At 41.5% G+C, this 57,671-nt stretch carries 50 protein-coding genes (2 of these 50 only partly in view); 34 read left to right on the top strand and 16 right to left on the bottom strand.

Translation table 11 applies throughout. The features are described 5' to 3' along the window. Positions 1-2 carry a 2-nt sliver of a dihydroneopterin aldolase gene (gene folB, locus ACOQOA_RS03950; RefSeq protein ID WP_420547351.1) on the bottom strand. The gene continues 469 nt to the left of window position 1, outside the view, so just 2 of its 471 coding nucleotides fall inside the window; only part of the start codon is in view: it crosses the left edge, with 2 bases visible at positions 1-2; its stop codon lies beyond the left edge, outside the window. 129 nt (positions 3-131) lie between these two features. Between folB and folP the strand changes: the two genes are divergently transcribed. Together folP and folK are read left to right on the top strand one after the other, a co-directional pair. After that, positions 132-1,034 (top strand): dihydropteroate synthase, encoded by a 903-nt coding sequence (gene folP, locus ACOQOA_RS03945; protein WP_420547350.1) that lies wholly within the window; start codon positions 132-134, stop codon positions 1,032-1,034. 11 nt (positions 1,035-1,045) lie between these two features. Beyond that, on the top strand, positions 1,046-1,528 hold the full coding sequence (gene folK / locus ACOQOA_RS03940; RefSeq protein ID WP_420547349.1) for a 2-amino-4-hydroxy-6-hydroxymethyldihydropteridine diphosphokinase: 483 nt from the start codon (positions 1,046-1,048) through the stop codon (positions 1,526-1,528). A gap of 5 nt (positions 1,529-1,533) precedes the next feature. On the opposite strand, the gene ACOQOA_RS03935 is transcribed toward folK, so the two are convergent. From ACOQOA_RS03935 to ACOQOA_RS03920, 4 genes are all read right to left on the bottom strand, one after another. Beyond that, positions 1,534-2,304 carry a VWA domain-containing protein gene (locus tag ACOQOA_RS03935; protein ID WP_420547348.1) on the bottom strand — a complete coding sequence of 257 codons (771 nt, stop codon included), beginning with the start codon at positions 2,302-2,304 and terminating at the stop codon, positions 1,534-1,536. Positions 2,305-2,400: 96 nt separating this feature from the next. Further along, positions 2,401-4,188 (bottom strand): acyl-CoA dehydrogenase, encoded by a 1,788-nt coding sequence (locus ACOQOA_RS03930; protein ID WP_420547347.1) that lies wholly within the window; start codon positions 4,186-4,188, stop codon positions 2,401-2,403. 63 nt (positions 4,189-4,251) lie between these two features. Continuing rightward, complete coding sequence (locus ACOQOA_RS03925) at positions 4,252-5,673, bottom strand: FAD-binding oxidoreductase (protein WP_420547346.1); 1,422 nt, start codon at positions 5,671-5,673, stop codon at positions 4,252-4,254. Between the two features lie 31 nt (positions 5,674-5,704). Next, a complete protein-coding gene (locus tag ACOQOA_RS03920; protein WP_420547345.1) occupies positions 5,705-6,658 on the bottom strand; it encodes an L-threonylcarbamoyladenylate synthase in 954 nt (317 codons plus the stop codon). A gap of 157 nt (positions 6,659-6,815) precedes the next feature. On the opposite strand from ACOQOA_RS03920, the gene ACOQOA_RS03915 reads away from it, so the two are divergent. From ACOQOA_RS03915 to ACOQOA_RS03890, 6 genes are all read left to right on the top strand, one after another. Further along, positions 6,816-7,268, top strand: coding sequence for a MaoC/PaaZ C-terminal domain-containing protein (locus ACOQOA_RS03915; RefSeq protein ID WP_420547344.1), 453 nt, complete (start codon positions 6,816-6,818; stop codon positions 7,266-7,268). A gap of 157 nt (positions 7,269-7,425) precedes the next feature. Further along, complete coding sequence (locus ACOQOA_RS03910; protein ID WP_420547343.1) at positions 7,426-9,291, top strand: SLC13 family permease; 1,866 nt, start codon at positions 7,426-7,428, stop codon at positions 9,289-9,291. A 191-nt stretch (positions 9,292-9,482) separates the two neighbouring features. Then, positions 9,483-10,370 (top strand): glycine--tRNA ligase subunit alpha, encoded by an 888-nt coding sequence (locus ACOQOA_RS03905; protein ID WP_420547342.1) that lies wholly within the window; start codon positions 9,483-9,485, stop codon positions 10,368-10,370. 17 nt (positions 10,371-10,387) lie between these two features. Continuing rightward, a complete protein-coding gene (gene glyS, locus ACOQOA_RS03900) occupies positions 10,388-12,475 on the top strand; it encodes a glycine--tRNA ligase subunit beta (protein WP_420547341.1) in 2,088 nt (695 codons plus the stop codon). Positions 12,476-12,580: 105 nt separating this feature from the next. Next, positions 12,581-15,244 carry a pyruvate, phosphate dikinase gene (ppdK, locus tag ACOQOA_RS03895; RefSeq protein ID WP_420547340.1) on the top strand — a complete coding sequence of 888 codons (2,664 nt, stop codon included), beginning with the start codon at positions 12,581-12,583 and terminating at the stop codon, positions 15,242-15,244. Between the two features lie 171 nt (positions 15,245-15,415). Beyond that, a complete protein-coding gene (locus ACOQOA_RS03890) occupies positions 15,416-16,450 on the top strand; it encodes a response regulator transcription factor (RefSeq protein WP_420547339.1) in 1,035 nt (344 codons plus the stop codon). A gap of 1 nt (position 16,451) precedes the next feature. On the opposite strand, the gene pyrC is transcribed toward ACOQOA_RS03890, so the two are convergent. The 4 genes from pyrC to ACOQOA_RS03870 are packed head-to-tail and all read right to left on the bottom strand — an operon-like array spanning position 16,452 to position 21,059. Further along, positions 16,452-17,486, bottom strand: a complete 1,035-nt coding sequence (pyrC, locus tag ACOQOA_RS03885) for a dihydroorotase (protein WP_420547338.1) — start codon at positions 17,484-17,486, stop codon at positions 16,452-16,454. 5 nt (positions 17,487-17,491) lie between these two features. Next, positions 17,492-19,258: an asparagine synthase (glutamine-hydrolyzing) gene (gene asnB / locus ACOQOA_RS03880; protein ID WP_420547337.1), complete on the bottom strand. Its 1,767-nt coding sequence runs from the start codon at positions 19,256-19,258 to the stop codon at positions 17,492-17,494. A gap of 17 nt (positions 19,259-19,275) precedes the next feature. Then, positions 19,276-20,310 carry a glycosyltransferase gene (locus ACOQOA_RS03875; RefSeq protein ID WP_420547336.1) on the bottom strand — a complete coding sequence of 345 codons (1,035 nt, stop codon included), beginning with the start codon at positions 20,308-20,310 and terminating at the stop codon, positions 19,276-19,278. After that, positions 20,307-21,059 (bottom strand): glycosyltransferase family 2 protein, encoded by a 753-nt coding sequence (locus tag ACOQOA_RS03870; protein WP_420547335.1) that lies wholly within the window; start codon positions 21,057-21,059, stop codon positions 20,307-20,309. Before ACOQOA_RS03870 ends, ACOQOA_RS03875 begins: the two co-directional genes overlap by 4 nt. A 187-nt stretch (positions 21,060-21,246) precedes the next feature. On the opposite strand from ACOQOA_RS03870, the gene ACOQOA_RS03865 reads away from it, so the two are divergent. The 12 genes from ACOQOA_RS03865 to ACOQOA_RS03810 all read left to right on the top strand — a co-directional run bounded on the left by ACOQOA_RS03865 (position 21,247) and on the right by ACOQOA_RS03810 (position 33,927). Further along, on the top strand, positions 21,247-22,146 hold the full coding sequence (locus ACOQOA_RS03865) for a YgfZ/GcvT domain-containing protein (RefSeq protein WP_420547334.1): 900 nt from the start codon (positions 21,247-21,249) through the stop codon (positions 22,144-22,146). Between the two features lie 276 nt (positions 22,147-22,422). After that, positions 22,423-24,180 (top strand): adenylate/guanylate cyclase domain-containing protein, encoded by a 1,758-nt coding sequence (locus ACOQOA_RS03860; protein ID WP_420547333.1) that lies wholly within the window; start codon positions 22,423-22,425, stop codon positions 24,178-24,180. 28 nt (positions 24,181-24,208) lie between these two features. Further along, positions 24,209-24,826: a tetratricopeptide repeat protein gene (locus tag ACOQOA_RS03855; RefSeq protein ID WP_420547332.1), complete on the top strand. Its 618-nt coding sequence runs from the start codon at positions 24,209-24,211 to the stop codon at positions 24,824-24,826. Between the two features lie 223 nt (positions 24,827-25,049). Further along, positions 25,050-25,736 carry a corrinoid protein gene (locus ACOQOA_RS03850; protein ID WP_420547331.1) on the top strand — a complete coding sequence of 229 codons (687 nt, stop codon included), beginning with the start codon at positions 25,050-25,052 and terminating at the stop codon, positions 25,734-25,736. A gap of 5 nt (positions 25,737-25,741) precedes the next feature. Then, on the top strand, positions 25,742-26,407 hold the full coding sequence (locus ACOQOA_RS03845; protein WP_420547330.1) for a DUF1638 domain-containing protein: 666 nt from the start codon (positions 25,742-25,744) through the stop codon (positions 26,405-26,407). Between the two features lie 17 nt (positions 26,408-26,424). Next, positions 26,425-26,727: a virulence factor gene (locus ACOQOA_RS03840; RefSeq protein ID WP_420547329.1), complete on the top strand. Its 303-nt coding sequence runs from the start codon at positions 26,425-26,427 to the stop codon at positions 26,725-26,727. A gap of 152 nt (positions 26,728-26,879) precedes the next feature. Beyond that, the gene (locus tag ACOQOA_RS03835) at positions 26,880-27,869 is read left to right on the top strand and encodes an ArsR/SmtB family transcription factor (RefSeq protein WP_420547328.1); all 990 of its coding nucleotides are present in this window, start codon (positions 26,880-26,882) and stop codon (positions 27,867-27,869) included. 2 nt (positions 27,870-27,871) lie between these two features. Beyond that, positions 27,872-28,714, top strand: a complete 843-nt coding sequence (locus ACOQOA_RS03830) for a methylenetetrahydrofolate reductase (protein ID WP_420547327.1) — start codon at positions 27,872-27,874, stop codon at positions 28,712-28,714. A 13-nt stretch (positions 28,715-28,727) separates the two neighbouring features. Continuing rightward, entirely contained in the window at positions 28,728-29,600 is an 873-nt protein-coding gene (locus tag ACOQOA_RS03825; RefSeq protein ID WP_420547326.1) for a homocysteine S-methyltransferase family protein, read from the top strand. A gap of 219 nt (positions 29,601-29,819) precedes the next feature. After that, positions 29,820-30,728 (top strand): methyltetrahydrofolate cobalamin methyltransferase, encoded by a 909-nt coding sequence (locus tag ACOQOA_RS03820; RefSeq protein ID WP_155153026.1) that lies wholly within the window; start codon positions 29,820-29,822, stop codon positions 30,726-30,728. Positions 30,729-30,849: 121 nt separating this feature from the next. Continuing rightward, on the top strand, positions 30,850-32,937 hold the full coding sequence (locus ACOQOA_RS03815) for an ASKHA domain-containing protein (RefSeq protein ID WP_420547325.1): 2,088 nt from the start codon (positions 30,850-30,852) through the stop codon (positions 32,935-32,937). An 81-nt stretch (positions 32,938-33,018) separates the two neighbouring features. Further along, positions 33,019-33,927, top strand: a complete 909-nt coding sequence (locus ACOQOA_RS03810; protein WP_420547324.1) for a metFprotein — start codon at positions 33,019-33,021, stop codon at positions 33,925-33,927. Positions 33,928-33,974: 47 nt separating this feature from the next. On the opposite strand, the gene ACOQOA_RS03805 is transcribed toward ACOQOA_RS03810, so the two are convergent. Beyond that, positions 33,975-37,076 carry an ABC transporter transmembrane domain-containing protein gene (locus ACOQOA_RS03805; protein ID WP_420547323.1) on the bottom strand — a complete coding sequence of 1,034 codons (3,102 nt, stop codon included), beginning with the start codon at positions 37,074-37,076 and terminating at the stop codon, positions 33,975-33,977. Between the two features lie 217 nt (positions 37,077-37,293). Here ACOQOA_RS03805 and ACOQOA_RS03800 point away from each other — a divergent pair, with 217 nt between their 5' ends. Then, positions 37,294-37,797: a PAS domain-containing protein gene (locus ACOQOA_RS03800; RefSeq protein ID WP_420547322.1), complete on the top strand. Its 504-nt coding sequence runs from the start codon at positions 37,294-37,296 to the stop codon at positions 37,795-37,797. A gap of 36 nt (positions 37,798-37,833) precedes the next feature. Here the strand turns inward: ACOQOA_RS03800 and ACOQOA_RS03795 are convergent, their stop codons facing one another. Together ACOQOA_RS03795 and ACOQOA_RS03790 are read right to left on the bottom strand one after the other, a co-directional pair. Next, positions 37,834-39,555 (bottom strand): NADH-ubiquinone oxidoreductase-F iron-sulfur binding region domain-containing protein, encoded by a 1,722-nt coding sequence (locus ACOQOA_RS03795; protein ID WP_420547321.1) that lies wholly within the window; start codon positions 39,553-39,555, stop codon positions 37,834-37,836. Positions 39,556-39,730: 175 nt separating this feature from the next. Then, a complete protein-coding gene (locus ACOQOA_RS03790) occupies positions 39,731-39,931 on the bottom strand; it encodes a DUF3553 domain-containing protein (protein ID WP_420547320.1) in 201 nt (66 codons plus the stop codon). A 149-nt stretch (positions 39,932-40,080) separates the two neighbouring features. Between ACOQOA_RS03790 and ACOQOA_RS03785 the strand changes: the two genes are divergently transcribed. From ACOQOA_RS03785 to ACOQOA_RS03765, 5 genes are all read left to right on the top strand, one after another. After that, positions 40,081-40,716, top strand: a complete 636-nt coding sequence (locus tag ACOQOA_RS03785; RefSeq protein ID WP_420547319.1) for a histidine phosphotransferase family protein — start codon at positions 40,081-40,083, stop codon at positions 40,714-40,716. 243 nt (positions 40,717-40,959) lie between these two features. Continuing rightward, the gene (locus ACOQOA_RS03780; protein ID WP_420547318.1) at positions 40,960-43,752 is read left to right on the top strand and encodes a hybrid sensor histidine kinase/response regulator; all 2,793 of its coding nucleotides are present in this window, start codon (positions 40,960-40,962) and stop codon (positions 43,750-43,752) included. 115 nt (positions 43,753-43,867) lie between these two features. After that, entirely contained in the window at positions 43,868-44,233 is a 366-nt protein-coding gene (locus ACOQOA_RS03775) for a response regulator (protein WP_155153342.1), read from the top strand. Between the two features lie 62 nt (positions 44,234-44,295). After that, positions 44,296-45,597, top strand: coding sequence for a protein-glutamate methylesterase/protein-glutamine glutaminase (locus ACOQOA_RS03770; protein ID WP_420547317.1), 1,302 nt, complete (start codon positions 44,296-44,298; stop codon positions 45,595-45,597). Then, a complete protein-coding gene (locus tag ACOQOA_RS03765) occupies positions 45,594-46,421 on the top strand; it encodes a CheR family methyltransferase (RefSeq protein ID WP_420547316.1) in 828 nt (275 codons plus the stop codon). Before ACOQOA_RS03770 ends, ACOQOA_RS03765 begins: the two co-directional genes overlap by 4 nt. A 51-nt stretch (positions 46,422-46,472) precedes the next feature. Here ACOQOA_RS03765 and ctrA read toward each other — a convergent pair whose 3' ends face one another. Continuing rightward, entirely contained in the window at positions 46,473-47,156 is a 684-nt protein-coding gene (gene ctrA / locus ACOQOA_RS03760; protein WP_420547315.1) for a response regulator transcription factor CtrA, read from the bottom strand. A 187-nt stretch (positions 47,157-47,343) separates the two neighbouring features. On the opposite strand from ctrA, the gene fliI reads away from it, so the two are divergent. Both fliI and fliJ read left to right on the top strand, forming a co-directional pair. Next, positions 47,344-48,687, top strand: a complete 1,344-nt coding sequence (gene fliI / locus ACOQOA_RS03755; protein WP_420547314.1) for a flagellar protein export ATPase FliI — start codon at positions 47,344-47,346, stop codon at positions 48,685-48,687. After that, positions 48,684-49,112: a flagellar export protein FliJ gene (gene fliJ / locus ACOQOA_RS03750; protein WP_420547313.1), complete on the top strand. Its 429-nt coding sequence runs from the start codon at positions 48,684-48,686 to the stop codon at positions 49,110-49,112. The genes fliI and fliJ overlap by 4 nt, the downstream gene beginning before the upstream one ends. A 286-nt stretch (positions 49,113-49,398) precedes the next feature. Here the strand turns inward: fliJ and ACOQOA_RS03745 are convergent, their stop codons facing one another. Then, positions 49,399-49,662, bottom strand: coding sequence for a DUF6356 family protein (locus tag ACOQOA_RS03745; protein ID WP_420547312.1), 264 nt, complete (start codon positions 49,660-49,662; stop codon positions 49,399-49,401). Positions 49,663-49,792: 130 nt separating this feature from the next. Here ACOQOA_RS03745 and ACOQOA_RS03740 point away from each other — a divergent pair, with 130 nt between their 5' ends. Further along, complete coding sequence (locus ACOQOA_RS03740; protein ID WP_420547311.1) at positions 49,793-50,254, top strand: Lrp/AsnC family transcriptional regulator; 462 nt, start codon at positions 49,793-49,795, stop codon at positions 50,252-50,254. A gap of 32 nt (positions 50,255-50,286) precedes the next feature. Here the strand turns inward: ACOQOA_RS03740 and ACOQOA_RS03735 are convergent, their stop codons facing one another. Beyond that, the gene (locus ACOQOA_RS03735; RefSeq protein ID WP_420547310.1) at positions 50,287-51,615 is read right to left on the bottom strand and encodes a hypothetical protein; all 1,329 of its coding nucleotides are present in this window, start codon (positions 51,613-51,615) and stop codon (positions 50,287-50,289) included. Between the two features lie 141 nt (positions 51,616-51,756). Here ACOQOA_RS03735 and ACOQOA_RS03730 point away from each other — a divergent pair, with 141 nt between their 5' ends. Beyond that, entirely contained in the window at positions 51,757-52,599 is an 843-nt protein-coding gene (locus ACOQOA_RS03730; protein ID WP_420547309.1) for a methylated-DNA--[protein]-cysteine S-methyltransferase, read from the top strand. 18 nt (positions 52,600-52,617) lie between these two features. Here the strand turns inward: ACOQOA_RS03730 and cysQ are convergent, their stop codons facing one another. Continuing rightward, positions 52,618-53,409, bottom strand: coding sequence for a 3'(2'),5'-bisphosphate nucleotidase CysQ (cysQ, locus tag ACOQOA_RS03725; RefSeq protein WP_420547308.1), 792 nt, complete (start codon positions 53,407-53,409; stop codon positions 52,618-52,620). 230 nt (positions 53,410-53,639) lie between these two features. On the opposite strand from cysQ, the gene galU reads away from it, so the two are divergent. The 4 genes from galU to ACOQOA_RS03705 all read left to right on the top strand — a co-directional run. Beyond that, a complete protein-coding gene (galU, locus tag ACOQOA_RS03720) occupies positions 53,640-54,521 on the top strand; it encodes a UTP--glucose-1-phosphate uridylyltransferase GalU (protein ID WP_420547307.1) in 882 nt (293 codons plus the stop codon). 35 nt (positions 54,522-54,556) lie between these two features. Next, entirely contained in the window at positions 54,557-55,861 is a 1,305-nt protein-coding gene (locus ACOQOA_RS03715) for a UDP-glucose dehydrogenase family protein (RefSeq protein WP_420547306.1), read from the top strand. Between the two features lie 62 nt (positions 55,862-55,923). After that, positions 55,924-57,306, top strand: coding sequence for a phosphoglucomutase/phosphomannomutase PgmG (pgmG, locus tag ACOQOA_RS03710; protein ID WP_420547305.1), 1,383 nt, complete (start codon positions 55,924-55,926; stop codon positions 57,304-57,306). A 219-nt stretch (positions 57,307-57,525) separates the two neighbouring features. Next, positions 57,526-57,671: the 5' portion of a choline ABC transporter substrate-binding protein gene (locus ACOQOA_RS03705; protein WP_420547304.1), read on the top strand. The gene runs 808 nt beyond the window's last position; 146 of the gene's 954 nt are visible here — the first part of the coding sequence; it begins with the start codon at positions 57,526-57,528; its stop codon lies off the right edge, out of view.

Here is a 57,671-nt window from a genome sequence, read left to right as displayed (position 1 = left end):
ATGTTTTTTCCAATCAGGATGATTTTTAACTTGGCATCTGCCTTTAGCTGGGATATTCGCAGCCATTAGTTTTAATTGCAGCGTAAAATATACGATTTTTTCAGGAACTCAAGCGGTAGGACGACTTCATTATGGCTTTCCACGACTTGTTTAATTCAGCTGATAACGATAAAGGATTTCAGCTCGGTGATAGATGTCTTCTTATGGGCATTATGAATGTCACACCGGATTCATTTTCCGGTGATGGATTAAGAAGTGAAGATACAGATCTAGAAGCAAAGATTTTAAAACAGGCTGAGTTCTTTTTATCTAACGGTGCTGATATTCTTGATATCGGAGGAGAAAGCACACGCCCGGGGGCCGAGCTTGTAGGTGAGGAAGAAGAGCTGAAACGCGTTGAACCAGCGGTAAAGGCGATCGCCAAAGCATTTCCTAATGCTGTGTTATCCGTTGACACGTATAAAGCTTCAGTTGCTGATGCCGCTTTAAATGCCGGGGCACATATTATAAATGACGTTTGGGGGTTTAAGGCTGACCCAGATATGTCAAAGGTTGCAGTTAAGCATGAGGTGCCTGTAATTCTTATGCATAATCGATCAAAACCGGGGCATGCAGAAATTGATGCACGCCTAGGTGGTGCTTATATTGCTCCCAAATATAATGACTTCCTCAATGAAGTCGTTGAAGAAATAAGAGAGTTGATAGAAGGCGCGATTGAAGCAGGCGTAAAACCTGAAAATATTATGATTGATCCCGGAGTAGGTTTTGGCAAAACGGCTGCCCAGAATATGGAACTGATAAATCGCCTTGATGTTATTAAGGAAGCACTTGGTTATCCGATTTTATTAGGTTCAAGTAGGAAAAGCTTTATTGGTTTGACATTGGACGTACCAGCAGATGAACGCGTCGAAGGAACTGCTGCGACAGTATCACTGGGGGTGGCACGTGGTGCGGATGTGGTGCGCGTTCACGATGTAAAAGTTATGGATCGTATCGTTCGAATGACGGATGCAATGTTGCGTGCGGGTCAGTGAGGTAAGATAAAATGTACGAAGTTTATTTGGCTCTTGGCACAAATTTGGGTGATAAAAAAGCAAATTTAAAAATGGCAATTGATTGCCTTTCCGAATTTGTCTTAGACATTCGTCCATCTGCTTTTTACGAATCCGCACCTATGTATGTGGAAGATCAGCCAAGTTTTGTAAATATGGTGGTTGGCGGTAACACGGAGCTGGAACCTTTAGCTTTGTTAGATCGTTTGAAAGACTTGGAAGAAGAAATTGGTCGACGTCCAACTTTCCGAAATGGACCACGAGTTATCGATTTGGATATTCTTTATCACGGCGATTGCTTGATGACGACCGAGCGTCTTTCGATCCCGCATATCAGTGTTCAGGAACGTGAATTTGTGCTTCTTCCTTTAATGGATATTTGTCCAGATCGCATAGATGTGCGCACTGGTAAAACCGTGAGAGAGATGACAGAGGCGCTTCTCGATACACGTGGGTTAATTCGGCTGGATGACTAATTGAGTTAAACCATTGGGCGTCTTCCGCAAGCATTTATGATATCCATGATTGCTTGCGCTGCCCCTTGACCTGATGAGCTTATTTTTATGTATAATCCACCTGTAATTAATGCATAGTCGCGCATGATATTTTCAGTAATTTCGTCATTGCTAAAGTAACTGGTGGGAGTATAGATCGCAGAGATTAAAACACCTTGTTCAGCAGCTAAAAGTGCATGAGATGCAGCATTTTTATCATCGATACCTTGTTTGAACTGATCGTCAAAACCACCAGGTAAGTTATCTGTAATAAGTATAATGATTTTTGTATCTGCTTCGAATTTTCCCGTAAAATCAGAATCTTGTGATCGATTTTGTGCAGGTAGGCTATTCAGAATTGTATTTAAAGTTTCATCTGAAGCTTCAGGGCCGCCTCCACCTCCTTCTGCGCGGATTTCGTAGATTTTTTCGAAGATGCTTTCCTTTTTTTGCCTTAGATTGGGAAAGTCATTAAGATCTTCTTGAATATATATTTCATCTTTAAAAGTAATAAGCCCAAGACGTAACTTGCCGTCTGAAAGATAATCAAGTCGATCAAGAATATCTTCTAATTCTACTTTGATATCATAAATTGTACTGCTAAGGCTGTAGGTTGTATCAATGGCAAAAACGATATCCGTTTTTTCACATTTATTTCGATCTTCCTCTCCATAAGCAAAGGTAGATGTTAGGAAATGAATTCCTAAAAAAACAGGAAGGATTAATATAAACTCTTTAAACTTCAAACGCATACTCATTCACTTACGACCATGTCATTGTGGAATAAGTAGCTTTAAAAAGCAATGGGCGGCATAAAAGCCGCCCATTCACATCTTGGTTATGTGTATACGTGCCTAGAACATTTCGTCTGGGATACTACGGATCGTGTTATGTCCTTCACGCACAGCTGAAAGTATAGAAGGAGCTTGCGAAAGTAGATTCTCAGCATAGAAACGTGCAGTGAAAACTTTGGCTTTATAGAATTCTTGATCGCCTTCGCCAGAATTGATTTTACTTAACGCGACATCCATAGAACGCGCAAGGCCAATGCCACCGGCAACAAGGCCAAATATCTTTAAAATATACGTAGAAGAAGCACCAACGGCAGTCGTGTTATTGCTATTAGACATCAGCCAATCGACAGCACGATCAAGGGTATCAATCCCGGCTGCAAGATGTGCGCGCATTGCACTCATATCTTCGCCTTCAATGCCGTTTAGGTGGTTTATAAGGGAATCGGCTTCATCCAAATATTCACGAACTGCAGATCCACCATCGTGGATAATTTTCCGTCCAACCAAATCGGCAGCTTGAATACCATTTGTGCCTTCGTAAATGGGAAGAATTCGCGCGTCGCGGTAATATTGTGCTGCGCCCGTTTCCTCAATAAAGCCCATACCGCCATGAATTTGGACCCCCATGGACGCTATTTCTACACCCAAATCGGTGAACCATGCCTTTACAACCGGGGTGATAAGTCCAATTCGTCGATCTGCCCATTCGGTCCATTCAGGGTCGCTATGATTTTCTGCAATATCTAAATCAACCATGGTTCGGAAGTTTAACGCACGCATAGCTTCGATATATGCACGCATTGTCATTAGCGTACGGCGAATATCCGCATGATTGATAATGGCAGTATTTTTAGAACCATCTAGTTCTGAACGGCCCTGCTTACGGTCTTTTGCATAGGCAACAGCACGCTGATAGGCCATTTCTGCGATACTCAGACCCTGCGTACCAACGGCAAGGCGTGCATCATTCATCATTGTGAACATGCATTTTAGACCTTCATTTTCGTTGCCAATCAGATATCCAACGGCCCCACCATTTTCGCCATATGACATTACACAAGTTGGGCTGCCATGAATGCCAAGTTTATGTTCTACTTTGATTGGCCATGCGTCATTGCGTTCACCTGGTGTGCCATCCTCATTCAATGTGAATTTTGGTACCAAAAATAGAGAAATACCACGCGTACCTTCAGGTGCATCTGGTAAACGCGCCAAAACAAGATGGACGATATTATCTGCCTGATCATGGTCTCCGTAGGTAATGAAAATCTTTTGACCACTGATAAGATAATGATCACCGTTAGGTGTGGCTTTTGTACGAACTTGGGAAAGATCAGATCCTGCACTGGCTTCTGTCAAATTCATTGTACCGGTCCACTCACCGGATATCATTTTAGGAACATATGTATCGATAAGTTCTTGTGAACCATGTGTCATGATAGCTTTAATCGCGCCTTGGCTCAAAAGGGGACATAAGGACCATGCCATATTGGCAGATTCCAACATTTCATGAATTGCGTTTCCAACTGTGTTTGGTAAACCTTGTCCGCCGTGTTCTTCAGGGAAGGTAAGAGAATGCCAGGCACCTTCTTTATAGGCATCATATGCCTCTTTGAAACCAGCGGGTAGCTTGACATGACCATCATTTAAAAGGGCGCCTTCTTCATCACCTTTGATGTTACATGCACCAACAAAATCTTTTGCTAGTTTTGCACCTTCATCTAAAATCGCCGATACCAAGTCAGGTGTAGCTTCTGCAGTAGCTGGCATTTCAGATAATTCTTTCAATAACCCCATGTCGTTGAGTAAGAAGTTCATATCTTTTAAAGGCGCATTATATTCAGTCATTATAAGTGGTCCCCAGTTCTTATCATGTTTATCTTTGCTTTTTAGATACCAAGCTTTTCCAAGTTACGAAAGTATTTTGCCCGGATTCATAATATTATTAGGATCAAAAGCCTGTTTGATTTGCTTCATCAGGGCAAGCTCAACTGAACTTTTGTACGATTTCATTTCTTCGGTTTTTATCTGTCCAACACCATGTTCAGCAGAAAATGATCCGTTCAGATTTGCGACCACGTCATGAACTGCTTTATGTAAATCTTCTTCTTTTTCCAGAAAAGCAACTTTATCCATGTCTTTGGGTTGACTGAGGTTATAGTGAATATTGCCATCACCGACATGCCCAAAGGGATAGGGACGTATACCTTCACAAATTTCTTTAACTGCTTCACCAGCTTTACGAATAAAGGTGGGCACGGAACTGACGGGTACCGCGATATCATGTTTGATAGAAGCTGCTTCACGAACTTGAGCCTCAACAATTGCTTCTCTCATACCCCAAAAGTCGGTTCTTTGTGTGTCATTTTGTGCGATACTTGCATCCATAATGATGCCCTCTTCAAATGCAGTTTCTAGAAGGCTTTCCATCGTTGTTTGCATTTGATCTTTGGTAAAACCACTAATTTCTAATAAAACCGACCATTCTGGTGCGGGACCTTCTGCATAAGGTAATCGCGTATTATCAATATGTTCGCATGCCATATCTAAAGCAATATCTGGAATGAGTTCAAAAGAACTAACCGAATCCCCACTTAATTCGCGTGCGATTGCGAGAAGTTTTAGGCAGCTATCAAGATCCGATAGTGCACAAAAGGCAGTTGCACGTTCTTTTGGAAGCGGAAATAATCGAAGACTTGCTGCGGTAATAATACCTAAAGTCCCCTCGGATCCTATCAGCAGGTGCTTCAAGTCATAGCCAGTGTTATCTTTGCGTAAGCTACGCAAGCCATTCCAGATTTCACCATTGGGCATAACAGCTTCGATACCTAAAACCAAATCTCTGGTATTGCCATAGCGTAAGACGTTGATACCACCTGCATTGCTGGCCAAATTACCTCCGATCATACAAGAACCTTCAGCACCCAAACTTAAGGGGAAGAGGCGATCAGAATCCTCCGCTTTTGATTGTATGGTTTGTAAAATGGTGCCAGCTTCCACAATCATCGAATAATTTTCTTTGTCTATTACTCGGATGTTATTCATACGAGATAAACAAATTATAATAGAGTTTCCTGATTGATCTGGGGTTGCACCACCAACGCGGCTGGTATTGCCACCTTGTGGAACAACAACAATCCGATGTTCATGACAATAAGTCATGATTTTTGATACAGATTCAGTGTTCGACGGGAAAAGTATAAGACTTGTCTTACCTTCTATGCGACCGCGCGAATCCAGCAGCCACTGAGAGAGATCGTCACCATTATTCTCTTTCCAACCATTTTCGTCGACGAGAGATTTCAAATATTCAATGTGATTGGTTTCGATCATGATGATTAGAGCTTTCCTTTTTCTTGCGTTTTTACTCGTTTGGTCTTGGTGCTGCAGCGCGTTTTAAGCGATCATTAATCGCAAGGCCTAAACCATCATTTGGAATAGGGGAAATTGCTATTTTTCCTGAGGCAACTTTATCTGCTTCATGAAGGATACGAAACAGATTAGCCGCCGCTTCCGTTGTGTCACCAGATTCGCTTAAATTAAATTTTGCATCTAGAACATTTCCAAAACCGATAAGAGTTTCGTTATCTTCTACGTCTTCTGCATTGAGACGGATTTTACTCACTGGCGCATAGTGGCTTGATAACATCCCTGGGGATTTCGGAGCTGTATCATCACTATCTGAACGAAGTAATTTGCATCCGAGTATAGCTTCTATTGATTCAGCAGCTACGCCGCCAGGTCTCAATAATGTTGGTTGATCACCACTTACATCAACAATTGTGCTTTCAAGACCAACGGCACATGACCCGCCATCCAAAATTAAGGGAATTCTACCATCTAGAGATTGTTTTACATGTGATGCTTCACTGGGGCTTAGTTTACCACTAGCGTTGGCACTTGGAGCTGCAATAGGAAGGTCGGAAACTCGTAACAAATCCCGCGCCCCGCCATGAGCAGGCATGCGTATGGCTACGGTATCAAGGCCTGCACTTACGAGTTTAGATATTTTTGAATTGGATTTTAACTTTAATACTAAAGTGAGGGCACCGGGCCAAAAGGCATCAGCTAACTTTTGTCCCATTGGCGATAATGTCGCATATCTCTCAATCGATTTAATATTGGGAACATGCACAATTAAAGGATTAAAGCTTGGCCTGCCTTTTGCGGTATAAATTTTAGCAACGGCGGTATCCGACGTTGCATCCGCACCTAACCCATATACGGTTTCAGTGGGGAAAGACACGGTTTCACCTTTACGTAAAAGCTTGGCTGCTTTTGCGATGCCTTTATCGTCAAGTTTATGAATTTCGGTCATAAGCTTTTCGCCCATTGCCTTAATGTATCCGTTTATTTGTATGGTATTGTTATGAAAATAGGTTTAACCGTTTAAACCAGAATTATACTTAAAAGAAAAGCCAATAGAGATGTGAATTATTTTCATCGATGACAGGGATTGGTATAAGGGGATAAAGATGACATCAAAATTTTTCGATGAATTTGAAGTAGGTGAAGAACATAGAACCCGCTGCATGAGCCTTTCTGAAGGTCAGATTATGGACTTTGCTATGATGTATGACCCTCAACATATGCATGTAGATCATGAAAGAAGTGAAGCTGGGCCATTTGGCGGTATCATTGCTAGCGGATTTCAAACCATGTGCATTGCATTTCGCTTGTTTTACGAATTAGGACTAGTAGCAGAAACAAATATTATTGGTCTGGGATATGATAAGATTCGTTGGAAGAAACCTCTATATCCAGGTGAAAGTATTTATGTTGTCTGCAAAGTTATCGAAATGAAGGCATCAAGTTCAAAACCTGATCGTGGAATTCTGACATGGGAGTTTTTGACCTATAATACCAAAGATGAGTTGGTAATGAGTAATGAAGGCACGATGATGGTACGTCGAAAAATAGCTAATTAGTCTTATATTCGTCTTTGATAATAAAATATTTTTAGAAACAAGTTCACTAGTTGCTTGTTTCTTTTTATTTTTTCGATAAGCATGTTAAGGTTCATTGTTTCCTAGCTCAAAGAATTGGGGTAGGGGGTATAAAAATAATAATAACTTGGGCTAAGATATGCTTGGATTTGACATTGCGTCGATACAGATGATCAGCGTTTTCCTGATCATCGCCGGAACACTTTACTTATATGCAACTGACAAGTTACCATTGGAAGTAACTTCTTTCGCGGTAATATGTGTTTTATTGGTTTTATTTTATGTGATGCCTGTTCCTGACGGAGCTGGCGGGAACAAACTCAACGCGAAAAACCTTTTATCTGGCTTTGCAAATCCGGCTCTTCTAACAGTATTAGCGCTTCTCGTACTTGGCGAGGGGCTGGCTAGAACAGGTGTTTTGGATGGCGTTGCGGTGATGGTGCACAGCGTCTCAAAGGGGCGACCTGCATTATCAATAGTTGTCGCTCTGTTAGTCGTAGTTGTGATTAGCGCGCTGTTAAACAACATTCCTGTTGTGGTTATTTTTGTGCCTATTATGCAGGCTCTGGCGATTAAAATTGGTAAGTCGTCCAGTCGTTATATGATGTCATTAAGTTTTGCTGCTATCCTCGGCGGGATGACCACTTTGATTGGCTCCTCAACAAACCTTTTGGTTTCTAGTGCTTTAATTAAATTAGGCGAAGAAGGTTTTAGCTTTTTCTCTTTCACTGTGCCGGGGTTAGTCGTTGCTGGTGCAGGATTAATTTACGTATTATTTGTGATGCCACGTATCCTGCCGGATAGGGATGGTTATGATAGCAATGGAAATAATGCGGCTTCTGCTGGCGGCAAGCATTTTCAGGCGCAGATTAAAGTAGGCGAAGGTTCCAAACTTGCCGGGGTACAGTCGGTTAGTGGCTTCTTTCCTGATTTGGAAGGGGTTAATGTTTTAACTTTGATGCGTGGCGAAGAAAAGTTACTCCCGCCTTATGATGATATAATCATTACCGAAGGGGATATTCTTATTGTATCGGCGGCACGAGATAAATTAGGTGATTTCATCTCTTTGGAACCTGAATTATTGCTTCCAGACCTTGCGAATGCGGCGGCTTATCGAAAAGAGGAGATAGCAAGTGCATGGCGCAAGGGTGAGCAGGTCCTCACTGAATGTATGGTGAAGCCTAATTCATCCTATGTTGGTAAAAGCTTAAAACAAATTGGGTTTCGTTATCGGAACCATGCCACCGTTATTGGGATTGAACGACGCAGTAATATGCGCCGTGATCGTGTGACGGAGACACCACTTGAGGCTGGTGATGTGTTGCTGGTTCAAGGTGGCCGTGAAGAGATAGATAAGCTGAGAACTTCAAAAGATATCATTTTGATGGAATGGTCTGAAAGTGATGTGACCAGACCTCATAATGCTAAGCGGGCTATCGGTATTTTCTTCGCAGTGGTTGGCTGTGCCGGTTTTGGCATTTTACCAACGGAAGTTGCAGCATTAAGTGGGGCCGCTTTGATGATTTTATTTGGAGCCTTAACTTTAGAGCAAGCTGTTAAGTCTTTGGATTTGCAAATTATATTATTGATCGCTGCTGCATTGGCGCTTGGTGTTTCTATGGAGGCGACGGGCGGCGCTGCCTTTATGTCCCACCTCTTGGTTGTGGCGCTTGGTGATGCGGCACCATCCATTGTGCTAAGTGGATTTTTCTTACTCGTCGCTTGTTTAGCAAATATGCTTTCAACGAAGGCGACGGCCGTTTTGTTTACGCCAATTGCTGTCTCTATTGCCCATGAAATTGGCGTACCTGCAGAGGCTTTCGCGGTGGCAGTTGTCTTTGCAGCAAACTGTTCCTTCGCAAGTCCGGTTGGTTATCAAACCAACTTATTGGTGATGGCGCCCGGGCATTATAAATTCATCGATTTCATCAAATATGGCAGCCCACTGATTCTCATTTGTTGGGCTGCATTTTCCCTCTTTGCACCATTCTGGTATGGGCTTTGATAAAACCGGACTTAGTTAATTTGCTAAGGTTTTCATAAAACTGTCAAAAAATAGCAGTTTTTGGGGATTCGTTCATTGACCCGTGGCGTAACAGTTTGTATGTTGCGCCGCGGAAATTACGCGTTGATTTTTTTGCAAGATTTCCAAGTGAATTCACAATACTCAAATCAGGCGAAAGGCGTAGAAGTCTCATGTCTTCTCCAGCTGCTACAGATAACAGTTTTCAATCCATTATCTTGAAACTTCATAACTATTGGTCCGCTCAGGGCTGTGTTATTCTTCAACCATATGACATGGAAGTTGGCGCAGGTACATTCCACTGGGCGACGACATTACGTTCACTTGGTTCCAAGGAGTGGATGGCTGCTTATGTACAGCCAAGCCGACGTCCGACGGATGGTCGTTACGGTGAAAACCCCAACCGTCTACAACATTATTATCAATATCAAGTATTGATGAAGCCTTCGCCTGCTAATTCACAGGAATTGTATCTTGGTAGTCTAGAGGCGATCGGTATTGATACAAAGAAACATGATATCCGCTTTGTAGAAGATGACTGGGAAAGCCCGACACTTGGTGCTTGGGGACTTGGTTGGGAAATCTGGTGTGATGGCATGGAAGTAAGCCAGTTCACATATTTCCAACAAGTTGGTGGTTTCGACTGTAATCCTGTTTCGACTGAATTGACATATGGTTTGGAACGTTTGGCAATGTATATTCAGGGCGTTGATAATGTATACGACCTGAAATTCAATGATCGTTTCACTTATGGCGATGTTTATCACACTGCAGAAGTTGAATATTCAAAACATAACTTTGAATTGGCTGATACAGAAATGTTATTCCGCCATTTTGAAGATTCTGAGAAAGAATGCCAACGTCTTGTTGATGGTGGTGTTGCGTTACCTGCTTATGATCATTGTTTAAAAGCGTCTCATTTATTCAACTTGCTTGATGCACGTGGCGTGATTTCTGTTACAGAACGCCAAGCTTATATTGGTCGTGTTCGCAATTTGGCAAAAGCATGTGCCGGGGCTTATTTGAAGTCGATCGGTGAATATCCAGAAGATGCAGCATAAGGGTAGGGAGAGAGAAAATGGCTGAACTTATCCTTGAGTTATTCTGTGAAGAAATTCCAGCTGGCATGCAATCACCTGCTGTTGATTCTTTGGAAAAGATTGTCTGTGATCGATTGAAGGCAGAAAATCTAGAATTTTCTGCTGTGACAAAATATTGCGGTCCGCGTCGCCTAACTTTGGTTGTTGATGGCTTGCCGGAAAAGCAACCAGATGTGAAAGATGAGCGTAAAGGACCAAAAGTCGGGGCGCCGGAACAGGCTATTGCTGGCTTCTTACGCGGTGCAGGTCTTGATAGTATCGATCAATGTGAACAACGTGAAACACCAAAAGGTGCGGTTTGGTTCGCCGTGATTGAACGTAAAGGCTTACCGACAGCAGATATGCTGGTTTCCATCGTACAAGATGCAGTAGCAAAGATGCCTTGGTCCAAATCTATGCGTTTTGCGCGTTTAGGCCAACGTTGGGTGCGTCCATTGCGTCGTGTGAATGCTGTGTTTAATGGTCAGGTTCTTTCTGGTTCAATTGATATGAATGGTGGCGAGATCACATTTGGTAATGTGACAGAAGGCCATCGTTTCTTATCCGAAGGTACAGTCTCCTTCACAAATGCAGATGAATATGTTTCTGGTCTACGTGATAAATCCGTAATCGTAAGTCATGAAGAACGCAAAGAAATCATCGCAAAACAATTGGAAGAGGCTTGTGCCAAAGAAGGTTTGAAAGTTAAGGATGATCCTTCGCTTTTAGCAGAGGTTGCCGGACTTGTTGAATGGCCGGTTGTACTACTTGGCGATATTGATGAAGAATTTATGGAAGTCCCGCGTGAGGTATTAACATCCTCTATGCGCACCAATCAGAAATATTTCACCTTGGAAGATGCTAACGGTTCCATGTCACGCCGTTTTGCGCTTGTCGCAAATATTACGGCGAATGATGGTGGTGCGGCGATTGTGAATGGTAATGAACGTGTGTTACGCGCTCGTTTGGCGGATGCGAAATTCTTCTGGGATCAAGACTTAAAGCATAAACTTGAAGACAACTTGCCGAAGCTTGAAAAAGTAGTGTTCCATGCGAAGCTAGGTACGGTTGCACAACGCGTATCTAGAATGGCTGATATTGCTGAGTTGTTATGTGAGAGTATACCCGGTGCGGATAAATCCAAGGCGCGTCGTGCGGCTGAGCTATCAAAGGCTGATCTTGTATCTGATATGGTATTTGAATTCCCGGAAGTTCAAGGTACCATGGGGCGTTATTATGCTTTGAAGCAAGGTGAAGATGTCGCCGTTGCGGATGCTATTGCAGATCATTATTCCCCAGCAGGACCTAGTGATGACTGTCCAACAGCCCCAACTTCTGTTGCTGTGGCATTGGCAGAGAAAATCGATATCTTGGCTGGTTTCTGGTTAATTGATGAAAAACCAACAGGCTCCAAAGATCCATTTGCTTTACGTCGAGCAGCCTTAGGCGTTATCCGTTTGATATTGGAAAATAAGCTTCGCGTTAATCTTGCTGATTTAAGCAAAGTTGCGTTGCAAAAAATTGCAGATCAAATTAATTCTGAAACTTCAGATGAAATTGTTAGAGATCTGATGTCCTTCTTTGCTGACCGTTTGAAAGTGCATTTAAAAGCGGATGGTGTACCGCATGATCATATCGCGGCAGTCTTTGCACTTGAAGGTGAAGATGATCTTGTGCGGGTTTTAGATCGTGTTTCAGCTTTGAGTGACTTCCTGAAAACAGATGATGGCGCAAACTTGCTGGCAGCGAATAAGCGGGCCGCTAATATTTTGCGTGCGGAAGAAAAGAAAGATGATCGTTACTATAATGGGGCGGTTGATGCTGGATTACTTTCGCAAGCAGAAGAAAAAGATTTGGCAGAGGCATTGGATATTGCTGAAGCTGCTGTTTCTAAGGCGCTTGATAATGAGGCGTTTGAAGATGCAATGTCTGGTTTGGCAAAACTTCGTACGCCTTTGGATAAATTCTTTGATGACGTTACCGTGAATGCGGATGATGCATCAGTTCGTGAAAACCGATTAAAACTGCTTTCCCATATTCGTTCCGTCATGGGGCAGGTGGCTGATTTCGGACAAATCGAGGGATAACTCGATATCAAAATAGGTTGGGGTACCAATTCAAACCTTTTTATTAACCTTCTGGATAGAGAAATCTTGAAAGAGCCATTCTTGGATGAACAAGGATCAAAGACTATGACCAAATGGGTATATAGCTTCGGAAGCGGCAAGGCAGAGGGCCAAGCCGATATGCGTAATCTTCTTGGTGGTAAAGGTGCAAACCTTGCTGAAATGGGTAATATTGGTTTACCTGTGCCACCAGGTTTCACTGTAACAACTGAGGTTTGTACACATTATTACGCAAACGAACGTAACTATCCATCCGATCTGACAGACCAAGTCGAAGCGGCGCTCGCGAAGCTTGAAGCTGAAAGTGATATGAAATTTGGTGATCCAGCAAACCCATTGCTGGTTTCTGTGCGTTCTGGGGCCCGTGCTTCTATGCCGGGGATGATGGATACAGTTTTGAACCTTGGTTTAAATGACGCTACCGCAGAAGGTTTAGCTACCAAATCAGGCGATGCGCGTTTTGCATATGACAGTTATCGTCGTTTTATCCAAATGTATTCCAACGTAGTTTTGGATATGGATCATCATTTGTTTGAAGACCAGTTGGAAATCAAAAAAGAAGAAAAAGGCGTTTATCTGGATACAGACCTAGATGCGGACGATTTGAAAGCCTTAGTAACTGATTACCTGAGTATTGTTCAAACAGAACTTGGTAAAGGCTTCCCGCAAGACCCTAAAGAACAGCTTTGGGGTGCAATTGGTGCCGTCTTTAATAGTTGGATGACACATCGCGCTGTTGTCTATCGTAAACTGAACAAAATTCCCGAAGAATGGGGAACAGCTGTTAACATCCAAGCAATGGTATTCGGTAACATGGGGGATGATTGTGCAACAGGCGTTGCCTTCACACGTGACCCATCTACAGGTGAAAACATCTTCTATGGTGAATATCTTGTAAACGCACAAGGCGAAGATGTTGTTGCCGGTATTCGTACACCACAACATCTTACAATTGCAGGTAAAGAAGCACATGGTTCTAAGCTTCCTGCGATGGAAGAAGTGATGCCGGAAGTATTCAATCAATTGGCTGATGTTCGTATCATTCTTGAAAAACATTATGCAGATATGCAGGACATCGAATTTACCGTGCAACAAGGTAAATTATATATGCTGCAAACACGTGCGGGCAAACGTACTGCACATGCGGCTATTAAAATTGCATGTGATATGGTCGATGAAGAATTGATTGATACAAAAACTGCTGTGAGCCGTATTGAGCCACAAAGCCTGGATCAAATCCTTCATCCACGTCTTGATCCTGATGCGCCACGTAACATCATCTCAAAAGGTTTGCCTGCAAGCCCGGGGGCTGCAAGTGGTATGGTTGTGTTTACCGCTGATGAGGCGGAAGCACGCGCACTTGAAGGCCAAAAAATGATGTTGGTTCGTATCGAAACATCACCAGAAGACATCCATGGTATGCATGCGGCACAAGGCATTCTAACAACACGTGGTGGTATGACATCTCACGCAGCTGTTGTGGCACGTGGTATGGGCCGCCCTTGTGTGGCTGGTGCAGGTGATATCAATGTTGACTATAAATCCGGTGTATTCTCTGTTCGTGGTACAGAAGTGAAAGCTGGGGACTGGATTACTATCGACGGTTCCACAGGTGACATTATCCTTGGTGAAGTGCCGACTGTTCAACCTGAATTATCTGGTGATTTTGGGCGTGTGATGGAATGGGCTGACAGTATTCGTCGTCTAAAAGTACGCGCAAATGCGGAAACACCTGAAGATGCGCGTACTGCTGCCAATTTCGGTGCACAAGGTATCGGCCTTTGCCGTACAGAGCATATGTTCTTTGAAGGTGAGCGTATCGTTGCGATGCGTGAAATGATTTTGGCCGAAGATGAAGACGGTCGTCGTGCTGCATTGGCAAAAATCTTACCAATGCAACGAGCCGACTTTATTGAATTATTCAAAATTATGAAAGGCTTACCTGTAACTGTTCGTTTATTGGATCCTCCATTGCATGAATTTTTGCCACGTGAGCAAAATGAGTTTGAACAGGTTGCTGCACAAGTTGGCGTATCTGTTGATAAACTTAAACATCGTGCGTCTCAGTTACATGAGTTCAATCCGATGCTTGGCCATCGTGGATGTCGTTTGTTGAACACCTACCCAGAAATTTGTGAGATGCAAGCGCGCGCTATTTTGGAAGCAGCGATTGAAGTTCAACAAGAAACAGGCGAAGCACCACAATGCGAAATCATGGTGCCGTTGGTTGGTATCCAGAAAGAGCTTGAATTGATGCGCGCAGTTATCGATCGCGTTGGTGAAGAAGTTGCTTCTGAAAAAGGTGTTAAACCGAATTATGTTGTAGGAACAATGATTGAATTACCACGTGCTGCGTTACGTGCAGGGCAAATCGCAGAAGAAGCTGCCTTCTTCTCGTTTGGTACAAATGATCTTACGCAAACAACTTATGGTTTGTCTCGTGATGATGCAGCAGGCTTCCTTGGTTCTTATGAACAGCGTGGAATTTTAAAAGCTGATCCTTTTGCGACACTTGATCAAGAAGGTGTTGGGGAATTGATCGAAATTGCTTCTGAACGTGGTCGTGCGACACGCCCAGATATCAAGCTTGGTATCTGTGGTGAACATGGTGGTGACCCGGCTTCCATTCAATTCTGTGAAGAAGTTGGCTTGGAATATGTGTCTTGTTCACCTTTCCGTGTGCCAATTGCAAGATTAGCTGCTGCTCAAGCAGTTATAAATAAAGGATAATTCTTTATCGGATCATCTGTGGAAAAGGCAGCATGCCCATGCTGCCTTTTCTTTTGCCGCTAAAAATAGGTGGCGAGGCAAAAGAAACTCCTATATAAAAATAAGTATGCGAAGTAGCTAAACATTTTATTTTGCTTATAAAATCGAGTTTAGCCCTTTTGGAGGATGTTGATGGCTGGGCTGTCAAAAGTCGGCGCACAAAAACATTTGAATAAAGTTAATGTTCTATATGTGGAAGATAAATCCAGTATAAGAACAACGATTAGAAATGTTTTGGCACAGGAAGGTTTAACACAAACGCGTGATTTTATGCGCCTTGAACCTGTGCGTGTAACCCTTATGTCGGAAATGCCGGATTTATTGATCCTTGATGCCGAAATGGAAGATCGTTCAGGTGATGCGATTCAACTAGTCCGCGATATTAGATACGGTAAGCTTGGTAAGAATCCCTATATTCCAATTATTGCGACATTATGGTCCGCTGATTCTCATTTGATTGGACGTATTGTTGATTCCGGGGCCGACGATATTTTGCTAAAACCATTTTCTCCTAATGGGCTTATGGATCGTATTAAAGCCCTTATCAGCGCTCGCAAGGAATTTATTGTTACTAGTGATTATATTGGGCCAGACCGACGTAAAGATGCCAATCGAAATAGCGCAATTCCTAGCATGGTTGTCCCAAATACATTAGAGGCTAAAGTTAGAGGCAAGGAAATCTCTCATTTAGAGTTATCTCGTGCAATTGCATCGGTAAACAATCAGGTAAATGAATTGAAAATGCAACGTAATGCGTTCCAAATTTCATTTGTGGTTGAGATGCTACAACCAAAATTGATTGCAGGTGAGAAAACACAAGAAGTGGAAGACTTCGTTAGGCGCCTTCATAGATCTGCATCTGATACAGCGTCACGATTACATGGTACTGGGTATGAACATGTTTCTGAATTATGTGAAACGCTTACTACGGTCTCCCTCTCTTTGTTGAGCGACTTAGAGAATCCATCAGAAAAAGATATAAAGCTAATTAAACCTTTATCGGACGCGATTTTATTAGCGTTTAATCCAGATTCAGATGCAGAAGCATTATCAAGTCAAATTACGGGTGCTGTAAGCGGTTTTCAGAAGCGACAAGCAGAGAAACGTCGCTTACGTGAGCAACAGGAATTAGATAAAAAAGCAACAGAGGATCTCAGTGCAGAGTAAGTTACTGCACTTTCCAGTGGACTGTCTTCCCGCCTTTAAAGGGATGCAGTGAAGTTACGTCATCAATAACGATTTCATTTTCCATCTCCCAATTCTGCTTTGCGAGAGTAATACTATCCTCATTCACTGGCATTTCATAAAAAGCGGGGCCATTAAGGGATGCGAAGGCTTCAAAGTTTTCAATTTTTCCCTCTTCTTCAAATACTTCCAGATAGGTCTCAATTGCTGCAGGTACATTGAAAATACCAGCGCAGCCACAAGAGCTTTCTTTAGCACCTATTGGATGAGGGGCAGAATCTGTTCCTAAGAAGAAACTTTTATGTCCTGAAACAGCCGCCTCTCGTACTGCCAGGCGATGTTTTTCTCTTTTTGCAATTGGAAGACAATATAAATGTGGTCTTATACCGCCTTTAAACATATCGCTTCTATTAATGATAATGTGCTGTGGCGTGATCGTCGCGGCGACAGTATCATCAGCTGATTTTACAAAATCAACGGCTTCGGATGTAGTGATATGTTCTAATACAACTTTCAGGTCAGGGTATTTTTCTTTTAAAGGCATCAATGTTTCTTGAATGAAGACAGCTTCGCGATCATAAATATCAACTTCTGAACGGGTAACTTCCCCATGTATTAGTAATGGCATACCAATTTCAGACATCCTTTTAACCACAGCATCTACATTGGCGATATCGGAAACGCCATGTGCAGAGTTAGTCGTTGCATGTGCAGGGTAAAGCTTTACTGCAACAAAGGCGTTTTCTTCATAACCTTTAGCGATATCATCTGGGTCGGTACTGTCAGTTAGATAGGCAGTCATAAGAGGTTTGAATTTAGTATCCTTAGGTAAAGCGGTTTGAATTCGCGCATAATACTCCTTGGCATCTTTGGCTGTGATCACAGGAGGCGTTAAGTTAGGCATAATGATCGCACGTCCAAATACGTTAGCGGTGTACGGTAATACTGCTTCCATCATTTTACCGTCGCGGATGTGAAGGTGCCAGTCATCTGGGCGTTTGATGGTAATGCTATCCATGATCATTATCCTTCTAGGACGTCTAGTATATTTCTATTATTGGGATTTATTTGTTCAATATTTGCTTTATGCCATAAGGCATAAAAGAGTAGGGACCAAGCTGCAAAAGATTCTCTTTTACCTTCGGTGATAAAGAGTTTTTCTACAGATTTAGCATCAGCAATCTCTTTAATGGAGTCCTGCTTTGCAACAAGCTCACCAAGAACTCTACCCTTATTAATAATCCACTCACCAACAGGCACTGTGAAGCCGCGCTTCTTTTCGAATGGTTTTGCCTCTGGCATTCGTTTTTCCAGCCAACTACGTAGTAACCATTTCCCTAAACGCCCCTTTACCTTCAATTTATCTGGTAAGAGATATGCAAATTCAGCCACTACCGGGTCCAGGAATGGTGTACGCCCCTCTAAGCCATGTGCCATTAAACAACGATCTAGCTTAGTTAGTAAGTCATTCGGTAACCAGTCAGCGCAATCAATTGCCTGCGCGGTTTGTAGTTTGTTGCACCCAGAATTTGTAGAAACTGCTTCATGGCTAGTAATACGGTCTCTCCAACTTGTTGAGTTATCGAGTAGGATATTCATGTTATCAAAAATACCGCGATGGCGCACATTTCGCCCTCCTAACCACCATGGACGCATAACACTTCTATATCTGCCGTAACCGGCAAATAGTTCATCTCCGCCTTCACCCGATAGGACGACTTTTAGATCCTGGGCAGCAGCCTTTGCTAGCTTCCATGTAGGTAAGATAGCGTAATCAGCAGCGGGGTCATCCATTGCTGCCGCTATTTGAGGAAGAGTTTGCCAAAAATCTTTCTCACCAAAGTTTATCTCATGATGATCTGCCCCAGTGACTGATGCGAGCATACGTGCATGATCTCTTTCATCATGCACTTGTGTATCAGAAAAACCAGCAGTGTAGGCTATTACGGGTTTGTCATTTAACTCTGCCATCAAGGAGAGTAGAATTGTAGAATCGATACCACCAGATAGAAAAAGCCCATAAGGAACATCAGAACGTTGATGAATATCGACTGTCGTATAAAGAATCTCATCTAACTGAGAGAGTGCTTCTTTGTCGGTGATGGTTCTAGGTTTTCGTTGCGGTAACGCAGGGCGCAAATGTCGTTCAACAATACGGCCAGATTGGATCACAATTGTCTCGCCAGGCCAAACACGTTTTATATTTTCATATATTGTGTTTTGGCCACAAGTGAATTGCAATTGAAGTAATTCATGTTGCTTCCGATCACTGACAATCGGGTCTACTAAATTGGCATTAATTAAGGCCTGTGCTTCAGATGCGAATGCGAAGTAGTTTTCTTGCTCTACATAATATAGCGGTTTAATACCAAAAGGATCACGTGTGATGATCAATTTGTTTTCGTTGGGGTCGTGAATTGCAAGAGCATACATTCCGCGTAAGTTATCTGCATAAGTGACGCCATCTCGCAAGTAGGTTTGCAGGGGAATTTCACAATCAGAATTTGTTGAGAACTTTTCTTCACCAAACTCTTTTCGAAGCTCTAGGTAATTATATATTTCCCCATTACCTACCAGAACACTACCGCTACCGTCTTTATCGTATAGGGGTTGATCACCTGTATTAAGGTCGATGATCGCTAATCTTGTTTGCACGAGTCCTATAGCACCGGAAATATGACGACCCTGACCATCCGGACCGCGATGGGAAATTGCATTTGCAAGTTTATCCAAGATGTCGATATTTGGCGTAGAGCCATCACGCATCATAATTCCAGCAATACCACACATGAAATGGGGTCCTTAAATTAACTTTTTGTTTTTAATATGTTATCGAAGAATTCTTGATATTTAGCTACAACCTGACCTTCAGTATAAGCTTCTTTATACGATTGATTCCCATTACTTGCTATTTCAATAGATAGATCCTGATTATCCAAAAGTGTTTGAACATTTTGAACCATCTTATTCACATTATCAATCGGGCTCAGCAAACCATTATGGCCATGAGTTATATGTTCTGTTGGGCCTTGTGACGCTGCTGCAATAACAGGTGTGCCATGTGCCCAAGCTTCAATCATCATGTTACCTAATGGTTCATGGCGTGATGTGCATAAAAAGATATCAGCAGCTGCAAAAAGAGCAGCGATATCTGTTCTCCAACCTAAGAACCGTACTCGATCTGTGATACCCAATTGTTCTGCTTGCTGCTTTAATTCGTCTTCTTTAGGCCCAGCACCTGCGATCCAATAATAAGTGTTTGGAAGTTTTGCTACGACTTCTAGACCCAAATCAAAAGCTTTATTTTCATGTAATCGACCTAGCCCTAACATCAAAGGAGCATCTTCGGGTGTATCTAATTCTGCACGACTTTGGGGGGGCATGATCGTATCATCCACGAAGTTCGGTAAATACCAAACTTTGTCTTCTGGCCATCCTTTCTCTTTAAGATATTTGCAAATATCTTTTGTGTTGCCGACTAGGTATTCACATTTTTTGAAATACTTTAGATCATAGTAACCGCCCAAACGCGCAACTTTAACAAAATTACCTTTTGGCATAAAACTAGCGCCACGACTCATCCAGGCTAGAACAATGTCAGGATTATGTTTTTCGGCTATTTGTTGTATTTCACGTCGAGATTTAAAGTCAAAAAAGCCACCTAATCGATGTGTGGATGGCATGATACCCGCACAACTTAGCAGGTTTTCACGTTCAGGGTTTTGTCGAATAGCAATATGTTGCTCAATACCCGCGTTGTGAAAGGCAATAGCTAATCGTTCAAAGAATTTTTCAGCGCCACCAACCTTCGCGCCAGCCATAATTTGTAATAGTTTGGTCATTCGTCTTCCAAATTGGCTTTAAGATAGGAAAGGATAGGATAAAGGCCGGCCATCAATGCGATTAAGAAACCGTATTTTCCTTCTCTATACCCTTTGCGGCCATAATAACATTTAATAAAACGTGAAAAGAAACGTCTGATATTGCGGGCATATCCAACACCATCTGGGTGCTCTCGTAAGTCTTTGGCTTTCGCATTGGTATAGGAATCCAGTCGTTTGATCATATCGGAAATATTGCGATCAACATAATGATCAATACGACCTTTCAGTTCCTGTTTTTCGCCTATCAGTTCAATTGAGGGGTGTACACGTTGTTGCCCCCAGCGTTTATTTCCTTTTTTATGTAGTCGTGGGGCGGCACTGACCCCCCAGCTGCATCCCCAGCCATAACGGACAAGTCTTTCACCAACATAGTTATCAAAAGGCAGAAGGAAATATCCTGCAGTTGTGTTGGATAGTGTTACTTTGATTTCATTCGCAAGTTCAGATGTAACACGTTCATCGGCATCGAGTTCAATAATCCACTGACCGTCACATGCGTCTAAACCAACATTGCGGCGATCACCTTCAATCGGCCAGCTTCCTTCAACAGTTTTTGCATTAAAACTTTCAGCGATTTCTTTACTTCGGTCAGTACACTTATCTAATACAACAACTAATTGATCAGCAAACATCAAGGATTCTAAACAGGCGGCAAGTTGTTTTTCTTCATTATGCGCCACTACGAGCGCCGATAATTCGACTGACATTTATAAATCCATTAAATTTGATGATTTTCAACGCTTAGATTTAGGCATCGAAGCGCCATAGGTCAATAAAAATGGTTTATTTATACACTATTTGTATCTTGCCAAGTCAGGTGAGAGAACTTACCTGTAAATTGGATTTATGGTTTTATTCTCTGGATAATGTTCAAAACAACAAGGCATATTTTAAATGACGGCTTTCTATATTAACGATTTGACACGTGCATTCATTACAGTCTCTGGAGATGATAGATATGAATTTTTGCAGGGTTTAATTTCAAATGATATTGAGAAATGTCGCGAAGGGCACGCCATCTGGGCTGCATTACTAACGCCTCAAGGAAAATTCTTATACGATTTTTTTGTTTTTCCTCAGCAAGAAACACTTGTTATCGATTGTCATAAGGATGAGATGATGCCTCTTGGGCAATTGCTACGTAAATATCAATTAAGATCTGATATCCAATTGGGCATAGATCAGTCTCTATCCTGCGTTTTACTAATGGAAGATTGGGGGTTTAAAGGAGATGGTTGTGTTTTACCGGCAGAGGGTGGAGTAGTTTATTCTGACCCAAGGAATTCGCAGTTAGGTTATCGTTTTGTTGGAAACAGTGATGCATTCTTAAAATATCATCAATCAATAGACGAAAAACCAAAAGAAGTATACGAAGCTGTTAGAATAGAGGCAGGTATTCCCGACGGTAGTCAAGATATTGAAAAGAATAAAGGACTATTACTTGAGTATGGTTTTGATGAACTCAACGGAGTTGATTGGAACAAGGGATGTTATATGGGGCAGGAGTTAACTGCCCGCACAAAGTATCGTGCATTAATAAAAAAACGATTGATGATAATTAAACCTGTATCTGGAGCTATGAGTAATATGGTTCGTTCAGGAGAGATGATTCGAGCAGGAGATAAAGACATTGGTCATGTTCGGTCTGTCTCTGAAAATACAGCTCTGGCATTTATCCGTCTAGATCGGATGGAAAAGGCGCAGAATGATCAAATGCCATTTATGGTAGGTGAAGCCGAAGTCCTTATAGAATATCCTGGCTGGATAAAAGAAGAGAATTCTACATCAGTCTAAAAAAATCTAGAATGATAATGTTTCGTTTCGACTATCAGTTTTATTAGAGGTTTGTGTTATTGGTGTATTTTTATCGATAAGCCCGATCTAACATTTACGTGAACGTATTTTTATGTTTTAAGTCTATGTATCCACGGGATTTTTGCATTTCGCGAATGCAATGAAGGTAGTTATAAACTGATGGCAGTTAAAACGATTAATTTCGAAGTTTATACTCTCCAGGGTACACGTTGGAATTTTCATGCGCATTTTGATGGAAATAGACGTGAGGCCGCTTTGGAAGAGGCTCAAACTGTCGAAAAGCTTTCTAACGTTGACGGAGCTGTAGTTATACGTGAGGCGTTTAGTGCGTCTGATAATGATGCGACAGAGAGTATTATTTACCATACTCCTTCCATGCAATCCAAACCACAGATTTCAGCTATATCCGGAGGTAAGGCGGCTCCGAAGAAAGCATCTTCTCGTCCAAGTTCTCCCAAACCTTCTGCGCCAATTGGCGGTGGTGGTGCGAAAGCAATGCCTGCTAAAAAAACTGAGAGTAAGATGCCACCTATGAGAAGTGCTCCCGTAAAGAAAAGAAAAAAAGACGAGCAGTTGAATATGTTTGGTATTATGATTGCGTTCTTTTTTGCAACACTTGCTGGTACATTCGCATCTGTAACAGTTTATTTGATTTTAAGTTCTATGGATATTTTCCTTGGACGAGATACAACAATGGGGCTTTTAGCCTTCATTTTTATAGCGACTTTCCTGCTATTCTTTGTTCCAAAATTGAAGAGATTGTTAGCTACAACAGCTAAAGCTAACAAGGAAGTCGAAGCTAGATCGATGATGCAAGAAATGACTTCCGATAGTGTCAACCAAACGGAAGAAATAATAACAGAGTCGACCTCTTTTTCAGATATAGACGATGATTTGCCGGATAATGATGAGCCATTTCCAATTGCGGATACACGCTCAATTGCAGAAAGATCTATAGGTTCATCGATAATAAATGAAGATAGAGGCGATGAAGAAGATGTTTCATCATTATCGGCATCCAGCGATTTGAGTAAAAGAACTGGATTAAGTCCAAAGGATGCATTGGAAGTTTGCGATAATGAACTTGCTTCGATTATCACCGATGCCCTTTCCATCGTGGGAGAGACGGCAAAGACAGATGCGTATACTCGATTTGGTCTAATTTTGTATATGGCAGGTGTAAATGAAGAACTCATGCATATTCATAATCTGGATAAAGAACCTAGTTTGGAGGTATTGGTGTCAAATGTTGCCAAATTGGATTTGCCTGTTGAGCAAGCAAAAGGTTTTTGTAGCAACATTGATGAGTATCTTCTTGATGAAAATTATTTTGATATGTATGCGCTTGGTCGCAATAATCAGATCAAAAAGTCAGGCAAGGCGGGAAGTAAAAATAATCTTGAAGATGCAATACAGTCATGGCGTTTCCCCGAACTAAAAGAACAAAAGAAAAAAACGAAATCTCGAAAGCAAGAATCGGAAAAGCCAGTTGAAGCTGATCCTGAACGTAAGTTTGTAGCGGTATTATTTACTGATATTGTTAATTCTACCCTTAACCAACAAACAAAAGGTGAGGAGTGGATGATGCAAGTAATTCGTGCGCATAATGATATCATCCGTGAAGCTATCAATAGATATGCAGGGCAGGAAATTAAACATACTGGTGACGGGATTATGGCTTCTTTTCCAGCTGTTGTGAATTCCGTTGAAGCTGGCCTTGCTATGCAACGTGGTGTTCAAAAGTTTGCCGAAGCAATGCCCGCTATGGGATTTCAGATTCGAATAGGAATTAGCGCCGGGGAACCTATCCATGAAAATGGAGATTTATTTGGGACACCGGTAAATATGGCGGCACGTGTCATGGATAAGGCGGATGCTGAGCAAGTTGCTGTTTCAGGAATTGTGATGGAAATGTGCCGTGGTAAACCTTTCGGCTTTAAATCTGTCGGGCAATTTGAACTCAAAGGTTTTGAGGACCCGCAATCTGTATATGAAGTATCAGTTAAATCCTGATAAATAATAGTATTGGGCGGATATGTTGATGCATAGACTATTGAAACTTGGAATGGCGACAGGTCTGTTGCTTGTGTCTTATACGCATTTGGTATCTGCGAATGAAGAGTTACCTAGTTTTGTTTACAACGGATACGTAGAAAAAGCACAATCTGGTGACCATAAAGCTATGTTTTTTCTTGGTCTGCTTAATGAGAAAGGAGTTGCACCTGAAGCCTCACTGCAAAATGCTATGCATTGGTATAAAAAATCAGCGGAGGCAGGAAGTCTTGATGGTGCAATCGCCGCGGCCAGACTATTTAGAGCTGACAATAAACTAGAGCAAGCCTATGAGATGTATCAAATTGCAGCATTACTAGGATCATCAGAGGCAAACTATAATCTGGGTTACGCACATGAATATGGAAATGGTTTAAATAAAGATCTAAAGCTTGCTCAAAAATATTATCAAAAAGCCGCTGAAGCAGGAATGGTAATCGCTATGCGACAGTTAGGAATGATTTATTGGCGAGGAGAGGGAGGAAAACCTGATATTCCTTCTGCAAAAATATGGTTAGAGAAAGCTGCGCAGGCTGGTGATCAAACTTCTATTTCTTTGTTAAATCAGCTTAAAAACGCTGATGAGAATTTCGAAAAATCAGAATAACAAAATCAATAAAATACTATTTCTTTGATTTTTAACGTTTTTTTTATATTTTTTTCACACTGTCGCAGCGGGTATAAACCCTGTCGCGTGTAAAAAAGTTGGATTATTGCCGCAAATATATATCCATTAGTCGGAAATTCTATTGCTGCCTTTTGTCTTTTTGGATTATTTGTGGCGTAGGAAAATTAATTTATCACTTATATAAGATACAGGAATGACGCCAATGTCTGATGAAGAACTCGACCTGCGTGAACTGGACGATCAGGAACTTGTTGAGCAAATGTGGGACGACCTTTACGACGGTCTTGCTGATGAGATCTCTGAAGGTACAGAAATTCTTTTGGAACGTGGCTGGGCGCCATATAAAGTTCTAACAGAAGCACTTGTTGAAGGTATGCGCATCGTTGGCGTTGACTTCCGCGACGGTATTCTATTCGTACCAGAAGTATTGATGTCTGCGAACTCCATGAAAGCTGGTATGGCAATTCTTCGCCCGTTACTTGCTGAATCTGGTGCGCCGCAACAAGGTAAGATGGTTATTGGTACTGTAAAAGGTGATATCCACGATATTGGTAAAAACCTTGTATCCATGATGATGGAAGGCGCAGGTTTTGAAGTTATCGACATTGGTATTAACCAGTCCGTTGAAGAATACCTAGCTGCGTTAGAAGAGCATAAGCCTGACATCTTGGGTATGTCTGCTTTGTTGACTACAACAATGCCGTACATGAAAGTTGTTATTGATACTTTGAAAGAGCAAGGTATCCGTGATGACTATACTGTTTTGGTTGGTGGCGCGCCATTGAACGAAGAGTTTGCACGTGAAGTAGGTGCTGATGCTTATTGTCGTGATGCTGCGGTTGCCGTTGAAACAGCTAAAGAATACATGGCTCGTAAGCATAACCAATAATCGTTATGTCTGCTTTGCCTGACAATTTGAAATCTCCGGAGTCTGAAGAGGCTCCGGAGATTTTTTTTGAAAATGCCAAAACACTTGTTATTGCATGTGGAGCATTGGCAAAAGAAATTTTGACGATCATCAAATTAAATGATCTGACCCATATCTCACTTACTTGTTTACCAGCGAATCTTCATAATCGTCCGGACGCTATACCGGAAAGATTGGAAGAGAAGATTGTCCAATATAAAGATCAATATGAAAGAATTCTGATTGGTTATGCGGATTGTGGTACTGGTGGCCAGTTGGATAACATCTGTCGTCGATATAATGTCGATCGTATTCAAGGGGCGCATTGTTATGCTTTTTTTTATGGGCAAGACGCATTCGAACAACTGGCTGATGAAGAGTTAGGTACCTTCTATCTAACTGATTATCTAGTTCGTCAGTTTGATGCGTTGATTATGGAAGGTATGGGGTTAAACAAATATCCGCAAATGTTAGAATTAATGTTTGGAAATTATAAGCGTGTTGTTTATCTAGCCCAAACAGAAGACAGTAAATTGTTAGATATGGCTCAGGATGCAGCAGACAAGCTGAAACTGGAATTAAAAATTGTAAAAACAGGATATGGTGAACTTGCCGATTTTATCGCCAAGGGCGACTATACTCATAAACAATGATGGAATAGGAAATTAAGATGGCTCAATTAATTGTTGTATATTGGCGTGATATCCCTGCACAGGTGATTTGTAAGAAGGGGCGTCGTGATCAAGTGAAAGTTGTTTTAGATGAGCGTTTTGAGAAAGCAATTGATCGTGCTGCAATGCGTGGTGATGCACGTGGCACTGAAGATTATTTAGCGGAATGGAAAAAGGCTGCGCCTGTTGAGGTTTCTGATGATCTTGAGGCAGAGGCAAATAAAAAAGCAGCCGAACTTGAAGCAGCTTACGATGATGAAAGATTAAAAGAATTGGTCGCAAATGGCGGAAATGAAGCTTGATTGTGAATTAATTCTAAAAGAATCTGCTAGGTAAAGGGTTGGTTTTCCAACCCTTTTTTATTTATGCGACTGTTTGTATATGAAAATGCGACATTTTGAATTGACTATGATATAAAGAAATGTTTATATCATTATATTGATGGAGTTAGACGATGGATGAATTATTGGAAGCCCTTAAGGCGATTGCGGAACCGACCAGATTTCGAATTCTGGTTTTATGTGCGCATGGCGAGCTAACGGTAAGTGAGCTTGTGGACATTCTCGGTCAAAGTCAGCCACGTGTTTCTCGACATCTTCGATTGATGGTGGAGGCCGGCGTACTTCAGCGTCAACAAGAAGGAAGCTGGGCGTGGTATCGAGCAACTGGTGATGCATCTTCGTTGGCCGCAGGGCGTCGCACCAATCAATCTTTAGCAACATTGGTTGAGCAAATTACAGACCTTGTGCCATTGGATGACCCGATTATCACTAAGGATTTAGAGCGTCTTGACCGCATTAAGGAAACACGTGATCAAAAGGCAGCAGAGTATTTTGCAGTCAATGCATCTGAATGGGATAAAATTCGCAGTTTGCATGTCGATGAAGCTGAGGTCGAAGCTGCTTTGATCAAAGCTTTCGATAAACATGATATGGGACATTTTCTTGATATCGGTACGGGTACAGGGCGTATTTTATCCGTTCTTTCTGATAAAGTTGAAGCGGCTGTTGGTGTTGATACATCAGGCCAGATGCTTGCAATTGCACGTTCTGCTTTGGCAAAAACAGAATTGGATAAATGTCAGGTGCGCCAAGCGGATATGTATAATCTACCATTCGAAAAAGCTGCATTTAATTCAGCATGTTTTCATATGGTTTTGCACTATGCGAGTGATCCTGAAGCTGCCATCCGCGAGGCATCACGTGTTTTAGCACCTGGTGGTCGTATCGTGATTGTGGATTTTGCGCCTCACTCAAATGAAGAGCTTCGTAAGAAACATGCGCATCTTTGGTCAGGTTTCTCTAATGATGAAATTACCCGATGGTGTGAAAATGCCGGGCTGAGTCTAAATGCCCCTATCAATTTTGAAGATGGTCCGCTGACCGTATGTCTTTGGACCGCGGATTTACCTGCAAATATAAACTCGATTGAGGAGGTGGCGTAACAATGTCTGCCATTCGGCTAAGTTTTGAAACTTTTCCCCCTAAACATGCAACCGGGCATGGGAAATATCTTGAGATGTTAAACACGTTTCAGAAATATTCTCCAATGTTCCAATCCATGACTTACGGGGCGGGGGCTTCTGATCGTAGTCGAAGTGAACAACTCGTTGCGAAATCAGCTCAAAGTATTGGGGGGAGACAATTTGTCCCGCATTTGGCCGGTGGTGGTCAGGATAAAGAGCGGATTAAGGCGTTGGTGTCTGAATGGTGGGATAATGATGTCCGTCATATCGTGGCTTTACGCGGTGACGAGGCTGGAAAAGGTGAAATCAAATGTGCAGCTGATGTGGTTGCTACGATTCGAGAAGTAAATAGTTTTGAAATTTCGGTCGCCGGATATCCTGAGATACATCCAAAATCTGCCTCTCAGGAGGCTGAGTTAACACATCTTAAAAGTAAGGTTGAGGCTGGTGCTTCAAGGGTGCTAACGCAATTCTTTTTTGATGCAGATGTTTTTCTCAAATACCGAGACAAGTGTGACGCACTGGGCATGGATGTGAAAATTGTACCAGGAATTTTACCGATCTCGTCGTTGGTACAAGTTCAACGCTTTGCAAAACAATGTGCAGCGACAGTGCCCGACTTCATAATAGACCGATTTTCTGGGTTGGAAGATCAGCCAGAAGCGACTGCAGCCGTGGCAGTTACGACAGTCGTTGAATTAGTCGAACGATTGAACAAAGAAGGGGTGAAGGATTTTCATCTTTACACATTAAATAATGTGCCTAGAACATTGGCCATTTGCCATTCATTAGGCATTTATCCTGAACAGAAACTTGCCGCATAGAGGAGGAAATATCATGCGCAATATTATTAAAGCTCTCGACGAACGTGTACTTTTATCTGATGCACCTTTGGCTCGCAGCCTTGATATGTCCTCTTTGGACGTGGAACGTGATTTGTATGGAAATACAGCAACTTTAGCTGTACTTAACATCACGCGCCCCAACTTGGTATTTAAAGCACATCAGAAGCATCTTCTTGCAGGTGCGGATATAGTACGAACAAATAGTTTGGATATCTCACCGTTAAGTTTGAAAGGAAGTGAGCTAGAGCAGGAAGCTTTTATTCTTAATTATAAAGCTGCTGAAATCGCATCTGAAGCTGTGGATTCTGTTGCTGGAAATGGTCGTCGTCGTTTTGTATTGGGTATTATTCGCGATACAGGTTGGACCGCTGGGCCTGCAGAGGTTGTTGAGGCTATTTCCCTACAGGCGGAAGCATTGCTTGCTGGTGGTGTAGATGGGCTACTTCTTGATTGCTTACCAGGCATTGGTCGTATTCAGCCAATTGTGACTGGCGCTCGCAAAGCATTATCTGCACATGGTTATCATGGCGCTGCGTTATTTCTGCAACAAAACCGTGAAGAAGCCGGAACGAACTATAGTAGTCATGTTTTATCGCAAGTAGATGGCGTGGTACGTTATCGTCCAGGATTTGCGAAAGATGCGAAGGATGTTGAAGGCTGGATTGATCATGAAAAGGTCAATTTGATCGGTGGCGGAGCATCTGTATCCGATATTGTTCAATTGGATGGCATTTTACGTGGACTGGCTGAAGACAGATTACGTCCTTTACAAAGTTGGACCAAGGAAATCGCACCGGTTGATCGTTTTGAACCTGTTTCATCATGGAACTATTATGATGAAGATAAAGAGTTAGCATTAGCCTAAATGCCAAAAAATAATTTGAAGCTTGCGACAAAGTGAAATGTCGCAAGTTTTCAAATTAAGATGACGCGCACAGAATTGAATTGGGCGCGATTGAGGCTTCTCAATTCTTTTTGATGGCGTAAACACAGCAGAAGTAATAATTCGGCTGACTGGGGGTATGGTCAGCTGGTGTGTTTAATACCCCGCATAAATATTTTTACTACAAGCGAGGAAGACGACATGACACGTACAGTCATTAGCTCTGCAACCAAAGAAGTTGTAATCGGTTTTGACCAACCATTCTGTGTAATCGGCGAACGTATTAACCCAACAGGCCGTAAAAAGCTTGCTGCGGAAATGAAAGAAGGCAACATGGAAACAGTTAAGGCTGATGCTTTAGCTCAGGTTGCCGCTGGTGCACATGTACTTGACGTAAACGCAGGTATTCCTTTGGCTGATGAGCCACAAATTTTGGCTGATACAATCGAGTTGGTTCAGTCTTTGGTAGATGTACCACTTTGCATTGATTCTTCCATCGTTGCTGCGTTGGAAAAAGGTTTGTCTGTATATAAAGGTAAAGCTTTGTTGAACTCCGTAACAGGTGAAGACGAGCAAATGGAACAGGTTCTTCCGTTGGTGAAAAAATATGGTGCCGCTGTTGTTGGTATCTCCAACGACGAAACAGGTATCTCCGAAGATCCAAATGTACGTTTCGAAGTTGCGAAGAAAATCGTAAATCGCGCTGCTGATTATGGCATTCCTGCGCATGACGTTGTAATCGACCCATTGGTAATGCCAATTGGTGCTTTGGGAACTGCTGGCCGTGGTGCATTGGAATTGATCCGTCGTCTACGTGAAGAGTTGAAAGTGAACACAACATGTGGCGCTTCCAATATTTCCTTTGGTTTGCCAAACCGTCGTGGCATTAACGGTGCTTTCTTGGCGATGGCATCCGGTTACGGTATGACAACAGCGATTATGAATCCGCTTCATGACGAAGACATGAACGCGATCATGGGTGCTGACGTAATTAATGGCGTGGATAAAGATTGCACACGCTGGATCCAAAAATTCCGTGAGCCAGCTCCGGAAGGTGCAGGTGGTCGTGGTGGTCGCAGTGGTGGTCGCCGTCGTCGCTCTGCAGCATAATTAAATTTGTAAAAGGCGTCTGATTTCTTCAGACGCCTTTTTTTTCATTTTTATCAACTAAATAATAAATTAATAATAACTATAAAATTCCTTTGGATTTAAGTCGAAAAGAAGAACAAAGATGACAGAGACAAGACAGGCTGAAATCGTTTCCGTTTCGGGAGCTTCATCGGATCAGTTAACTTCCCATGTTGAAGGGGAGACAGCAAAAATCGTATTTACGCCATCAGGTCGCCGTGGCGTTTTTCCTGTTGGGACCAAAGTATTAGATGCAGCAAGACATCTTGGTGTTGATATCGATTCCGTTTGTGGTGGTCGCGGTATCTGCGGTCGTTGTCAGGTTGTTCAATCTGTTGGTGATTTCCCGAAATTTGGTTTGAAAAGTGCTGAAGATAATATCTCTGAATTTAATGCAAAGGAGGAGCGCTATAAAGAAAAGCGCGGCATGGATGATGACCGCCGTTTGAGCTGCTCCACTACCATCCAGGGTGATTTGGTTATTGATGTACCTGAAAGCTCGCAGGTACATAAACAGGTCGTGCGTAAACGTGCGGAAGTACGTGATATTGAAATAAACCCTGTTGTTCGCTTGTACTATGTTGAGGTTGAAGAACCTGATATGCACAAGCCAACAGGTGACTTTGAACGTATTGCAGAAGCATTGAAATCCCAATGGGAAGTTGATGTGACAGATGCCGATCTGAAAGTTTTACAGTTGTTGCAAAAAGCACTTCGTGACGGGGATTGGAAAATTACAGCCGCTGTTCGTCATGATGGTGAACTTATCTATGTTTGGCCGGGTTTCCACGACAAAGCCTTCGGCTTGGCAGTGGATGTTGGTTCGACAACGATGTCTGCGCATTTAACAAATCTACAAACTGGCGAAGTGGTGTCTTCAGTTGGTGCGATGAACCCACAAATTCGTTTTGGTGAAGATTTGATGTCACGTGTTTCCTATGTGATGATGAATCCTGGCGGCGAAGAAGACATGACACGTGCTGTACGTGAAACATTGAACTTCCTAGCATCTCAGGCGGTGACTGAGGCTGGCTTAAAACTATCGGATATCCTTGATATCGTAATGGTTGGCAACCCGATCATGCATCACCTTTTACTTGGTGTGAATCCGGTGGAGCTTGGTTGGGCGCCATTTGCTCTTGCAACCAACAGCGCTGTTAAAGTCTGGGCAAATGAACTTGAATTAAATGTGAATCCAGGCGCACGTGCTTATATCTTGCCATGTGTGGCTGGGCATGTTGGTGCAGATGCCGCCGCTGTTACATTAGCAGAAGGACCACAATTCCGCGATGAAATCACTTTGGTGGTGGATGTTGGTACCAATGCTGAAATCGTACTCGGTAACAAAGATCGTTTATTGGCCTGTTCCAGTCCAACTGGACCAGCTCTAGAAGGCGCCCAAATCTCTTCAGGCCAGCGTGCTGCTGCTGGTGCGATTGAACGTGTTCGGATCAATCCAGAAACACTTGAACCACGTTTCAAAGTAATTGGATGTGACTTGTGGTCAGATGAAGAAGGTTTTACTGCAGCTACGAGCAAAACTGGAGTTACAGGAATCTGCGGCTCTGGGATCATTGAAGTGTTAGCAGAAATGTATCTGGCGGGTATTATTACTCATGATGGTATCATTGACGGTACCTTGCAAAGTAAGACGGATCGCGTTGTTGAGAATGGTCGGACATTCGATTACGTATTACATCATGACATTAAAGTTATTCAAGCCGATGTTCGTGCTATTCAATTAGCAAAAGCGGCACTTTATGCAGGCGCACAGCTTCTTGTCGATAAATTAGGTAAACCTGTGGAACGTGTAGTTCTTGCTGGCGCGTTCGGTAGTCATATAGACCCGAAATATGCGATGGTTCTTGGCCTCATTCCTGATTGTAAATTAGATATGGTTGCCTCTGTTGGTAACGCAGCTGGAACTGGTGCACGTATCGCCTTGTTAAATAAAGATGCGCGTCGTGAGGTTGAAACTCTGGTTCAAAACATTGAAAAGATTGAAACTGCAGTGGAAGAGAAATTTCAGGCGCATTTTGTCGAAGCAATGGCGTTCCCACACAAGACGGCGCCGTATGAAAACCTTAAGCAGGTAGTAAATCTACCAGAACCTAAGGTCGCGGCGAGCGATAGTGGGGAAGGAGATGAGGGAAGTGGTGGCCGTCGGAGCAGACGCCGTCGTCGCGGGTAAAATACTCATCTCGTAAGCATCTATTCTTAGGGGCTGGAAGATAACAAAATTGACCAACCTCTAAGAAATGGATGCGGCATAATGAGCGCACAAAAAGAACTAATTCAGGAATTTATGAAAACCTGTACGGTTGAAGTTACACCGGGCGGGGCAGCAAAAGTTGATGATTTTCGTGAGATGCTTCGCGAAGGAACAACAGTTTATGTAACTTTTCTACCGGGTTCTGATTTTGCTGATACAGTAAAAACAGTACGTAAATTACGTGATCAAGGTATGAACCCTGTACCTCACTTTGCCGCACGTTCTATTCCTTCAAAAGATTTCCTTGAAGAAAACTTGAAGATGCTTCAGGCAGAAGTTGAAGTTGAACATGCATTGTTGATTGGTGGCGCTGTTGATAAGCCATTGGGCGAGTTCCATAGCTCTATGCAAGTGTTACAAACAGGATTGTTTGAAAAATATGGAATCAAAAAATGTGGTTTAGCATCACATCCCGAAGGCACACCGGATATTCCAGAAGCAGATGTTGCACAGGCAATTCGTGATAAGAATTCGTATCAAAAAGAGACAGATATGCAGCTTTATTTAGCTACTCAATTCTGTTTCGAATCCAAGCCAATTTTGGAGTGGGAAAAACGTATCCGAGAAGAAGACGGAAATGAACTTCCAATTCATATTGGTATCCCAGGCTTAGCGACAATTAAAACATTAATCAAACATGCTCAGCATTGTGGTGTAGGTCCGTCTATGCGTGTATTGACACGTCAGGCTGCAAATATTGCTAAATTAATGACTGTACGCCAACCAAATAACTTGGTGTTGGAATTAGCAGAAGCTTGCAAAGCTGATTCAGATATTAAGATTTCCCAATGTCATTTATATCCGTTAGGTGGCTTGAAGAAATCTGCTGCATGGTTATATGCGGTTCAAGATGGCAATTTCGAAGATCATAAAAAAGATGGCTTCAAATTGACCGTTGATATTGGTTAATTGCAAATAAGCTGATCGATTAAAAGGCTGGTTTTTAACCAGCCTTTTTATTTATTTGAGTCGCCGTTGGATTTAGCATTCAGTTCAGCAGTGGTATCTACCAATCTTTGAGATAGGTCACGCGTCATTTGATAAGAGAAGTTGGCATCTTGACGAGCAAGTTCAGCGAATACATCTGAATTTAACTGCAAGGCATTTAAGTCTTTGATTGCTCTAACTGTAGCTGTTCTTCGTGTATCACAAAGCAGAGCCAATTCGCCGACAAGTTTATTACGACCCAACGAGAATAAGATAGACTCAGAACCGTCTTCATCTTCTAGAATGACATTTGCCGCACCATCTAGGATAACATATGCGGTATCGCCTTCATCACCCTGGCGGAATAGGTTTTCACCTTCAAGGTAATGTTTGCGCTCTGCTGTAAAGGCTAGCAGTTTTAATTGTGAAGGCTCCAATTCAGAAAATAGAGGTAAACTTTGCAAAACCATTGCCTCTTCCCCCATATTCTGAGTTTGTATAATTTCTTCTTCTTGAAGAGGTGTAGAGCCATCAATCAGTGCAATTTTACCGTTTTTGATTTCGTAATGTGTATCATAATCGAAACCTTCTGGTTCAGATGTAGAAATCCAAACAGTTGTTGCATTATCTGTAAGTTGCGGAAGTTCCTTACAAATTCTTTCTCTTGTTTTGGCATCAAGCGCATTTAATCCATCATTAATCACAAGAATATTTGGTTTTTTCAGAATGTTTCTGGCAAGGGCAAGTTTCTGTCGTTGCGCAGCGCTTAAGCGTGCACCTCCAATACCGACGTTAAATCCGAAAGCAGCTCTAATTACAGGCTCACGAAGATTTAATTGATCTGTAATCGAAATTAAAGCTTCTTCAATTTTTGAGGTTGCGTCCGCGCGACCAAATGCAATTGAACCAAAGAGGATATTATCTTGAATCGAAAGATTCTCATTATAATGGTCTGAATCGAAACCTTGAATGTCATGCACAAAAAATTCACGATACTCTTCCCAAATATCTTTTCTTAATTCGACCAATTTTGATCTAAATCTATTATCAATTAAGCCAAGACGATGGCGTTGAGGCACCAAGCGTAAGGGGAGGGAAAGTAAAATATCTTTATCTTCTTTTCCTAAATCATCGATTTCGGTGTTTTTGGCTTTTGCTACAATATTTTTAAGAACAGGCAAATTCTCTTCATCAACAAAACTGAACTGCTCAAAGAAGGTATGTCCTGGGGTAACGTCTTTGAACATATCCACCATTATTTCTGCGCTACGCAGGCCAATTGTAAGGAACATGTTATAAAGATTATGTTTTTCCAAAAGCTTTATTATTTCAGGTTGTTGCATGAAGTTAACGTCATTAAAGCGTTCATGAATTGGTCGCCCAAATAGAATATTCTCATGAACGGTAGTATATTCGTTATAACTGTCGAAATTGTATGGCTTAACTAGGTCTGAAATTCCCCTCTCTTCCAAGTAGGGCCAAAGAGCTTGACGTGCTTTCATTAAGTTATCAGCAAAATCCCGGTTGCAATTCACATCAATAACCTGACGTAAGCCCAAGTTGAATAAATCGTTTGAAAGTTCAACTTGTTCAAGTATCTCAACTGATTGGTGACGTAAATCTTCATAATCGTTAGAGTTTGCCAAGGGATAATTGATCCAATCAAGAGTGATGTTATCTTTACTATTACCAGCCGCAATAGATTCTACGATACCTTTTAATCTCTCCTCGTCATGGCTTTCTTCTTTTGGTGGTAGTTGCTGTAAGCCCATGAATAAATTATCGGCAATCGAACGATCAAAGAAAGAAGGGCTTGCTGATAGATAAGCAATATTCTGCCCTATTGTTTCTTCATGTAGACTAGAAAACTCATTCCCATCAACGGTTATGCTACCTTTCGATGGTGATTGTAAACGAGTTAATAATCTAGACAAACTATCTCGGGAGGAGCCAGAATTACTTGTGACTAAATTGGCAGAGCCTTTTTTAAGGGTAAAGGTGGCATTATCTATTAGCATTACATCTTCATCTTGAACCGTTAGAGAGGTTGCTTTTAGATCGCCATTTAGGGTGATTTCATGTTCAGGGCGGCCATCAAATTTATCAGCTTCTAGCATTCCTTCAGGGACAAATTGACTATGAATTTGTTCATATTTAATCTTGGAATCAGCCATGCGTTGATAATAGTTAAGCAACTCCTTCCAAGGAGCCGCTAGATCTTTATATGCAGCGAGGGCCGCCACAAGCGCGCCAAATGTTAAATCTCCAGTAATGACGAGATAACCGCCAACAGAATAGAAGAAGAAGGGGGTCATTTGTCCAATGAAGTTATTTAAGAACTTCATAAAGAACTTACGTTTATAGATATCAAATCTAACCCAGAAGATTTTCCCTAAGCGATCAGACATATCAGCCAAAATGAACTTTGAATGATTTTGCGCATGAATATCTTCTACACCAGCCACGACTTCATTAATTCGATTAGAAAGGGAACGTACATATTTCACACGTTCCTTTCCTAAAGCATTAACTTTCTTTTGCAGTTTAGGAATAACGTATCCTTGGACAGGAATGGAAATAAAGGCAGCGAGTCCAAGTAATGGATCCTGTATGAACATGAATGTCATGATTGTAATGAAGGTTCCGCCTTGGAAAGCCAACAAAGCATAGGCGTCGCCAAAAAAACCTCCAAGAGGTTCCACCTCAGCCGTAACCATCGTTACAACTTCACCAGCAGATGTTTTTTGAAACTGTGACAGAGGGAAGCGTAAGGTACGTTCTAATAAAAGATAACGAATGCGACGCAACAAGCGCTCTGCCATAACCCCTTTATAGGTATTAATACGTAATTTAAAGCCGCCATTTATGCAGACCATAAGCAGAAAAATTAGGCAAAGAGCGAAGAGGTATTCTAGCTGACCCATCTCTATGCCATCGAATTGAAAGCCAAATAGATTAAAACTGAACAGAACAAAATAATCTGCAGCCCCACCAATTGCTTCATTCACAATTGTTTTTGGAAGATCTAGAGAAAAATAGAGAAACGGAAAAGAAGCGAGAATAAGTGCAAGCGTCGTGATTTGCTGTGCTTTACTGTAACGCCATATAAATTTGAAAAGGCTACGATCCAATGTTATGTCTCTCTGTCTTTTGTATGCAGTATTTAGAGAATCTTATGAGCTACAGGTTATAGTGAATCCTTATATAGGTCCAACCTTATCACTATTCAGATAGTTTCATTTAAGAAATTCATCACAATAAATATAATAAAGTGAATACTTCCTTGTTGATTTTCTCGGCAAATAATAAAATAGTATTTTCATACTGTTATGATTAATGCTGGTTGCTATGCGTGAACTAATTAAAAACGGCTTATTACGTAATTTATACAATCACTGGTGTGATTGTAAGTCGTCGCGCGTGGTTCCTTTTCGATCATCTATTGATTTAACAAGAATCCCTGATGTTTTCTCACATCTTGCCATTTTTGAATTTATCCCTCAGGAAGAAACTTATGTTTGCCGCCTAGCAGGTGATATAGTGCAGAAAACATATAAAAAAAGCCTTGCAGGAAAAAAAATAGAAGAAATTTTCGAAACAGAAATTGCTGCTTTGTTTGGAAGTTATTTCGATACTGTTCGAAACAATACTTCAGTTGCTGTTGGTAAGGCAATTTCTCTGGATGAAAAAAGAGTAGAATTAATCTTACTACCTTTGGCAAACACAGAAGGGGAAATTGTCCAAATTCTATGTGTTCAGGTTTGCGAATACGATATCGAACAAATGGCGTTTAATTTCGCAGCGGATGATTTTATTTTCCGATCGTTTGAATGCCGAAACCTAGATAATTAAAAAAAACGCCTGAAGCTAACTTCAGGCGTTTTTTTATCAATTTGGAACTTCTTCAGGGAAGTATTTTAATAAGCTTCTAATTGGGTTTGGTGCAGCTTGTCCCAATCCACAGATTGAAGCATCAGCCATTGTATCGCATAGCTGTTCTAGCAATGCCGTATCCCAACTTGAGGTTTCCATTAATTTAACGGCTTTCTCTGTACCAACTCTACATGGTGTACATTGGCCACAAGATTCATCTTCAAAGAATTTCATCAAATTTAGCGCAGCATCTTTTACGCTATCTTGATCGGATAATACCATGACAGCAGCGGATCCAATGAACCCGCCAAATGGTTGAAGAGTATCAAAGTCTAATGGGATGTCATTCATTTTAGCTGGGAAGATTCCGCCAGATGGACCTCCAGGTAAATACGCCTTCAGTTCATGACCATCTAACATACCGCCACAATAATCGTCGATAAGCTGTTGGATTGTAATCCCTGCTGGGGCCAGTTTAACTCCTGGTTCTTTTACACGACCAGAAACAGAGAAGCTACGCAAACCTTTACGATCATTTGCACCATGGGATGCAAACCATTCGCCACCTTTCTCAAGGATTTCTGGAACCCAATATAAGCTTTCAACGTTATTTACCAATGTTGGTCTGTCAAAAATACCTTTTTGAGCTACGAATGGTGGACGATGGCGTGGTAAGCCTTTTTTTCCTTCAATCGATTCGATCATTGCAGATTCTTCGCCACAAATATATGCGCCTGCGCCGCGACGCAAATGAAGCTTGGTATGTTTGGATAAACCTGCTGCCTCAATTTTAGCGATTTCATCTTTTAATAATGCAATTACATCGGGATATTCATCGCGGATATAAATATAGACAGCTTCTGCTTCGACCGCCCAAGCGCCAATTAACATCCCTTCAAGGAATTGATGTGGTTTACGTGTCAGATAGTGATGATCTTTAATTGTTCCGGGTTCGCCTTCATCACCATTCACAGCCATCAATCGCGGTTTTGCTTCCATACGAACAAATTTCCACTTACGACCAGTCGGGAAGCCAGCACCACCTAAACCACGAAGGCCAGAGCCTTCCATCGTTTCGATCACTTGCTCGACAGTAAGGTCCCCTGAAACGCATTTTGCAAGAATTGCATAGCCACCATTTGATTTATATTGATCAAAACCTTCGTAATCTGGTTTTGCATGATGCGTATTGCCTTTTTGAGCAGCTTCAACCAGTTTCTCAACAGTTGCATCTGTCACATGGTTATGCCCAACTTCGGCAACTGGTGCTTGATGACAACGTCCCATACAAGGCGCACGTAATACACGGACTTCTTGTCCTGCCGCGTTAGGCAGATTTTTCAAGAGGTCTTGCGCACCTTTCATTTCACATGACAAACTATCACATACGCGAATGGTTAGCGGAGGCGGAGCGATTTCATCTTCCAGTACGATATCAAAATGGGCGTAAAAAGAAGCAACTTCATAAACTTCTGCCTGAGACAATCTCATCTCATGTGCTAAAGCATGTAGATGTGCTGCAGACAGATGTCCGAACTTGTCTTGGATCAAATGTAAATTTTCGATCAACATATCTCGTTGACGGGAGTCTTCTGATAGTAATTCAAGCACTTCTTCATGTGCGATTGAATTTAATTGGCGGCCTTTTGGATGTGGTACGGCTTTCCGGCGACCGAACCCCGGGCTTCTGAAGCGATTTACTTTTCCGTTTTCGTCGCTTTTATGTGTTTCACCCATAATTGATTTGCTCCCTCAAATTAAGGTGTATCTGATCCTGCATATGCCAAAATAAAACTTGGCATTATTATGATAATGTTTGATGTATATATCTGTAATTAATTTCCAAGATGGTTTTTGCAGATATAACAATGGATTGTGCTACTTATAAAGGGTGTCGTGAAGTTGTATCTTGTCAGTGAACGTCATTGTCTATGTCTGCCGCGACGAGTTGTGCATTAGCCAAATCAATAACACGCTTACCAGCATGCTCAAAATTTATTGTAATTTTTAATCCTACAACAGATTGGACTTGCCCAATTCCCCATTCGTTTGCGCCCAAGAGAGTAACATATTCACCTAAGCGTGGAATATAAGACGAGACCTGTAGATTCATAACAATGTTCCTTGTCAAAATTCAATTTCGTCATGACAGTAATGCATTACATCATTAAAGAAATTTGCTATGCTTGCTATACATATTCTTTAAGGAGGAAGCAATCTTTCTGGTATAGGGATGTTTAATCAAAATGGGGGAGATTTCTTATGGATAGAATAAATTTACGATTTTCTGAACTGTTGATTTCAAGACTTTGTCACGAATTAGTGGGAGCCGCGGGTGCGATAGGGAATGGTATAGAGTATCTAGAGGAACATTCCGAGCAAATAGCTGATACAGAAGTCGTTTCATTACTTTCAAATAGTTCGGTCCAGTTAACTTCTAGATTGAAGTTTTATCGCGTCGCTTATGGTTTTGCGGGAAATGCAATAGACAATATTGCGGAGCTAAGATCGTTAGCGTTTCGTTTTTACGATGCTGATCCCGATGTTTCTTTAACTTGGCAGATGGCGCCAATAGCACCGGATTTATCGGCAGGGGAAGGACGGTTAATTTTAAATGTAATTTTACTGGCCAGACAATCTATTGGATTGGCAGGTGATATTAATGTGAGCTTGGATGATGATCAGATCGTGATATCTGGAGTAGGGGATGGCGTAAAAGAAAACGGTGAGTTTGTTAGTATTTCGTCTGGAGAAAAGGCTATTGACGATCTTAGCGCAAAAAATGTTCATGAATTTTTAACATGTCAATTAGCGGCGCAATTAGGGATGAAGATTTCACAATCGGTTGGTATGGCTGAGAAGACTCCGCAGATCCTTTTTTGTATCCAAAAGAGCTAAGGAGATATGGTGAATTGAAAAGATTAGGTATTAGTATTTTGGTTAAATAACTAATGAAGAAGACTCTTTTTTTATTTTTTTGATGATATTTAGTTGAAAAAAAAGCAATTGCAGACTTTAATGCATATAACGTAATTTGAACTTAAGTTACGTAAAATGTTTGTCCTAAGAAACGTCGTGTTTTGTGAGTACTTATTTTAACGTGACGTTCTGACTAAAAGATAACAAGGGTGAGGAATTATCATGGATGATCTGCTTAGTGAATTTCTGACAGAAACTGCAGAAAGTATGGACACGCTCGATTTAGAGCTTGTTAAATTTGAGCAAGATCCAAACGACGAAGCGATCTTAGGTAATATCTTCCGCTTGGTACATACGATTAAAGGTACATGTGGTTTTCTTGGATTGCCTCGATTGGAATCAGTAGCACATGCATCTGAGAATGTTTTAGGCCATTTCCGAGACGGTAGTTTAACGGTGACAGCAGGCGCTGTGACATTGATTCTCGAATCTCTTGATCGTATTAAAGAAATATTGAAAACTCTTGAGGAAACTGAAGTAGAACCTGAAGGCGATGATTCTGATCTTATTGGACGTTTGAATCATTTAGCTGATACAGGTGAAGTTCCAGGTGAGGGCACGGCGCCTGCTGTTGAGGCGGTTGAAGCTGTTGTTGAAGAGACGCCTGCTGAGGATGTATCTGCTGAAAAAGAAACTTCTGGTAGTGGCAGTGCTGCTTTGGATGCTTTGATGGATATGGATGCGCCAGCAGCAGACGATAATGATGAACTTCAAGCTTTATTCGATGCCACACCTTACAATGGTCCAGGTGATCCAATGGCCGCTAAGAAAGCTGCCGATGCGGCTGCTGGGGATGATGCTCCTGCAGCGCCTTCAGTACCTGCGCCGGCTAAGGAAACAGCACCCGCAAAAGCGCCTGAAGCAAAAACAACCATGGCAGCGGAAAAGAAAGAAAGTTCTGGTGTTGTACAAACTATCCGCGTGAATGTTGATCTGCTAGAAAACTTGATGACAATGGTTTCTGAGCTTGTATTGACACGAAACCAATTACTTCAAATTTTGCGTAGTGCTGGTGATAGTGAGTTCAATGCACCACTTCAGCGATTAAGTCATGTGACTTCGGAATTGCAAGAAGGTGTGATGAAGACACGTATGCAACCGATTGGGAATGCATGGGCAAAACTGCCACGTATTGTTCGTGATTTATCTATTGAATTGGAAAAGAAAATTGATCTGCAAATGATCGGTGCAGAAACAGAACTTGATAGACAAGTTCTTGATATTATTAAAGATCCATTGACACATATGGTTCGTAATTCTGCGGATCATGGTATTGAGGGTCCCGAAGATCGTGTGGCCGTAGGCAAGCCTGAGACTGGTACTATTACCCTGAATGCGTTCCATGAAGGTGGACATATTATCATTGAAATCCGCGATGATGGTAAGGGCTTGAATACAGCGCGTATTCGTCAAAAATGTATTGAAAATGGCTTGGCAACTGAATCTGAATTAGATGCGATGACTGAACATCAAATTCATCAGTTTGTATTTAACGCTGGTTTCTCAACGGCACAACAAGTGACTTCCGTTTCTGGTCGTGGCGTCGGTATGGATGTTGTGAAAACCAACATTGATAAAATTGGCGGTAATGTCGAGTTGAAATCAGAAGAAGGTAAAGGTAGTACTTTTGCCATTAAAATTCCGCTGACATTGGCGATTGTTTCTGCATTGATCGTTGAATGTGAAAACGAGAAGTTTGCGATCCCGCAAATCAGTGTTGTTGAGTTGGTACGTTCTGGGGATAACTCCGAGCATACGATTGAAAATATTCATGGGACGCCTGTTCTTCGTATTCGTGATGTGCTCTTACCATTGGTGAGTTTACGTAAGTTATTGAATATGGAAGAATCTAACCTTGATCAGCTAGATCAACGTGAACAAGTGATTGTTATTGCTCAAGTAGGTACAAATTCTTTTGGTATCATTGTTGATAAAATTTATGATGCTGAAGAAATCGTGGTGAAACCTGTTTCCTCTATTTTACGCCATATTGAGACATTCTCAGGTAATACAATCCTTGGGGATGGTAGTGTAATTATGATCTTGGATCTTAATGGCATCGCAAAAGAACTAGGTGATGTTGCTGCTGTTGCTGCTGATACTATGGCTGCAGAGGAGGCTCAAGCGTTGCGTGGTGCTGGTGCAGATGATCGTGTTGCTCTCTTGGTATTCCGTGCGGGCTCTGAGTCACCAAAGGCTGTGCCTCTCGCATTGATTGCTCGATTAGAAGAAATTGATTTTGATAAAGTTGAATTTACAAATGGACAGGCTCTTGTTCAATATCGCGGTAATTTAATGCCGTTAGTACCTATTTCACGTGACTATGAGATGCCAACGACAGGTAAGAAGCCGACATTGGTATTCTCCGATCGTGAACGTTCTATGGGATTGGTTGTTGATGAGATTCTTGATATTGTTGAAGATCGTCTGAATGTTGAATTGAGTGCCGAAAAAGAAGGCATGGTGGGCAGTGCGATTATTAATGGCCAAGCAAGTGAGGTTATTGATACGGGGTATTATCTAACACAGGCCTTTAGTGATTGGTTCGGTGCGGAAACAGAAGCGTTAGGTGTTGAGGCAAGTAAACGTCGAGTATTATTGGTCGACGACAGTGCTTTCTTCCGTAATTTATTATCTCCTATTCTATCCGTTGCCGGTTACGATGTGACAACTGCAGAAAGTGCAGATGATGCCTTGCATATGTGTGAATCTGGCGCAAATTTTGATGTAATCGTTAGTGATATTGAAATGCCTGGTACAAATGGATTCGAATTCTGTAGCACGCTTCGTCAAGAAAGCCGTTGGTCTGCGACACCGGTCATTGCAATGACATCGCATACATCTCCTGGGGATCTGGAACACGGACGTGAAGTTGGTTTTACTGATTATGTTGCTAAACATGACCGCGATGGTTTGTTGCAAGCTTTAGCAGAAACACTGAGCGCTGCAAATTAATCGATGTTTTGAAGAAATAAGTGTTTGAATTCCTCTATTGAAGAGTTACTCTTTTTAGAGGAATTCAAAAATAAAAAAAGAACCCTTGTTTGTCTAATTTTTGGAGAATCGAACAATGAAAACCTGCCTAGTGGTGGATGATTCTCGTGTTATCCGTATGGTTGCGCGGAAAATTCTTGAAGAACTCAATTTCAATGTAGTTGAAGCTGAAGACGGTCAACAAGCGTTGAATGCATGTAAAGATAGCATGCCAGAATGTGTGTTGCTTGATTGGAATATGCCTAATATGAATGGCTTAGAATTCATGTTGGAAATGCGGAAATTACCAACGGGACAAGATGTGATTGTGGTATTCTGTACGACTGAAAACGATATGGATCATATTCAAGAAGCTGTCGCAGCAGGTGCAAATGAATATATTATGAAGCCATTTGACAGTGAAATTATCCAGAGCAAGTTCACTCAAGTCGGTTTGATTTAAGTTTCGAGAGTTAGAGCAGGATGAATAATCTACATCCTACAAATAATGGTAGGCAATCTTCTATGAATACAAATGCGTCGTCAGAATCTTCAAATACACCTATTAAGGTAATGGTTGTTGATGATGCGCTTGTTATTAGAGGTCTGATCACGCGTTTTCTAGAAGCAGAGGGGGATATTGAAATCGTCGCTTCTGTTGGGGATGGGGAACGTGCTTTACAAGCGTTAGATCGTCATCCTGTCGATGTCGTTGTTCTTGATATCGAGATGCCTCGCATGGATGGGTTAACTGCTTTACCCAAAATTATTGAGAAAATGCCGGGCGTGCAGGTTCTTATGGCATCGACGTTAACTCGTCGTAATGCGGAAGTTTCACTGAAGGCATTATCTTTAGGTGCAGCTGATTATGTGCCAAAGCCAACTTCTAACACGGAGATTGGCGGTAAAGAAGATTTTAAGCGTGAAATTATAGGAAAAGTACGGGCACTTGGAAAAACAGGGCAACGTCGTCGCGCCATACGGGAACGTAGTGGTGCTGTGCCTACAGGTGCACGTGGAACAAGTGCATATGCGCGACAAGAAAAATTAACATCTGTAAATGCATTTAAAGCTGCGAGTGAAAGCAATACTCGTCGTCCTTTCACTGCACGTCAAACTTCAGATGCACCTTCGCCAACAGCGCGACCTTCTTCCAGTCTTCGCGCAGAAGCAACAAAAAGTCAGAAGTCTGAATCCAAGAGCTTATATTCTACGCCGGCAAGTTTACGCCAAGCGAAACGAATGAAACCTGATATTATTACAATAGGTAGTTCAACTGGAGGGCCGCAGGCATTATTTAAAGTTTTGTCAAATATTGGCCCTGATGTGAAACAGCCAATTTTAATTACGCAACATATGCCACCGACATTCACAACAATACTTGCAGAGCATGTTGCTAAAGCGAGTGGCCGTCCTACGAAAGAGGCGGAAGATGGTGAAGAGATTTTGCCGGGCCATATTTATATTGCGGCTGGTGATTATCATATGCTCGTGAAAAGTAATGGTTTAAAGAAAACATTACATAAGGATCATGGCCCTCAAGAAAATTTCTGCCGTCCTGCTGTTGATCCGATGTTACGTTCCGTTGTTGAAGTCTATGGTGCAAATGTCTTAACAGTTATTTTAACTGGTATGGGATCGGACGGAAAAAAAGGGTGTGAGCACGTTGTGAATGCCGGAGGTCAGGTCATCGCACAAGATGAGGAAACGAGTGTTGTCTGGGGAATGCCTGGTGCAGTTGCCACTGCAGGTTTGTGTTCCTTTATTCTACCTGTTGACGAAGTTGGACCAAAGATCAGATCATATGCTACAGGAGGATTGGTATGAGAGTTCAGGATTTCGAATTACTCTCCACACTGTTGAAAAAACGCTCAGGTCTTGTTTTGAGTGAAGATAAATCTTATCTGCTTGAAACTCGGTTAATGCCGGTCGCACGTAAGCATGCTTTAAAAGGCTTAGAAGAGTTATGTGAAGTAGTTCGTGTGAAGCGGGATGAAACTGTTATTTCCGACATTACTGAGGCGATGACGACTAACGAGACTCTGTTCTTCCGTGATACGCGGCCATTTGATATGTTCAGAGATCATTTAATTCCAAACTTATTGGAAAAAAGACAATCATCTCGTCGAATTCGTATTTGGTGTGCTGCGTGTTCTGGTGGACAGGAGCCATATTCTTTAGCGATGATCTTAAAAGAGATGCAAGCGAAGTTATCAGGATGGCGTGTGGAAATCATGGCGACTGATATTTCTGTGGAAATGTTGGATAAAGCGAAGAGTGGTCTTTATACACAGTTTGAAGTTCAGCGAGGCTTGCCAATCACCTTGCTGGTTAAGTATTTCAAACAGAATGGAGATAAATGGCAACTGGATTCAAGTATTCGTTCTATGATCCAGTTCCGTCCATTTAACTTGATGGAAAATCCACGTGCTTTAGGTGAATTTGATATTGTTTTCTGTCGTAATGTATTAATTTATTTCGATCAGGATACTAAGAAAATGGTTTTAGACAATATTGCGAAGATGATGCCAAAAGATGGTGCATTATTCTTAGGGGGGGCAGAAACAGTGTTAGGAGTTACTGATAGTTTCAAGCCTGTTACCGGACGCCGTGGACTCTATCAACGTGGCGATGGAGACGTTGGCATCTAAAACCTGATTTGATTTAAAAGAAAAGTCCGGAAGTTAGTTCCGGGCTTTTTTCTATTCCGCATGTGGGTCTCTTAAAACGTAACCTCGCCCCCATATGGTTTCTATGTAATTGGCTCCATCAGCAACATTAGAAATTTTCTTTCGCAATTTACATACGAATACATCAATAATCTTGGCTTCTGGCTCATCCATGCCGCCATATAAATGGTTCAGGAAAACTTCTTTTGTAAGAGTTGATCCTAAGCGCAGCGCAAGAAGTTCCAATATGGAATATTCTTTCCCAGTTAAATGTACATTTTTACCGTTCACTGACACCAGTTGAGTGTCCAGATTAATACTGAGATCACCAACTTTAACAATAGAATGAGAGTGACCTTTTGAGCGACGAATGATTGCCTGTATACGGGCGATTAGTTCACGTTTATCAAATGGTTTGGTGAGATAATCATCAGCGCCAATACCTAAGCCTTTAATTTTATCATCCATTTCAGATAGGCCAGATAATATAAGGATAGGTGTTGCTACCTTTGAATCTCTAAAACGACGCAGAACTTCATACCCATCAATATCCGGTAACATAATATCTAGGATAATAAGGTCGTAATCATACATTTTGCCGATCTCTAGGCCTTCTTCGCCAAGACGTGCAAGATCAATAATGAAGTTCTCTGACTTCAATGACAACTGGATGCTTTGTGCCGTGGTGGCATCATCTTCAATAAGTAAGATACGCATTTTCCACCCCCGTTATTTCATTATTCGTGTTGTTATTTTTTTGTTAATAAAGGTTAACAAATCCCTATGAAATATCAATGTATCTTTTAACGGGAAATTAAATGAAAACTAATCTTCTTCCATCTCTTTCGAATTTAGTGCGAGTCATTTATATTAATCACTAGATAAATACATGAAGAGTATAACGATGAGCCGTTTGCTATCGCAGTTAGAAACAGATCTAAAAACAATTAACCCGCAACATATCTATGGTAAGGTTGCAGGTATTCAGGGAATGTTGATTGAAATTAGCGGCATTGAAAGCATGCTTTCAATCGGGGATCGATGTTTCCTTATCGGTAAAGGAAAGCGAAAAGTTCCTTGTGAGGTTGTCGGCTTTCGTGCCGGTGCTGCGCTTGCAATGCCGTATGGCGGCTTAGATGGTATCGGGCTTGGTGCACGGGCAGAAATGATGGATTCTGAGCCACTTATCCGTCCAGACCCGACATGGTTAGGGCGTGTCATTAATGCTTTTGGGGATCCTGTAGATGGTCTTGGGCCGCTGAAGCAGGGCGATAACCCGTATACGATCCGGAATAATCCACCACCGGCGCATACGCGTAATCGCCTTGGTGGAAAAATAGATCTTGGCGTGCGTGCTCTAAATACATTTACGACTTGTTGTAGCGGACAACGTATGGGGATTTTTGCGGGATCAGGTGTTGGCAAATCTATGCTGATGTCTATGTTAGCGCGCTATTCCAGTGCACCGATTATTGTTATCGGCTTAATTGGTGAGCGTGGCCGTGAGGTACAGGAGTTTATTCAAGAAGATCTTGGAGAAGAAGGTCTTGCTCGTAGTGTCGTTGTAGTCGCGACGTCTGACGAATCGGCCTTGATGCGACGAGAGGCCGCCTATATGACATTGGCTGTTGCCGAATATTTTCGTGATCAAGGACAAGATGTTCTTTGTTTGATGGACTCTGTAACGCGTTTTGCTATGGCACAGCGTGAAATTGGCTTGAGCGTGGGGGAACCGCCCGCAACAAAAGGTTATACACCAACAGTCTTTTCAGAACTGCCAAGATTGCTGGAGCGTGCTGGCCCAGGTACGGGCGCGGGAAGTATTACGGGGTTGTTTACAGTATTGGTGGAAGGCGATGACCATAATGAGCCGATTTCAGATGCAGTACGCGGCATTTTGGATGGGCATATTGTTTTGGATCGAGAAATTGCACATCGAAATAGATATCCAGCTGTAAACATTCTGCGAAGTGTTTCCCGAAGTATGCCAGGATGTAATAGCCCGGAAGAAAATGAAATTGTAAATCGTGCCAAGGAGTTCCTCTCTTCCTATGAAGATATGGCCGAATTGATTCGTTTAGGCGCTTATCGAGCCGGTAGCAATCCGGCAGTTGATGAAGCTATACACTATTATCCTGATATTGAGAATTTCATAAGTCAAAGAAGTCAGGAAAGATCTGATTTGCAAACAGGCTATGGTGAACTAGCCCAGATATTGGGTATGGTTCCAGGAATGGATGAAGAGTGAAGTCCACTTTAGATACTTTGATTCGTCTGGCTGAATTTACAGTAGATGAAAGAAGGCGTGAACTAAAAGAAATTCAAGATAGGGAAGATGTATTTCTTCAGGCAAAGGTAAGACTTGCAGAACGCGTGGAGACTGAAAAAGTTTCTGCTCAACAGTCGACCGAAGGTACATTTGCCTATGGGCAATTTGTCGCATGGGCAAAGATAGAAAGAGAGCGTCTGGATCAAGCGATTGCAGATATTCAACCGGAATTAGAAGAGGCACGTGCTCAACTTTCAGAGGCATTTGCTGAACAGAAAAAAGTTGAAATCACGAAGGAGCGAAAAGATGAAGAAGAGCGTGAAGAAATAAAAGCTAAGGAGCAAGCTTTTCTTGATGAGTTCACAACCTCTCAACATATTCGTAAGCAAAAGGAAAAAAAATAATTTTTTTTTAAAAAAAAGCCCCACTCCTAATAAAAGGAGTGGGGAAGTGTGATCAGGATCGAAGTCTCAAAATATTCAAAAAATATCCTAAAGAGACCCAGAAAGAACGAGAGGAGCAAGTCGGAGTAAACGTCTGATTAATCTGACTTTGTTCATTCTTTCTGTCTCATTATATAGACTATCATTTTAGCGCTTGCAACTAAGAATTATTATTAACTGCATCTTTTTTTCATAAAAAAAGCCTGCAGATTGATGCAGGCTTTCAAAATCGTAGAGAGAGACTGGATTACGCGGCTTTGGATGAGCTAATATGAGAAGACAATTTTTTGTCTTCTGGTGTTTGTCCATGGCGGTTAGCGACCATTCTATCATGCAATTCTGTGATCTTTAAACTTCCGGTTTTTACAAAGAGAAATGGAAAAAAAGCATGCATTAAACAAGCGAATGTGGCAAAAGCTAATGAGCTTGTAAATGATAGTGCAACGCCCATATGTTGGAAGTAAGATTCGCCTACTGATGCAGGGTGTTCTGTAAAAAGATTCTTTAACATCTCTAATCTCCGAAATACCTGATTTTCTTATATTAAAGATAGCCTATTATTGGTGAAAATATATTTCTTTTTTTCTATAAATTATACATTATAATAGAAATAATTTCTACAAATATGAGATTGTATAAAAATGGATAATATCGATAAGAAAATATTAGGGTTGTTACAAGAAAATGCGGAATTATCTGTTTCGGATATCGCTGATAAAGTTGGTTTGTCGACAACTCCTTGCTGGCGCCGTATCCAGAATATGGAGAAGAATGGCGTTATAAAAGGGCGAGTTGCGATACTTGACGCGGATAAGCTGAATGTCGGTGTTACTGTATTTGTGGCGATTAAAACGAATCAGCATAATCCAGATTGGCTAAAACAATTTGCAGAAGGTTTGGAAAGAATCGATGAGGTTGTTGAAGTATATCGCATGAGTGGGGATGTAGATTACATGCTTAAAGTGCAAGTTCCGGATATTGCAGCATATGATAAAGTATATAAAAGATTAATCTCAATTGCTGATATGTTTGATGTAAGTTCTCATTTTTCAATGGAACAAATCAAATATACGACGAAACTACCACTTGATTATATTAAATGAAAAGGGGCTGCGAATTTGCAGCCCTTATGATTTTATGATTTTGCTTTTTCTTCCTGATTACAGGGGCAATCCCGGTTCAGAATTTCCAATGCATTTTGGGCGCCAGAATTATCTAGCCCCATTTCAATAAGGCGTTTTTTGATCTTTAAGCATAAATCCTTACCTTCAGGGAATGTTTTATTAGTCCAAAATAAATTATCAGGATTAATATAGCCAACAGCATCAAGGAAAGCGACGCCATAATAGAATGCATCCCCCTGACTATTGTAGAAACTAAAGTAGCGGAATGTACCATCTGGTTCCAAAGAATCATTTAAACACCAATCCAGCATTTCTTCGATATCTTTGACTGAACTTTCTTTTTGATCTTCGGTCATATGTTCCCAACCAAGTTTCATAATTCGGACCACGTCCATACTGTTATGATTATTCATATGACCTTGTACGGACCAACCAAATGGATAGGGTTGGGTTTTTATGGCCAATAGAGTATCGATCAACTCTTCCCAGTGATTAATTTTCCCTTTGCGATATTTGACAGTATGATAGGTAAGGCTAAGATCTGGTGACTTCAAAATTTCGCCATCAACATCAAACCAAGCTCCCCAAAAACCTGTTGTAGGATCTTGCCATCCATCTAAAAACTTTGTGTATGCTTCTTTATATTCATCAGTGATATCAAGGCCATCTACATACGTATTAACGTAATCACGTAAGTAAGATTTATATACTAACTGTGACATTGAACCCGTAATCGCGCCGATTTGATCGCGATGATTAATGCCAGTTTTACGCAAATTAGACGTAATTAACGGCGTAAGATATTCAGTGATTTTCTCACCAGTGTTGATTGGAGCAAGAAAATCTAAAGGATACTCCGGGGCTGTAGAATCACCATCATTATATAGATACCCAATGGCATCAATCATTGCATCACATTGTAGATGGAACATATTGTACCCGGAACCAAAAGCTCCATCTTCAGGATTTTGCCACGCTATAGATTGAGGTTGATCAATGTCTTTTAGACTTTTAATTGAATCGCGCCATTGGTTCCTGAAGCCTTTGATGTCAGCCGTTAGATTTAGATACCATTTGGTTTCAATACGTTTATGGCGAGACGTATAAAGGTTGATTTGTTCTTTTGGCGGTTTTCCTTGATTAATTGTTTTTTCTTTCCGTGCGATCTTATTTCTTAGTCGATTATATTTTCGTGTGCCAATTTTTTGAAAACGGGGGTATAAAGGTTCGTATTCTTGAAAGCCAGTTGCAATAATTTTTTTAAAATCAGGAAATTGATTTTGTCCAATTCTATCAAGTACACGTTGCGTCGTCTTTGGGTGACGTATGATCGGTAACATAAAAATACCCCTTATAAGTTTATGAGTTTTATCAATACTATTTATAAGTATAGCTAAAATTTCTTATATACCAAGAAACGGGTGGGGCATAAGGAAGAATTTTATCATTATGCACATATCAATAGATCAAAAGGTGTAAAGATGACTCAGAATTCTTATGATAAAGTAGCTCAAGCTTTAGAGTTTATCGCTGATCATTGGGATGAGCAGCCTGAACTTTCAGAAATTGCTACTCAAGTGCGTATGAACGAATTCAACTTTCAAAAGTTATTTTCTGAATGGGTAGGTATTAGCCCTAAAAAATTCATTAGCGTTTTAACGTTGGAACATGCGAAACAATCATTAGCTGATAATGAGTCTGTCTTAGGGGCAGCATTGGATAGTGGTTTGTCTGGTCCCAGCCGTTTGCATGATCTTTTTGTATCGGTAGAAGCGATGACGCCGGGAGAGTATAAACAACAAGCAAAGGGCTTGAAGATACGTTATGCATGGCACCGTGGAATATTTGGAGAAACTTTAATTCTTGCGACTGAACGTGGGTTATGTGGGGTGGCGTTTCTCGATAGTCGTGGAAAACAAGAATGTTTTGATGATATGGCAAGGCGTTGGCCATTAGCGCAACTAATTGAAGATTTTGATTATACTTACCCATATATGGAACAAATCTTCAATCATCCGGATCAAGTAGATCCGAGTAAACATGCAAATTTAAAGCTTTTCATTAAAGGAAGCGAATTTCAAGTAAAGGTATGGCAAGCTTTGATGGAAATTCCTAAAGGTCAGCTTGTTACTTATGGCGATATAGCCAAAAAACTTGATATGAAGACTGGCGCAGCAAGGGCAATTGGGACTGCCATTGGTTCTAATCCTGTAGGATGGGTTATTCCATGTCACCGGGTTATAAGAAATACGGGATATCTTGGCGGTTATCGTTGGGGATTACCTAGAAAACTGGCTATGATGGGATATGAAGCCGCGTCATAGCCAATTCATACGGCATATTTAACGGATACCACCCCAAGCAATAAAGTGAGGATTTAAGAAATCTTCACGCTTTGCATATGTAAATGGGGTCTTTCCATCTTCAAGAGTGATTAATCCGCCTGCGGCTTCTAATACAGCATGTGCTGCGCCCACATCCCATTCGCATGTAGGACCGAATCTTGGATATAAATCCGCCGAACCTTCAGCAACCAAGCAAAATTTAAGGCTGCTACCAGCATTGATTGTTTCTTTCAATGGTCTGCCATTTAGGAATTTCTCTAGTAATTCTGGATCACCATGTCGACGACTTGCAACAATGGTAACGCCATCTTCTTGTTCCTCACGTACCGAAATTGATTGAGGAGACTCATTTCCGACTTGCTTAGTTGCACCTTGTCCGACAATACCTGTATATAAAGTATCTCTTGCTGGCACGAGGACAGCACCTAGAACAGGTTTTCTTTTGTCAATAAGTGCTATGTTTACTGTGAATTCACCATTTTTGTTTAGAAACTCTTTTGTGCCATCTACCGGATCAACAAGCCAAAAAGGGTCATCATTACCAACACTTGGTGCTTTACCCTTAGAAGCCGCTTCTTCGCCGACAACTTTGACACCGGGAGTCAGTTTTTCTAAAGCTGGTGTGATAATTTCTTCGGCTTTTAAGTCGGCTTCAGTTACCGGAGAGGAATCTGATTTCGAATATATGTCAAAGTCAGTTTCATATACCTCCATGACCTTACTTCCTGCTTCACGGATGATTTTTATCACTTCTTTCATCAATATTTCGGGGGCAGCGTAAGTGGTCATAAGATTAAATACCTAAACATTTGTGTGAATAAAAATATTTTACTAGTTCGCTTAATATTTTGATTGAAGACATAAATCAAGAGCTGTGTTTTTTTAGAATTGTTAAGAAAACGTAATCTTTCATCGATATGAGGTATTATATTAAATAGAAAGGTGACTTAAGTCACTTGTTTGACAATGTGGAATATGGCAATAAAAGTCGCTTAGAACTACATAATATGGAATACAAGATGTCATCATCAAAAGTTACAAAAGCCGTTTTTCCAGTTGCCGGTTTCGGCACGCGTATGTTGCCGGCCACCAAATCTATCCCAAAAGAAATGTTGCCGGTGGTTGATAAGCCACTGATACAATATGCTGTTGAAGAAGCAATAGAGGCAGGGCTTGAAGAAATCATTTTTGTAACTGGTAGAAATAAGCAAGCTATTGAAGATCACTTTGATATTTCATATGAATTAGAAGATAGTTTGCGAAAACGTGGGAAAAGTGAAGCGTTGGAACAGGTAACTGAGTTCTTACAAGAACCAGGTCGAATTAAATATGTTCGACAAATGCGACCCTTAGGTCTTGGTCATGCAGTGTTATGTGCGAAGGATTTAGTTGGAGATGAGCCATTTGCTATCATGTCCACAGATGACTTAATGATGTATAAAGGTCAAGAACCTTGTATTAAACAATTGATAAAAGCACATGAAGACACAGGTGGAAATATTGTCGCAGTCATGGATGTACCACTTGAACAAACCAAACGGTATGGGATTTTGGATACACCTAACCAAGATTCTGAACGGCCAATAATTCAAGGATTGGTTGAAAAACCAAACCCTGAAGACGCGCCTAGTACACTTTCGATTACCGGGCGTTACATTTTATTACCCGAAATATTTGAATGGCTTGAAAAGCAAAGTGCAGATAAGTCAGGCGAGATCCAGTTAACAGACGCTATGGCCAATATGATCGGTATACATCCATTTCATGGCTTGCGTTATAAAGCAACGTATTTTGATTGTGGTAATAAGTTAGGTTGGCTTGAGGCAAATATAGCATTTGCCGCTGGAGACCAAGACTTAGATAACGACATTCAGTCCTTGTTAAAGAAATATATTCGATAAGCGTTGAGGCTTCTCCTTAAGAAGAAAGTAATCTGATGAAAATTACAATGATTGGTACTGGTTATGTTGGTTTGGTATCTGGTACTTGCTTTTCTCAATTTGGTATCGATGTTACATGCGTTGATCTTGATGAAGCGAAAATCAATAAATTAAAGCAGGGTATAATCCCGATTTATGAACCTGGCCTTGAAGATATGGTGAAGGAAAATGCTGAGGCGGGACGATTGCATTTTACAACATCGTTAGAGGAGGGAGTAAGAGGCGCAGATGCTGTATTTATTGCCGTAGGGACGCCGACACGTCATGGTGATGGACATGCCGATTTAAGTTATGTGTATGCTGCTGCAAAAGATATTGCCCGTGCAATAGATAGCTATACTGTCATTGTTGATAAATCGACGGTTCCTGTGGGAACAGCCCGGGAAGTGTCGCGTATTATTCGTGAAACCAATCCAGATGCGGATTTTGACGTTGTTTCAAATCCGGAATTCCTTCGTGAAGGTGCAGCGATTAAAGATTTTACAAAACCTGATCGCGTTGTGTTGGGAGTTGAATCAGATCGTGCTAAAGAGGTGATGGCTAATATTTATCAGCCGCTTTCTTCTAACAATGTAGAGGTCATGATGACTGGATTAGAAACCGCGGAGCTAATTAAATATGCTGCAAATGCGTTTTTAGCGGTTAAGATTTCTTTCATTAATGAACTTGCAGATCTTTGTGAAAAATTGGGTGCGGATATCGAAGCAGTAGCACAAGGAATGGGATCTGATAGCCGGATTGGGCCGCGTTTTTTACAGGCTGGCCCTGGGTATGGTGGTTCGTGTTTCCCTAAGGACACATTGGCACTTGTCAGAACCGCAGAAGAAGCGGGTACACCTGTAAAAATTGTAGAAACTGTAGTTGAAGTTAATGCAAATCGTAAGAAATCCATGGCCACTAAGGTTATTGATGCTTGTGATGGTAATGTTTCTGGTAAGAAGATCGCAGTGCTAGGAGTTACATTCAAAGCTGAAACTGATGATATGAGAGATAGTCCATCTTTAGATATCGTTCCGACTTTACAGAAAGCTGGTGCTATAATTCATGCTTATGACCCAAAAGGGATGGAAGAGGCACAGGATTATCTATCCAACGTAAATTGGGAAAGAAGTACTTATGATGCAATTGAAAATGCCGATTGTGCGGTCATTATTACCGAGTGGAATGAATTTCGGATGATAGATCTTTCCAGAATGAAAGATGCTATGGCAAAGCCAGTTCTTGTTGATTTGCGTAATATGTATAACCCTGAACGTATGAAACAATTGGGAATCACTTATATTAGTATTGGACGCAAATAAGTTTGGACCAACTTTTTTGTATCAATGGGGAAGAACATTATAAAGTTTGAGGATCGCTTGAAATGATAGTTGGGCATCGCTTTGATCGAACAATTATGCGTGAATATGATATTCGTGGCATTGTTGGGAAAAATCTAACAACTGCAGATGCATTAGCACTTGGTCGTAGTCTTGGAACTATAGCTGCAGGTAGAAATGGCCAATTGGCTGTCGTCGGATATGACGGTCGACATAGTTCACCAATTCTAGAAGAAGAGCTCTGTCGTGGTCTCGCATCGTCAGGTATGTATGTTTTACGCGTTGGTTTAGTGCCTAGTCCTGGGTTGTATTTTGCCAGTAAAGTGTTGAAGGCTGATGTTGCTGTGATGGTGACAGGCTCTCATAACCCGTCCGAATATAATGGCTTTAAGATGATGGTTGAAAATAGACCATTTTATGGTGAACAGATTCAGGATTTACGCGAACTAGCCTTACGTGGGATTTGGCGTGAAGCGCGTGGTGGTGTTATGGATATCGGCGCGATTGTCTCTGGATATGTAACACGTATGATGCGAGATTATACTTCTCGTAAGGGTCTTAAAATTGTTTGGGATCCAGGCAACGGATCAGCCGCGCCATCTACTATAGCCTTGGCAAAAGTAATGCCTGGTGAACACTATATTATTAATGACGAAGTTGATGGTACTTTTCCTAATCATCACCCAGACCCGACAGTTCCTGAAAATCTGGTGCAGTTGCAAGAAGCTGTTGCCGAAGCGGAAGCTGATATCGGTATTGCTTTTGACGGAGACGGCGATCGTATAGGGGTCGTTGACAGTCAGGGGCGGATATTATGGGGAGATCAGCTTCTCGCGATTTTATCTCGTGATGTTTTAAGGAATGTGCCTGGTGCTTCAATTATCGCTGATGTGAAGGCGAGCCAAATGTTATTTGATGAAGTTGCTCGTCTAGGAGGTGATCCTGTTATGGCTCCAACGGGACATTCAATCATTAAATCTGAAATGGCAAAGCGCGAAGCTCCTTTGGCAGGGGAGATGAGTGGTCATATTTTCTTTGCTGATAAATATTATGGATATGATGATGCATTATATACAGCGGTGCGTTTGATTAATTATTTGGTTGTTTCCGGACAAAGTATCGACGAATTACGTGATGAGTTACCGCAAGTCGTTAATACTCCTGAAATCCGCATTGATGTAGATGAAAGTCGAAAATTCGCGATCGTAGAAGAAATCAAAGAGCGCTTGTCCCAAACTGATGCCGATGTAAATGACATTGATGGGGTTCGCGTGAACGAAAATGGCGGTTGGTGGCTTATAAGGGCTTCTAATACACAAAATGCACTTGTTGTGCGTTGTGAAGCAGAAGACGAATCGAGTTTAGAAAACCTGAAAGGTCGCGTGAAGGAACAATTTAACCTTTCTGGTGTAAATGTAGATTTCTAAGCAATTTTTAAAAATGTATTTAAAAACAAGGGAGTAATGTTCAGTTGCTCTCTTTTTTAATATATAAATTCTTTTTTTATTGATCGACCAAGCAAAAAAAATCTGGACGGATCAAAATTATTAGGGTTAGATGTTAACTGGAATGAAATTGATAGAATTGTATCGAAAAAGTGATACAGTTCCTTTTAGTATAATTTCAGAACTAGGGAGTTAAAAATTATGATTAAATCTTCATTAAAGAAAATTGCACTAGCGGGCGTTGCAACAGTTGCATTGTCGGCGCAAGCAATGGCCGCAGATTCTGCATCTTGTAAATCGGTTACTTTTGCTGATGTTGGTTGGACAGATATTACATCTACAACTGC

The sequence above is a fragment of the Curvivirga sp. genome, assembly GCF_965219885.1.
Taxonomy (GTDB): Bacteria; Pseudomonadota; Alphaproteobacteria; order UBA8366; family Aestuariispiraceae; genus Curvivirga.
The sequence above is the reverse complement of the archived record's forward strand: the minus strand, read 5'-3'. Positions and strand labels throughout refer to the sequence as shown.

Bases quoted from the DNA above. Each gene is read 5' to 3' on its own strand.
- folP (WP_420547350.1), top strand. From the start codon at position 132: ATGGCTTTCCACGACTTGTTTAATTCAGCTGATAACGATAAAGGATTT.
- folK (WP_420547349.1), top strand. From the start codon at position 1,046: ATGTACGAAGTTTATTTGGCTCTTGGCACAAATTTGGGTGATAAAAAA.
- ACOQOA_RS03935 (WP_420547348.1), bottom strand. From the start codon at position 2,304: ATGAGTATGCGTTTGAAGTTTAAAGAGTTTATATTAATCCTTCCTGTT.
- ACOQOA_RS03930 (WP_420547347.1), bottom strand. From the start codon at position 4,188: ATGACTGAATATAATGCGCCTTTAAAAGATATGAACTTCTTACTCAAC.
- ACOQOA_RS03925 (WP_420547346.1), bottom strand. From the start codon at position 5,673: ATGATCGAAACCAATCACATTGAATATTTGAAATCTCTCGTCGACGAA.
- ACOQOA_RS03920 (WP_420547345.1), bottom strand. From the start codon at position 6,658: ATGACCGAAATTCATAAACTTGACGATAAAGGCATCGCAAAAGCAGCC.
- ACOQOA_RS03915 (WP_420547344.1), top strand. From the start codon at position 6,816: ATGACATCAAAATTTTTCGATGAATTTGAAGTAGGTGAAGAACATAGA.
- ACOQOA_RS03910 (WP_420547343.1), top strand. From the start codon at position 7,426: ATGCTTGGATTTGACATTGCGTCGATACAGATGATCAGCGTTTTCCTG.
- ACOQOA_RS03905 (WP_420547342.1), top strand. From the start codon at position 9,483: ATGTCTTCTCCAGCTGCTACAGATAACAGTTTTCAATCCATTATCTTG.
- glyS (WP_420547341.1), top strand. From the start codon at position 10,388: ATGGCTGAACTTATCCTTGAGTTATTCTGTGAAGAAATTCCAGCTGGC.
- ppdK (WP_420547340.1), top strand. From the start codon at position 12,581: ATGACCAAATGGGTATATAGCTTCGGAAGCGGCAAGGCAGAGGGCCAA.
- ACOQOA_RS03890 (WP_420547339.1), top strand. From the start codon at position 15,416: ATGGCTGGGCTGTCAAAAGTCGGCGCACAAAAACATTTGAATAAAGTT.
- pyrC (WP_420547338.1), bottom strand. From the start codon at position 17,486: ATGGATAGCATTACCATCAAACGCCCAGATGACTGGCACCTTCACATC.
- asnB (WP_420547337.1), bottom strand. From the start codon at position 19,258: ATGTGTGGTATTGCTGGAATTATGATGCGTGATGGCTCTACGCCAAAT.
- ACOQOA_RS03875 (WP_420547336.1), bottom strand. From the start codon at position 20,310: ATGACCAAACTATTACAAATTATGGCTGGCGCGAAGGTTGGTGGCGCT.
- ACOQOA_RS03870 (WP_420547335.1), bottom strand. From the start codon at position 21,059: ATGTCAGTCGAATTATCGGCGCTCGTAGTGGCGCATAATGAAGAAAAA.
- ACOQOA_RS03865 (WP_420547334.1), top strand. From the start codon at position 21,247: ATGACGGCTTTCTATATTAACGATTTGACACGTGCATTCATTACAGTC.
- ACOQOA_RS03855 (WP_420547332.1), top strand. From the start codon at position 24,209: ATGCATAGACTATTGAAACTTGGAATGGCGACAGGTCTGTTGCTTGTG.
- ACOQOA_RS03850 (WP_420547331.1), top strand. From the start codon at position 25,050: ATGTCTGATGAAGAACTCGACCTGCGTGAACTGGACGATCAGGAACTT.
- ACOQOA_RS03845 (WP_420547330.1), top strand. From the start codon at position 25,742: ATGTCTGCTTTGCCTGACAATTTGAAATCTCCGGAGTCTGAAGAGGCT.
- ACOQOA_RS03840 (WP_420547329.1), top strand. From the start codon at position 26,425: ATGGCTCAATTAATTGTTGTATATTGGCGTGATATCCCTGCACAGGTG.
- ACOQOA_RS03835 (WP_420547328.1), top strand. From the start codon at position 26,880: ATGGATGAATTATTGGAAGCCCTTAAGGCGATTGCGGAACCGACCAGA.
- ACOQOA_RS03830 (WP_420547327.1), top strand. From the start codon at position 27,872: ATGTCTGCCATTCGGCTAAGTTTTGAAACTTTTCCCCCTAAACATGCA.
- ACOQOA_RS03825 (WP_420547326.1), top strand. From the start codon at position 28,728: ATGCGCAATATTATTAAAGCTCTCGACGAACGTGTACTTTTATCTGAT.
- ACOQOA_RS03820 (WP_155153026.1), top strand. From the start codon at position 29,820: ATGACACGTACAGTCATTAGCTCTGCAACCAAAGAAGTTGTAATCGGT.
- ACOQOA_RS03815 (WP_420547325.1), top strand. From the start codon at position 30,850: ATGACAGAGACAAGACAGGCTGAAATCGTTTCCGTTTCGGGAGCTTCA.
- ACOQOA_RS03810 (WP_420547324.1), top strand. From the start codon at position 33,019: ATGAGCGCACAAAAAGAACTAATTCAGGAATTTATGAAAACCTGTACG.
- ACOQOA_RS03800 (WP_420547322.1), top strand. From the start codon at position 37,294: ATGCGTGAACTAATTAAAAACGGCTTATTACGTAATTTATACAATCAC.
- ACOQOA_RS03795 (WP_420547321.1), bottom strand. From the start codon at position 39,555: ATGGGTGAAACACATAAAAGCGACGAAAACGGAAAAGTAAATCGCTTC.
- ACOQOA_RS03790 (WP_420547320.1), bottom strand. From the start codon at position 39,931: ATGAATCTACAGGTCTCGTCTTATATTCCACGCTTAGGTGAATATGTT.
- ACOQOA_RS03785 (WP_420547319.1), top strand. From the start codon at position 40,081: ATGGATAGAATAAATTTACGATTTTCTGAACTGTTGATTTCAAGACTT.
- ACOQOA_RS03780 (WP_420547318.1), top strand. From the start codon at position 40,960: ATGGATGATCTGCTTAGTGAATTTCTGACAGAAACTGCAGAAAGTATG.
- ACOQOA_RS03775 (WP_155153342.1), top strand. From the start codon at position 43,868: ATGAAAACCTGCCTAGTGGTGGATGATTCTCGTGTTATCCGTATGGTT.
- ACOQOA_RS03770 (WP_420547317.1), top strand. From the start codon at position 44,296: ATGAATACAAATGCGTCGTCAGAATCTTCAAATACACCTATTAAGGTA.
- ACOQOA_RS03765 (WP_420547316.1), top strand. From the start codon at position 45,594: ATGAGAGTTCAGGATTTCGAATTACTCTCCACACTGTTGAAAAAACGC.
- ctrA (WP_420547315.1), bottom strand. From the start codon at position 47,156: ATGCGTATCTTACTTATTGAAGATGATGCCACCACGGCACAAAGCATC.
- fliI (WP_420547314.1), top strand. From the start codon at position 47,344: ATGAGCCGTTTGCTATCGCAGTTAGAAACAGATCTAAAAACAATTAAC.
- ACOQOA_RS03745 (WP_420547312.1), bottom strand. From the start codon at position 49,662: ATGTTAAAGAATCTTTTTACAGAACACCCTGCATCAGTAGGCGAATCT.
- ACOQOA_RS03740 (WP_420547311.1), top strand. From the start codon at position 49,793: ATGGATAATATCGATAAGAAAATATTAGGGTTGTTACAAGAAAATGCG.
- ACOQOA_RS03735 (WP_420547310.1), bottom strand. From the start codon at position 51,615: ATGTTACCGATCATACGTCACCCAAAGACGACGCAACGTGTACTTGAT.
- ACOQOA_RS03730 (WP_420547309.1), top strand. From the start codon at position 51,757: ATGACTCAGAATTCTTATGATAAAGTAGCTCAAGCTTTAGAGTTTATC.
- cysQ (WP_420547308.1), bottom strand. From the start codon at position 53,409: ATGACCACTTACGCTGCCCCCGAAATATTGATGAAAGAAGTGATAAAA.
- galU (WP_420547307.1), top strand. From the start codon at position 53,640: ATGTCATCATCAAAAGTTACAAAAGCCGTTTTTCCAGTTGCCGGTTTC.
- ACOQOA_RS03715 (WP_420547306.1), top strand. From the start codon at position 54,557: ATGAAAATTACAATGATTGGTACTGGTTATGTTGGTTTGGTATCTGGT.
- pgmG (WP_420547305.1), top strand. From the start codon at position 55,924: ATGATAGTTGGGCATCGCTTTGATCGAACAATTATGCGTGAATATGAT.